This is a genomic window from Streptomyces sp. NPDC006314 (assembly GCF_040613075.1).
Classification (GTDB): domain Bacteria; phylum Actinomycetota; class Actinomycetes; order Streptomycetales; family Streptomycetaceae; genus Streptomyces.
The window spans coordinates 56,996-114,666 of record NZ_JBEXRL010000022.1; the positions used below are offsets into that span (position 1 = coordinate 56,996).

The 57,671-nt window shown below is 71.0% G+C and carries 48 protein-coding genes and 3 pseudogenes (1 of these 51 cut by a window edge); 39 read left to right on the plus strand and 12 right to left on the minus strand.

What is annotated here, in order from left to right; all coding sequences use genetic code 11:
* Together ligA and ABZ079_RS30725 are read left to right on the plus strand one after the other, a co-directional pair.
* Positions 1-1,424, plus strand: partial view of an NAD-dependent DNA ligase LigA gene (ligA, locus tag ABZ079_RS30720; RefSeq protein WP_356942704.1) — the 3' portion only. Its footprint begins 772 nt before the window's first position; only the last 1,424 of its 2,196 coding nucleotides appear in the window; the start codon falls outside the window, past its left edge; its stop codon occupies positions 1,422-1,424.
* 259 nt (positions 1,425-1,683) lie between these two features.
* A complete protein-coding gene (locus tag ABZ079_RS30725) occupies positions 1,684-3,924 on the plus strand; it encodes a bifunctional diguanylate cyclase/phosphodiesterase (protein WP_356942705.1) in 2,241 nt (746 codons plus the stop codon).
* Between the two features lie 16 nt (positions 3,925-3,940).
* Here the strand turns inward: ABZ079_RS30725 and ABZ079_RS30730 are convergent, their stop codons facing one another.
* A complete protein-coding gene (locus tag ABZ079_RS30730) occupies positions 3,941-4,519 on the minus strand; it encodes a TetR/AcrR family transcriptional regulator (protein WP_356942706.1) in 579 nt (192 codons plus the stop codon).
* A gap of 94 nt (positions 4,520-4,613) precedes the next feature.
* On the opposite strand from ABZ079_RS30730, the gene ABZ079_RS30735 reads away from it, so the two are divergent.
* The 6 genes from ABZ079_RS30735 to gatB all read left to right on the plus strand — a co-directional run bounded on the left by ABZ079_RS30735 (position 4,614) and on the right by gatB (position 9,163).
* A complete protein-coding gene (locus ABZ079_RS30735; protein ID WP_356942707.1) occupies positions 4,614-4,985 on the plus strand; it encodes a DUF4267 domain-containing protein in 372 nt (123 codons plus the stop codon).
* A 26-nt stretch (positions 4,986-5,011) separates the two neighbouring features.
* Positions 5,012-5,506, plus strand: coding sequence for a cupin domain-containing protein (locus ABZ079_RS30740; protein ID WP_356942708.1), 495 nt, complete (start codon positions 5,012-5,014; stop codon positions 5,504-5,506).
* Between the two features lie 93 nt (positions 5,507-5,599).
* Positions 5,600-5,896 (plus strand): Asp-tRNA(Asn)/Glu-tRNA(Gln) amidotransferase subunit GatC, encoded by a 297-nt coding sequence (gene gatC, locus ABZ079_RS30745; protein ID WP_031117542.1) that lies wholly within the window; start codon positions 5,600-5,602, stop codon positions 5,894-5,896.
* Positions 5,893-7,398, plus strand: a complete 1,506-nt coding sequence (gene gatA, locus ABZ079_RS30750; RefSeq protein ID WP_356942754.1) for an Asp-tRNA(Asn)/Glu-tRNA(Gln) amidotransferase subunit GatA — start codon at positions 5,893-5,895, stop codon at positions 7,396-7,398. The genes gatC and gatA overlap by 4 nt, the downstream gene beginning before the upstream one ends.
* The gene (locus tag ABZ079_RS30755; protein ID WP_019329755.1) at positions 7,395-7,634 is read left to right on the plus strand and encodes a hypothetical protein; all 240 of its coding nucleotides are present in this window, start codon (positions 7,395-7,397) and stop codon (positions 7,632-7,634) included. The genes gatA and ABZ079_RS30755 overlap by 4 nt, the downstream gene beginning before the upstream one ends.
* Before the next feature lie 14 nt (positions 7,635-7,648).
* Positions 7,649-9,163, plus strand: a complete 1,515-nt coding sequence (gatB, locus tag ABZ079_RS30760) for an Asp-tRNA(Asn)/Glu-tRNA(Gln) amidotransferase subunit GatB (RefSeq protein ID WP_356942709.1) — start codon at positions 7,649-7,651, stop codon at positions 9,161-9,163.
* A 54-nt stretch (positions 9,164-9,217) separates the two neighbouring features.
* On the opposite strand, the gene ABZ079_RS30765 is transcribed toward gatB, so the two are convergent.
* A complete protein-coding gene (locus ABZ079_RS30765) occupies positions 9,218-10,015 on the minus strand; it encodes a methyltransferase domain-containing protein (protein ID WP_356942710.1) in 798 nt (265 codons plus the stop codon).
* 74 nt (positions 10,016-10,089) lie between these two features.
* Here ABZ079_RS30765 and ABZ079_RS30770 point away from each other — a divergent pair, with 74 nt between their 5' ends.
* From ABZ079_RS30770 to ABZ079_RS30800, 7 genes and pseudogenes are all read left to right on the plus strand, one after another.
* Entirely contained in the window at positions 10,090-10,404 is a 315-nt protein-coding gene (locus tag ABZ079_RS30770; protein WP_356942711.1) for a hypothetical protein, read from the plus strand.
* 20 nt (positions 10,405-10,424) lie between these two features.
* Positions 10,425-10,662: pseudogene (locus ABZ079_RS30775) on the plus strand (MMPL family transporter); the annotation flags it as partial.
* Entirely contained in the window at positions 10,640-11,215 is a 576-nt protein-coding gene (locus tag ABZ079_RS30780; RefSeq protein ID WP_356942712.1) for a GNAT family protein, read from the plus strand. The pseudogene ABZ079_RS30775 and the gene ABZ079_RS30780, both read left to right, overlap by 23 nt.
* A 35-nt stretch (positions 11,216-11,250) precedes the next feature.
* Entirely contained in the window at positions 11,251-11,856 is a 606-nt protein-coding gene (locus tag ABZ079_RS30785; protein WP_356942713.1) for a hypothetical protein, read from the plus strand.
* 196 nt (positions 11,857-12,052) lie between these two features.
* On the plus strand, positions 12,053-12,244 hold the full coding sequence (locus ABZ079_RS30790; RefSeq protein WP_356942714.1) for a hypothetical protein: 192 nt from the start codon (positions 12,053-12,055) through the stop codon (positions 12,242-12,244).
* 215 nt (positions 12,245-12,459) lie between these two features.
* Positions 12,460-15,504, plus strand: coding sequence for an AAA family ATPase (locus ABZ079_RS30795; protein WP_356942715.1), 3,045 nt, complete (start codon positions 12,460-12,462; stop codon positions 15,502-15,504).
* 37 nt (positions 15,505-15,541) lie between these two features.
* Positions 15,542-15,760 carry a DUF6191 domain-containing protein gene (locus tag ABZ079_RS30800; RefSeq protein ID WP_356942716.1) on the plus strand — a complete coding sequence of 73 codons (219 nt, stop codon included), beginning with the start codon at positions 15,542-15,544 and terminating at the stop codon, positions 15,758-15,760.
* Between the two features lie 15 nt (positions 15,761-15,775).
* Here ABZ079_RS30800 and ABZ079_RS30805 read toward each other — a convergent pair whose 3' ends face one another.
* Complete coding sequence (locus ABZ079_RS30805; protein WP_356942717.1) at positions 15,776-16,921, minus strand: PQQ-dependent sugar dehydrogenase; 1,146 nt, start codon at positions 16,919-16,921, stop codon at positions 15,776-15,778.
* Between the two features lie 152 nt (positions 16,922-17,073).
* Positions 17,074-18,072: an aldo/keto reductase gene (locus tag ABZ079_RS30810; protein ID WP_356942718.1), complete on the minus strand. Its 999-nt coding sequence runs from the start codon at positions 18,070-18,072 to the stop codon at positions 17,074-17,076.
* A gap of 75 nt (positions 18,073-18,147) precedes the next feature.
* On the opposite strand from ABZ079_RS30810, the gene ABZ079_RS30815 reads away from it, so the two are divergent.
* The 6 genes from ABZ079_RS30815 (at position 18,148) to serA (ending at position 28,223) form a co-directional block, all read left to right on the plus strand.
* Positions 18,148-19,110: a 2-hydroxyacid dehydrogenase gene (locus ABZ079_RS30815; RefSeq protein WP_356942719.1), complete on the plus strand. Its 963-nt coding sequence runs from the start codon at positions 18,148-18,150 to the stop codon at positions 19,108-19,110.
* 384 nt (positions 19,111-19,494) lie between these two features.
* Entirely contained in the window at positions 19,495-22,548 is a 3,054-nt protein-coding gene (locus tag ABZ079_RS30820) for an EAL domain-containing protein (protein ID WP_356942720.1), read from the plus strand.
* Between the two features lie 346 nt (positions 22,549-22,894).
* Positions 22,895-24,745 (plus strand): acetolactate synthase large subunit, encoded by a 1,851-nt coding sequence (locus ABZ079_RS30825; protein WP_356942721.1) that lies wholly within the window; start codon positions 22,895-22,897, stop codon positions 24,743-24,745.
* A 20-nt stretch (positions 24,746-24,765) separates the two neighbouring features.
* On the plus strand, positions 24,766-25,290 hold the full coding sequence (gene ilvN / locus ABZ079_RS30830) for an acetolactate synthase small subunit (RefSeq protein WP_055708145.1): 525 nt from the start codon (positions 24,766-24,768) through the stop codon (positions 25,288-25,290).
* A 119-nt stretch (positions 25,291-25,409) separates the two neighbouring features.
* Positions 25,410-26,408 carry a ketol-acid reductoisomerase gene (gene ilvC, locus ABZ079_RS30835; protein WP_356942722.1) on the plus strand — a complete coding sequence of 333 codons (999 nt, stop codon included), beginning with the start codon at positions 25,410-25,412 and terminating at the stop codon, positions 26,406-26,408.
* Between the two features lie 225 nt (positions 26,409-26,633).
* Complete coding sequence (serA, locus tag ABZ079_RS30840) at positions 26,634-28,223, plus strand: phosphoglycerate dehydrogenase (protein WP_356942723.1); 1,590 nt, start codon at positions 26,634-26,636, stop codon at positions 28,221-28,223.
* A 90-nt stretch (positions 28,224-28,313) separates the two neighbouring features.
* Here the strand turns inward: serA and ABZ079_RS30845 are convergent.
* Positions 28,314-29,858: pseudogene (locus tag ABZ079_RS30845) on the minus strand (MFS transporter); the annotation flags it as partial.
* A 97-nt stretch (positions 29,859-29,955) separates the two neighbouring features.
* Between ABZ079_RS30845 and ABZ079_RS30850 the strand changes: the two are divergent.
* Entirely contained in the window at positions 29,956-30,546 is a 591-nt protein-coding gene (locus ABZ079_RS30850; protein WP_356942724.1) for a TetR/AcrR family transcriptional regulator, read from the plus strand.
* 27 nt (positions 30,547-30,573) lie between these two features.
* Here ABZ079_RS30850 and ABZ079_RS30855 read toward each other — a convergent pair whose 3' ends face one another.
* Positions 30,574-31,854, minus strand: a complete 1,281-nt coding sequence (locus ABZ079_RS30855) for a helix-turn-helix domain-containing protein (RefSeq protein WP_356942725.1) — start codon at positions 31,852-31,854, stop codon at positions 30,574-30,576.
* 163 nt (positions 31,855-32,017) lie between these two features.
* Here ABZ079_RS30855 and ABZ079_RS30860 point away from each other — a divergent pair, with 163 nt between their 5' ends.
* The 4 genes from ABZ079_RS30860 to ABZ079_RS30875 all read left to right on the plus strand — a co-directional run bounded on the left by ABZ079_RS30860 (position 32,018) and on the right by ABZ079_RS30875 (position 37,379).
* A complete protein-coding gene (locus tag ABZ079_RS30860; RefSeq protein WP_356942726.1) occupies positions 32,018-32,944 on the plus strand; it encodes a proline dehydrogenase family protein in 927 nt (308 codons plus the stop codon).
* A gap of 39 nt (positions 32,945-32,983) precedes the next feature.
* Positions 32,984-34,615 carry an L-glutamate gamma-semialdehyde dehydrogenase gene (gene pruA / locus ABZ079_RS30865; protein ID WP_356942727.1) on the plus strand — a complete coding sequence of 544 codons (1,632 nt, stop codon included), beginning with the start codon at positions 32,984-32,986 and terminating at the stop codon, positions 34,613-34,615.
* Between the two features lie 544 nt (positions 34,616-35,159).
* Positions 35,160-35,300, plus strand: a complete 141-nt coding sequence (locus ABZ079_RS30870; protein ID WP_356942728.1) for a hypothetical protein — start codon at positions 35,160-35,162, stop codon at positions 35,298-35,300.
* A gap of 684 nt (positions 35,301-35,984) precedes the next feature.
* The gene (locus ABZ079_RS30875; RefSeq protein ID WP_356942729.1) at positions 35,985-37,379 is read left to right on the plus strand and encodes a hypothetical protein; all 1,395 of its coding nucleotides are present in this window, start codon (positions 35,985-35,987) and stop codon (positions 37,377-37,379) included.
* 705 nt (positions 37,380-38,084) lie between these two features.
* Here the strand turns inward: ABZ079_RS30875 and ABZ079_RS30880 are convergent.
* Complete coding sequence (locus ABZ079_RS30880; RefSeq protein WP_356942730.1) at positions 38,085-38,228, minus strand: hypothetical protein; 144 nt, start codon at positions 38,226-38,228, stop codon at positions 38,085-38,087.
* A gap of 498 nt (positions 38,229-38,726) precedes the next feature.
* On the opposite strand from ABZ079_RS30880, the gene ABZ079_RS30885 reads away from it, so the two are divergent.
* The 4 genes from ABZ079_RS30885 to ABZ079_RS30900 all read left to right on the plus strand — a co-directional run bounded on the left by ABZ079_RS30885 (position 38,727) and on the right by ABZ079_RS30900 (position 42,482).
* On the plus strand, positions 38,727-39,266 hold the full coding sequence (locus tag ABZ079_RS30885) for a GNAT family N-acetyltransferase (protein WP_356942731.1): 540 nt from the start codon (positions 38,727-38,729) through the stop codon (positions 39,264-39,266).
* Positions 39,267-39,754: 488 nt separating this feature from the next.
* Entirely contained in the window at positions 39,755-39,886 is a 132-nt protein-coding gene (locus tag ABZ079_RS30890; protein WP_018569343.1) for a hypothetical protein, read from the plus strand.
* Positions 39,887-40,107: 221 nt separating this feature from the next.
* Positions 40,108-41,151: a 3-isopropylmalate dehydrogenase gene (locus ABZ079_RS30895; RefSeq protein ID WP_356942732.1), complete on the plus strand. Its 1,044-nt coding sequence runs from the start codon at positions 40,108-40,110 to the stop codon at positions 41,149-41,151.
* A 242-nt stretch (positions 41,152-41,393) separates the two neighbouring features.
* Entirely contained in the window at positions 41,394-42,482 is a 1,089-nt protein-coding gene (locus ABZ079_RS30900) for a branched-chain amino acid aminotransferase (protein WP_356942733.1), read from the plus strand.
* A gap of 201 nt (positions 42,483-42,683) precedes the next feature.
* On the opposite strand, the gene ABZ079_RS30905 is transcribed toward ABZ079_RS30900, so the two are convergent.
* A complete protein-coding gene (locus ABZ079_RS30905; protein ID WP_356942734.1) occupies positions 42,684-44,135 on the minus strand; it encodes a cytosine permease in 1,452 nt (483 codons plus the stop codon).
* 145 nt (positions 44,136-44,280) lie between these two features.
* Between ABZ079_RS30905 and ureA the strand changes: the two genes are divergently transcribed.
* From ureA to ABZ079_RS30945, 8 genes are all read left to right on the plus strand, one after another.
* Positions 44,281-44,991, plus strand: a complete 711-nt coding sequence (gene ureA / locus ABZ079_RS30910; RefSeq protein WP_356942735.1) for an urease subunit gamma — start codon at positions 44,281-44,283, stop codon at positions 44,989-44,991.
* A gap of 32 nt (positions 44,992-45,023) precedes the next feature.
* Entirely contained in the window at positions 45,024-46,712 is a 1,689-nt protein-coding gene (locus tag ABZ079_RS30915; RefSeq protein WP_356942755.1) for an urease subunit alpha, read from the plus strand.
* Positions 46,713-46,723: 11 nt separating this feature from the next.
* A complete protein-coding gene (locus ABZ079_RS30920) occupies positions 46,724-47,767 on the plus strand; it encodes an agmatine deiminase family protein (protein WP_356942736.1) in 1,044 nt (347 codons plus the stop codon).
* A 26-nt stretch (positions 47,768-47,793) separates the two neighbouring features.
* Positions 47,794-48,282: a hypothetical protein gene (locus tag ABZ079_RS30925; protein WP_356942737.1), complete on the plus strand. Its 489-nt coding sequence runs from the start codon at positions 47,794-47,796 to the stop codon at positions 48,280-48,282.
* Entirely contained in the window at positions 48,279-48,896 is a 618-nt protein-coding gene (locus tag ABZ079_RS30930; protein ID WP_356942738.1) for a TetR/AcrR family transcriptional regulator, read from the plus strand. Before ABZ079_RS30925 ends, ABZ079_RS30930 begins: the two co-directional genes overlap by 4 nt.
* 68 nt (positions 48,897-48,964) lie before the next feature.
* The gene (locus ABZ079_RS30935) at positions 48,965-50,275 is read left to right on the plus strand and encodes an MFS transporter (RefSeq protein WP_356942739.1); all 1,311 of its coding nucleotides are present in this window, start codon (positions 48,965-48,967) and stop codon (positions 50,273-50,275) included.
* 285 nt (positions 50,276-50,560) lie between these two features.
* Positions 50,561-52,171 carry a citramalate synthase gene (gene cimA / locus ABZ079_RS30940; protein WP_356942740.1) on the plus strand — a complete coding sequence of 537 codons (1,611 nt, stop codon included), beginning with the start codon at positions 50,561-50,563 and terminating at the stop codon, positions 52,169-52,171.
* A gap of 14 nt (positions 52,172-52,185) precedes the next feature.
* On the plus strand, positions 52,186-52,611 hold the full coding sequence (locus ABZ079_RS30945; protein ID WP_356942741.1) for a VOC family protein: 426 nt from the start codon (positions 52,186-52,188) through the stop codon (positions 52,609-52,611).
* Positions 52,612-52,656: 45 nt separating this feature from the next.
* Here the strand turns inward: ABZ079_RS30945 and ABZ079_RS30950 are convergent, their stop codons facing one another.
* From ABZ079_RS30950 to ABZ079_RS30965, 4 genes and pseudogenes are all read right to left on the minus strand, one after another.
* On the minus strand, positions 52,657-53,259 hold the full coding sequence (locus ABZ079_RS30950) for a GPP34 family phosphoprotein (RefSeq protein ID WP_356942742.1): 603 nt from the start codon (positions 53,257-53,259) through the stop codon (positions 52,657-52,659).
* A gap of 34 nt (positions 53,260-53,293) precedes the next feature.
* Positions 53,294-53,533 carry a muconolactone Delta-isomerase family protein gene (locus ABZ079_RS30955; RefSeq protein WP_356942743.1) on the minus strand — a complete coding sequence of 80 codons (240 nt, stop codon included), beginning with the start codon at positions 53,531-53,533 and terminating at the stop codon, positions 53,294-53,296.
* Positions 53,534-53,658: 125 nt separating this feature from the next.
* Entirely contained in the window at positions 53,659-54,147 is a 489-nt protein-coding gene (locus ABZ079_RS30960) for a hypothetical protein (protein WP_356942744.1), read from the minus strand.
* 7 nt (positions 54,148-54,154) lie between these two features.
* Positions 54,155-54,477, minus strand: a pseudogene (locus ABZ079_RS30965) (RICIN domain-containing protein); the annotation flags it as partial.
* 160 nt (positions 54,478-54,637) lie between these two features.
* Between ABZ079_RS30965 and ABZ079_RS30970 the strand changes: the two are divergent.
* Positions 54,638-57,652, plus strand: a complete 3,015-nt coding sequence (locus ABZ079_RS30970) for a glycoside hydrolase family 3 N-terminal domain-containing protein (protein ID WP_356942745.1) — start codon at positions 54,638-54,640, stop codon at positions 57,650-57,652.
* Positions 57,653-57,671: the final 19 nt, after the last annotated feature.

Below are 57,671 nucleotides of genomic sequence, written 5' to 3' on the forward strand. Positions count from 1 at the left end.
AGAACTGGGGCCTGCCCACCTCCCGGCACAACCGCGTGGTGGACGACCTCGACGGCGTACGGGAGTTCATCGCGTACTACGGCGAGAACCGGCACTCCGTCGAACACGAGATCGACGGCGTTGTCGTCAAGCTGGACGAGATCCGGCTGCAGGGCCGCCTCGGCTCCACCGCGCGGGCACCACGCTGGGCGATCGCCTACAAGTACGCGCCGGAAGAGGTCAACACCAAGCTCATCGACATCAAGGTCGGCGTCGGCCGCACCGGCCGTGTCACGCCGTACGCCCAGGTCGAACCGGTCACGGTGGCGGGCAGCGAGGTCGAGTTCGCCACCCTGCACAACCAGGAGGTCGTCAAGGCCAAGGGCGTGCTCATCGGTGACACCGTGGTCATCCGCAAGGCCGGTGACGTCATCCCGGAGATCCTCGGCCCGGTGGTCGACCTGCGGGACGGCGGCGAGCGGGAGTTCGTGATGCCGAGCGAGTGCCCCGAGTGCGGGACGCCGTTGCGGCCCATGAAGGAGGGCGACATCGACCTCCGCTGCCCGAACGCCCGTACCTGTCCGGCCCAGTTGCGGGAACGCGTCTCCTACCTCGCGGGTCGCGAGTGCCTGGACATCGAGCATTTCGGCGCGGTGGCCGCCGCCGCGCTCACCCGCCCGCTGGAGCCGGCGGACCCGCCGCTGGTGGACGAGGGCGACCTGTTCGACCTGACGGTGGAGAAGCTGCTGCCCATCAAGGCCTATGTCCTCGACCCGGACAGCGGTCTGCCCAAGCGGGATCCCAAAACGGGCGAGGAGAAGGTCGTCACCGTCTTCGCCAACCAGAAGGGCGAGCCGAAGAAGAACACCCTCGCCCTGCTGGAGAACATCGAGGCGGCGAAATCCCGTCCGCTCGCCCGCTTCCTGAACGGGCTCTCCATTCGGCACGTCGGCCCGGTCGCGGCGCAGGCCCTCGCGCGCGAGTTCCGTTCCATCGACCGCATCGAACAGGCCACCGAGTTGGAGCTGGCGACCACCGACGGCGTCGGCCCGATCATCGCCGCCGCGCTCAAGGAATGGTTCGCCGAGGACTGGCACCGCGAGATCGTCCGTAAGTGGAAAGCCGCCGGAGTTCCGCTCGAGGACCGCTCGACCGGCGAGGACGAGGGCCCGCGCCCGCTGGAGGGGCTCACGGTCGTCGTGACCGGCACACTGGAGAACTTCACCCGGGACGGCGCCAAGGAGGCCCTGCAGAGCCGGGGCGCGAAGGTGACCGGTTCGGTGTCGAAAAAGACCTCTTTCGTCGTTGTGGGCGACAACCCCGGATCCAAGTTCGACAAGGCCATGCAACTCAAGGTTCCTGTTCTGAACGAGGACGGTTTCGGCGTCCTGTTGGAGCGGGGCCCCGAAGCGGCGGCCGAAGTTGCGCTTCCGACCGGGGAGTAGCGGTTGAAGGCCACCCGATCGGCGCATATCAGTTGCATACGGGTGGCCCGGGCGCATTCGGGCAACCGTTGACGACCGCTGCCCGTGGAAGCCTTCCGCGGCCTACTGTTGAGATGTGCGCCTGCCGTGCCCGGCTGCGGTTGGGGCATCCCCGAGCCCGACAAGGGCGCGGGGAAGGTTTCTTCGACGCGGAGCCGCTGATGGTTGTCGGGCATCGGACCGCGTGGCGTGGGCACCGCCGGCTGTGAGAGGGACGGGAATGGAACCGACCGAGAGCGTCGCCCCGGACTCATGGCTGCGCCTGCGCCGCCGCGCGGGCGCGTGGCGCGGGAACCGGTGGACGGGACGGGGCGACGGGCGGACGGCCGGGCGGCCGCGCCGGGCCGGACCGGGCACCGCCACCGAACCGCACACCCCGACACCCCTGGCCATCGGCCCCGCCCCCGGCCTCACCGGCGCCGACCCCGAACGGCATCTGTCCTGGCCGGCCCTGCCCGCGGCCGTCGTGGCCGCGGCCGGATGCGCCCTCGGCGCCGGCTTCTACCGCGCCTACGCCGGCCACCACGCCCTCTTCCCGAGCGGCACGGTCGGCTGGTCGCTGGCCCTGCTCACCGGCATCATCGTCGGCCACCTCGTCATGCTGGGCCGCGCCCGCTGGTGGGGCGGCACCGGCTCCGGCGCCGCCCTCACCCTCGCCGTCCTGCTGCTGTACGGCTGGGTGCCGGCGGGCATGGTCAGCCTCACCGTCGTCGTCCTCGTCGGCATCGCCAGACGCCACCGCTGGCGTCAGGGCGTGCTGCACGGCGCGGTGGACATCCTCGGCATCGGCGTGGGCGCCCTGCTGCTCGGCGCGTTCGGCCGGGTGCCGAGCGTCGAGGAGCCCTGGCGGCCCGGCAGCTGGAGCGTCACCACCGTGCCCGAGGTCGTCCTCGTCGCGGTCGCCTACCTCGCCGTCAGCCGAGGCCTGCTGTGGTACCTGCACCTCCCGCGCGGCGGCGGAGTGCCCACCGTCGCCCGCACCGCCCTGGTCAGACAGGGCCTGGTCGCCGTCGCGCTGCTCGGTATCGCGCCGCTGGTGTGCGTCGTCGCCGACGCCCAGCCGATCCTGCTCCCGCTGTTCGCGATACCCCTCATAGCCCTCGACTCCACCCTGTGGATGGCCCGCGCCCGCGCCGAGGAGCAGCTGCGCGACCCGCTGACCGGGCTGCCCAACCGGCAGTGGCTGCTGGAGCGGATCTGGACCGCCCTCGACGACGCCGAACGCATCGGCGCCCGGACCGCCCTGGTGCTGATCGACCTCGACCGGTTCCGGTCGGTGAACGACACCCTCGGTCATCTCGCCGGTGACCGGCTGCTGCTCCAGATAGCCGACCGGCTGCGGCTCGCCCTGCCGCGCGGGGCGGAGGCCGCGCGCCTCGGCGGCGACGAGTTCGCCGTCTTACTTCCCGTCGCCGACTCCACCACCTCCGCCACCCGGGTCGCCCGTGGCCTCGTCGCCGCGCTCAGCTCCCCGCTCGATCTCGACGGGCTCACCCTCGTCCTGGAGGCCAGCGCCGGCGTCGCCGTCTTCCCCGACCACGCCCTGGACGCCGAAGGACTGCTGCGGCGGGCGGATGTGGCGATGTACCAGGCGAAGAGGGACCGTACGGGCGTCGAGGTGTATGAGTCCAAGCGCGACTCCAACACCCCGGACCGCCTCGGCCTGCTGGGCGATCTGCGCCGCGCGCTGGACGCGCACGAGGTGCAGCTGCACTACCAGCCCAAGGTCCGCTTCGACGGGCAGGTCGCCGGTCTGGAGGCGCTGGTCCGCTGGGTGCATCCCGAGCGCGGGAAGGTGCCGCCGGACGAGTTCATCGCGATCGCCGAGTCCTCCGGGCTGATGCCCCATCTGACGGAGTACGTCCTGGACACCGCTCTCGCGCAGGTCGCCCGGTGGCGCGCGCAGGGGCTGCGGGTCCCGGTCGCCGTCAACGTCTCACCGCGCGACGTCCACACGCCGGGTTTCGCGGGTCTGGTCGCCGCGCGGCTGGCCCGGCACGGGGTCCCCGCCGGGGCGCTCCAGCTGGAGATAACGGAGCACGTCCTGCTGGAGGACCCGCAACGGGTCGCCGACACCCTCGCCGGGCTCACCGGGCACGGCGTGAAGATGTCCCTGGACGACTTCGGCACGGGGTATTCGTCCCTGGTCCATCTGCGGCGGCTGCCCGTCAGCGAGCTGAAGATCGACCGCTCCTTCGTGGCCCGGCTGGCCGTGGACGCCCAGGACGCGGAGATCGTGCGCTGCACCGTCGACCTGGCGCATTCCCTGGGCCTCCTCGTCGTCGCCGAGGGCGTGGAGGACGACGAGACGTGGGAACGGCTGCGGGATTTGGGCTGCGACGCGGTACAGGGGTGGCTCGTCGCCGCGGCGATGCCACCGGAGGAGACGACGGCGTGGCTGCGGGCCCGTGGTTCGCGCGGGTGGCAACGGCCTCGCGCCGCGCTTCCGGCCGCCGAATAGCCCTCCCACCCCTGTCTCAGCCGCCCGCGAAGTGCCCGATCAGCAGTGCCAGCCGTGGCTCGTGCCCCTTCTCCGGCAGCCGGCCGCTGCGCATCAGCGTCGCCAACCCGTGCAGGCCCGCCCAGAACGTCTCCGTGAGCAGGCCGGCATCGTCCCCCTCGGCGGCGATCGGCTCCACCGCCGACAGCAGCTCACCGAAGGCCTCCCGCAACGGAGCGGGTGCCTCCTCCGTCGCGAACGGCAGGTCCACCAGGTGGGTGAACATCGCGTCGTAGAGGGCGGGCCGGCGCCGCGCGAAGGACGTGTACCTCTCCGCCACCGCCACCAGTGCCTCGCGAGTCCCCTGCGCCCCCGTCCGCGCCGCCCGTAGCTCGGCCGCCAGGTCGGTGAACCCCTGCACCGCGACCGCCGCCATGATCGCGTCCTTGCCCTTGAAGTGGCTGTAGAGGACCGGCTGGCTGTACTCGATCTCGGCGGCCAGCCGGCGTGTGGTCACCGCGTCCCAGCCCTCGGCCTCCGCCAGTTCCCGCGCGGCCGTCACGATCAACCGCTCGCGTTCCGCTCGTTCGCGCTGCCGGCGCGTCTGGATCGACATGCCGCGATTCTAGCATCGCTAGCGTTCGTGTCGATGCTCTGCTAACTTCGCTCTCGTCGCTAGCAGTGCTAGAAACAGGCAAGAGGAGAAAGACATGACCGTCACCGCCTACACCCTGGCCGTCCTGCTCGACCTGTTCTGCGTGTTCCTCGGCTACCGGTTCCTGTTCCAGCCGGGCCCCGCCGCGGCCGGCTACGGCGTCCCGGCGGACCCCGCCGGCGACGCCCGGGCCTACCTGTCGATCAAGGGGCTCCGGGACGGCACCTTCGGACTGCTGGGCCTGGCCCTGCTGGCCTTCGCCGGTGCCCGTGCCGAGGCCTGGTTCATGGTCGCCGTGGCGCTCGTCCCGCTCGGCGACACCCTGATAGTCCTGCGCAACGGCGGCACGAAAGCCGTGGCGTTCGGAATCCACCTCGCCACGGCGATCGTTGTGATGATCAGTGCCGGACTGCTCTTCGCCGTCTGACGACACCTCACAGGGGGAGACAAGCCATGTCGCTGTTCGTTCCGAAGTTCGACGACACCGTCCTCGTCCGGGACGCGGAGGCCGAGGTGGTCGGCCGGGCGCCCACCACGGTCAGGCTGCTGGCCGACAGCAGCGCCAGCGGAGGCGCACTGTCCACCGTGCGCGTCACCCTCGCGGAGGGGGCCGACGGCGCCCGCCCGCATGTGCACCACAACTCCGCCGAGATGTTCTTCCTGCTCGACGGCGAGGCGGAGCTGCTGTCCGGCGACGACATCGTCACCGCCCAGAGCGGCGACCTGGTCATCGTCCCGCCGGACCGGCCGCACGCCTTCGCCGCCGCCCCCGGCAGCACGGCCGACATCCTGATCGTCATCGCCCCGGGCGTCGAGCGCTTCGAGTACTTCCGCCACCTGCAGCGCATCCGCCTCGGCGAGGTCACCCCGGAGAGCCTGCTGGAGGTCCAGGAGCTCTACGACAACCACTTCCTGAGGAGCGAGGCCTGGGACGGGCGGCGCCGGTGAGAGCGGGCCCGGGGCCGACCGTTTCACGGGCAGGGGGCCTCGCCCCATAGGATTGGGTCCAAACCACTCACACTCACCCCAGAGGATCGCTGCATGCCTGGCATCACGCGCGAGGAGGTCGCCCACCTCGCCCGGCTGGCGCGTCTGGAGCTGAAGCCCGAAGAACTCGACCACTTCGCAGGCCAGCTGGACGACATCATCGGCGCGGTCGCCCGCGTCAGCGAGGTCGCCGACCAAGACGTACCGCCGACCTCGCACCCGCTCCCGCTGACGAACGTCATGCGGCCGGACGAGGTCCGTCCCTCGCTCACCCCCGAGCAGGCGCTCTCCGGCGCCCCGGCCCAGGAGCAGCAGCGTTTCAAGGTGCCGCAGATCCTGGGGGAGGACTGACCATGACGGACAGCACCATCATCAAGCTCACGGCGGCCGAGACCGCCGCGAAGATCGCCTCCGGCGAGCTCACGGCCGTCGAGGTCACCGAGGCGCACCTCGCCCGCATCGAGGCCGTCGACGAGAAGGTCCACGCCTTCCTCCACGTCGACCGCGAGGGCGCCCTCGCCCAGGCCCGTGCCGTGGACGAGAAGCGGGCCCGCGGCGAGAAGCTCGGCCCCCTGGCCGGCGTCCCGCTCGCGCTCAAGGACATCTTCACCACCGCGGGCGTGCCCACGACCGTCGGCTCGAAGATCCTCGAGGGCTGGATCCCGCCGTACGACGCGACGCTCACCAAGCGCCTGAAGGACGCCGACGTCGTCATCCTCGGCAAGACCAACATGGACGAGTTCGCCATGGGCTCCTCCACGGAGAACAGCGCCTACGGCCCGACCGGCAACCCCTGGGACCTCACCAAGATCCCCGGTGGCTCCGGTGGCGGCTCGAGCGCCGCGCTCGCCTCCTTCCAGGCCCCGCTCGCCATCGGCACCGACACCGGTGGCTCCATCCGCCAGCCGGCCGCCGTCACCGGCACGGTCGGCGTGAAGCCGACGTACGGCGCGGTGTCCCGCTACGGCATGGTCGCCTTCTCGTCCTCCCTCGACCAGGGCGGCCCCTGCGCCCGTACGGTCCTGGACGCGGCCCTGCTGCACGAGGTCATCGCCGGGCACGACCCGCTCGACTCCACCTCCATCGACGCCCCGGTCCCGCCGGTGGTCGAGGCCGCGCGCAACGGCAGCGTCGAGGGCATGCGCGTCGGGGTGGTCAAGCAGTTCCGCGGCGAGGGCTACCAGGCCGGCGTCATCCAGCGCTTCGACGAGTCCGTCGAGCTGCTGAAGGAGCTGGGCGCCGAGATCGTGGAGCTGGACTGCCCGTCCTTCGACCTCGCGCTGTCCGCGTACTACCTGATCGCGCCGTCCGAGTGCTCCTCCAACCTCGCCCGCTTCGACGGCCTGCGCTACGGCCTGCGCACCGGCGACGACGGCGGCCACTCGGCCGAGGAGGTCACCTCCCTGACCCGCGAGGCCGGCTTCGGCCCCGAGGTGAAGCGCCGCGTCATGCTCGGCACGTACGCCCTGTCGAGCGGCTACTACGACGCCTACTACGGCAGCGCGCAGAAGGTCCGCACCCTCATCAAGCAGGACTTCGACAAGGCGTTCGAGCAGGTCGACGTCATCGTCTCGCCGACGACCCCGACCACCGCCTTCGCGATCGGCGAGCGCGCCGACGACCCGATGGCGATGTACCTCGCCGACCTGTGCACCATCCCGACCAACCTGGCGGGCAACGCGGCCATGTCGCTGCCGTGCGGCCTCGCCCCGGAGGACAACCTCCCGGTCGGTCTGCAGATCATCGCCCCCGTCATGAAGGACGACCGCCTGTACAAGGTGGGCGCCGCCGTCGAGGCAGCCTTCGTGGAAAAGTGGGGCCACCCGCTGATCGAGGAGGCTCCGTCGCTGTGAGCGCACTGTCCAAGGCCAAGGGCTTCAAGAAGTCCAAGTCCGGCCTGTACGTGTCGATGGCCACGTCGGCGTTCGGCGCCGTCGGCGTCTACAAGCAGATCAAGAAGGCCCGCGGAGACAACGACACGCTGCGGTTGCTCGACGCCGTCGTGACCGGTGCCGCGGTAGTCACCAACCTGGCCATTCTCTACCGCGAGCTGAAGCGGCTGGGCGACGACGACGTCCTGCTGGGCTGAGAGGGAAGTTCACCGTGACCACCACGACCGACCTGGTGTCGTACGAGGACGCGCTGGCGTCGTACGACCCCGTCATGGGCCTCGAGGTCCATGTCGAACTCGGCACCAAGACCAAGATGTTCTGCGGCTGTTCGACCGAGCTGGGCGCCGAGCCCAACTCGCAGACCTGCCCGGTCTGCCTCGGCCTGCCCGGCGCGCTCCCGGTCGTCAACGCGACCGGCGTCGAGTCCGCGATCAAGATCGGTCTCGCGCTCAACTGCGAGATCGCCGAGTGGTGCCGCTTCGCCCGGAAGAACTACTTCTATCCGGACATGCCGAAGAACTTCCAGACCTCCCAGTACGACGAGCCGATCGCCTTCAACGGCTACCTCGACGTGCAGCTGGAGGACGGCGAGACCTTCCGCGTGGAGATCGAGCGCGCCCACATGGAGGAGGACACCGGCAAGTCGACCCACGTCGGCGGCGCCACCGGCCGTATCCACGGCGCGTCCCACTCCCTGCTGGACTACAACCGCGCGGGCATCCCGCTCATCGAGATCGTCACCAAGCCGATCGTCGGTGCCGGCGAGCGCGCGCCGGAGGTGGCGAAGGCGTACGTCCGTGAGCTGCGCGAGGTCATCCGTGCCCTCGGCGTGTCCGAGGCCCGCATGGAGATGGGCCAGATGCGCTGTGACGTCAACCTGTCGCTGATGCCCAAGGGCGCCGACAAGTTCGGCACGCGTTCCGAGACGAAGAACGTCAACTCCCTGCGTTCCGTTGAGCGCGCCGCCCGCTACGAGATCCAGCGGCACGCGGCCGTGCTGTCGTCCGGCGGCACGATCGTCCAGGAGACCCGCCACTTCCACGAGGACACGGGGTCCACGACCTCGGGCCGCGTGAAGGAGGAGGCCGAGGACTACCGGTACTTCCCGGAGCCCGACCTCGTTCCCGTGGCGCCCTCGCGCGAGTGGGTCGAGGAGATCCGCGCGGCCCTGCCCGAGCTGCCGCTGGTCCGTCGCACCCGGCTGCTGGCCGAGTGGGGCATCTCGGCCACCGACATGCAGGCGATCCTCAACGCCGGTGCGCTGGAGCCGATCGTCGCCACGATCGACGCCGGTGCCGACGCGGCCTCCGCCCGCAAATGGTGGATGGGTGAACTGGCGCGCAGCGCCAACGAGTCCGGCAAGAGCCTGGACGAGCTGGCGATCACGCCCCAGCAGGTGGCCCGGGTCACCGAGCTGGTCGCGAAGGGTGACCTGAACGACAAGCTGGCCCGCCAGGTCATCGAGGGCGTACTCGCGGGCGAGGGCACCCCGGACGAGGTCGTCGACAAGCGCGGCCTGAAGGTCGTCTCCGACGAGGGCGCGCTCACTTCGGCCGTCGAGGAGGCCATCGCCGGCAACCCGGGCATCGCGGACAAGATCCGTGGCGGCAAGGTAGCCGCGGTCGGTGCCCTGGTCGGCGCGGTCATGAAGGCGACCCGCGGCCAGGCCGACGCGGCCCGCGTCAAGGAGCTGATCCTGGAGAAGCTGGGCGCCAGCGCGGGCTGAGCCCCGCGCACGCTCGATACGGCCCCGGAGGCGCAGTCTCCGGGGCCGTGTCCGTCAGTTGCGGCGTCCCACGACCCGCGCGAACCCCAGGGTGCGCCCCGCGTCGGCGCGCAGCAGATCCACCGAGTCGCGGGCCAGGCCCGCCATGAACTCGCTCGGGCTCTCCTCGGCGCACACCTCGCTCCACAGCAGCCAGTCGCGCCAGCCGTCCTGGAGCCAGTCGGCCGTCTCGACGGTCACGGCCTTGCTGCGCGTCCAGTTCCGCCGCCACCAGGAGGGGGAGTGGAACGCCCAGAAGCCCGGGTCCCAGTACGGTTCGAGGTGCTCCGGCGGCTCGGCACCGTCGATCTCCTCCCGCACCGACGGCACCACGACCCCGATCCGCCCACCCGGTTTCAGCAGCCGGGTCAGCACGGGGAGATACAGGTCATCGGTGCCGAAGTACTGGTAGGCGTCGATCGACACGATCGCGTCGAACGTACCCTCCCCGAAGGGCAGGTCGTGCGCCTCGGCGAACACCGGCAGCACGCGGTCGGCCACGCCCGCCTCCGCGATCCGCACGGCGTTGTCGTCGGGCTTCACCCACAGGTCGGCGGCCGTGACCTGGACGCCGTACTCACGGGCCAGGAAGACGGAGGTCAGGGCGCGCCCGCAGCCGAGGTCGAGCACGCGGGCGTCCGGCGGCAGCGCGTCGAGCCCGAGCGCGGGTACCAGCCACTCCAGCAGCCACAGCGCGTGCGGACCCATCTGGTTCTCGATGGTCCAGCGGACGTCGTAGTGGTTGCTGCGGGGGTAACGCGGGTGCGTGAGACGCCTGGTGAGTTCATCGGTCGTTCCGGCTCTCTCGGTCACAAGCGACCATGCGTAGCAGCCAAGGCCACCGCCGCGCACCTGGTTTCCCAGCCGGAGCGATACGCTCGACCGCCATGAGCGGACGCACCCATTCCGACAACGAGCCCGCGATAGCCGCGGCACCCGAACAGGACGAGCACATCGAGGACGCCCGGCGGGCCCGCTGGACCGCCGCCGGTACCGGGGTTCTGCTGAGCCTCGCCGGGCTGGCCGCCGCGCTGCTCCGGCTCACCAGGTCCGCTCCCGTGCTCGTGCCCGCCGCCTACGCGCTCGGTGCCGCCGTGTGCGCTCTCGCCGCGGTCCTCGGCTCCAGGGGCCGTACCCGCAGGGCCCTGTGGCTGCTGATCGCCGGGACGATGGTCATGGCGCTGGGGGACCAGTTCGACTGAGGCGCCCCTGCGGCGGCAGAGCCGCCGCCCTCGCCGGCGACGCCTTCGTGCTGCGCACCCTGCTCGTGCCCGCCCTGACGCACCCGCCCGGCTCGGCCGACCGGTGGCTGCCCGGGCCGGCTGGAGCGCCGGCTGCCCGCATCGGCGTCGAGCCGCCCGAGTGCCGCGTCGCGCATGAGAGGCTCGGCCCAGGTCTGGGTCTCTGTCCAGGAACTACGGAAGGAAGAGCGGCAGAATGTACGCGACATCCCTGGGTGACGACGGCGCCGAACTGCGGCCCCTGGAGGTCTGGCACGCCGAGGAGCTGCTCGCCGGCATCGACCGGGGACGCGACTTCATCGGCCGGCACATCGGCCTGCCGGACATCGTGACCGACCTGGACTCCGCCCGCGCCTACCTCAAGTCCTACGCCGACAAGCGCGGCGCCGACACCGGCAGCCTGCACGGGATATGGCTGGACGGGAAGCTCGTCGGCGGGCTGCTGTTCCGCGTCTGGGACACGCCGAGCGGGGTCTGTGAGGCCGGCTGCTGGCTGGAACCGGCGGCGGCCGGGCGCGGACTCGTCACACGCGGCATGCGGGTGCTGTTCGACTGGGCCTTCGAGGAGCGCGGCATGCACCGCGTGGAGTGGCACGTGTCCGCGGCGAACGAGCCCAGCATCAACGTGGCCCGGCGGCTCGGCATGATCCGTGAGGGACTGCTCCGCGAGAACTACCCGCACCGGGGCGTGCGCGCCAGCACCGAGATCTGGGCGGTGCTCGCCCCCGAGTGGCGTGCCGCACGCGCGCGTACCGCGCACCACGATCATTAAGGGACCTCTCAGACAGCGTCCGTACGGTGCCGGGTATGGCAACGAAGACAGAGGAAGGCGCCGAGGCCGGCATCCGGGCGCGGAACGACGAGACGACGGCGGAGACCCCCACCGCCGAGAAGGAGCGGGCACCCGGGACCATCAGGGCCGAGGCCACTGACGCGGAGGCCGTCGACGCGGAGGCCGCTGACGTGGTGACCGCCGAGGAGGAGCCCGTCGAGGCGCCGGAGCAGGAGGGAAAGGTTCCGTCGGGGGTGGGCCAGGGCGCCGGTGCCGTCGTGTCCGCCGCGCTCGGCCTGGTCTCGCTGAGCGGCGGCTGGATCGGCACCATCGCCGGTGCCCGCGAGCAGCTCGTCGGCCAGCTGCGGACCTCGTCCACGGCGAGCGTCGCCACGCAGATCAAGGAGGTCTACGGCGACTCCTGGCACACCACCGCCCTGTGGGCCGGCCTGTTCGCGCTCGCCGCGCTGATCACCGCTGTGGTCGTGCTGGCGCGGCCCGCGTTCGGCGCGCCCGGCCGCCCTCAGGCCGCCTGGATCAAGTCGGTCGCCTGGGCGGGTGCCTCGCTCGGCGTCATCGGCCTGCTCCTGGCCGTCCTGAAGTACTCCGACGCGCTGCTCGGCCTGCCCTCGGCCGGCTGATGACCCGCAGGTCCCAGGGGCCTTAGGGAATCCGTGCGCACCTTACGGGTCCCCTAAGGCCCCTTACGCGCGCGTGCGGCCCGGCGGCGGCCCGAAGATGCGGAACTCTCCCGATGTGGCGCACCCCCCTGGGAGACGAAGGTGGAGGCATCGCAGAAAGCGAAGCACCACACCGCCTCTCCTCGAAGGGCACACCATGTTCGAGCTCGAGTACCACCGGATGCGTTCGGCCCAGCTGATCCGCGAGGCCGAGCAGGCCCGCCTGGCCCGCGAGGCCGAACGGGGCCGCCGCGCCGCCCGCCAGGAGCGGTCCGCCCGCAACGCCGACCAGGCGGCAGAGTCCCATACCGGCCGCCCCCGCCGGCACCGGCAGCCCCGCACCGCGTGACCGCCGGCCCGGCGAGGACCGGAGGCCCCGGAGACACGCGCACGGATGGGGAGGAGGGCCGCACGGGGGTCGGCCCTCTTCCGCCCGAGGGGCGTACGGCTTCCCAGCGGAGTCGTACGCCCCTTCCGTCTGGTGGCCCGACCCTCCAGGCCGCCGGTACGACGATCGCACCGAAGCTGTGGAAAACCGGTGCCCCGCCGTCCATGCCCCGTGCGATGCTCTGGCCCGTGGAAACCAGGTCCGTCAGCCCCGTGTTCGTCGGTCGCACCGACGAGTTGGACACCCTGAACGACGCGCTCGCCCGTGCCGCCGCGGGAGAGCCGCAGGCACTGCTGCTCGGCGGCGAGGCGGGCGTCGGCAAGACCCGCCTCGTCGAGGAGTTCACCGTGGCAGCGGGCCGCCGGGAAGCGGTCGTCGCGCTCGGCGGCTGCGTGGAGATCGGCGCCGACGGGCTGCCGTTCGCCCCCTTCTCCACCGCTCTGCGGGCCCTGCGCGAAGCCCTGCCGGAGGAGTTCGCCGCCGCGGCTGCCGGTCAGGAGGAGGAACTGGCGCGGCTGCTGCCCGAACTGGGCGAGGCCGGAGCCGGCCGCCATGACGAGCAGGGCATGGCCCGCCTGTTCGAACTGACCGTGCGTCTGATGGAGCGGGTCGCCGCCGCGCACCCGGTCGTGCTCGTCCTGGAGGACCTGCACTGGGCCGACGCCTCCACCCGCCACCTGCTCGCGTACCTCTTCCGCACCCTGCGCAGCGGCCGCCTCCTCGTCCTCGCCACCTACCGCTCCGACGACATCCACCGCCGCCACCCACTGCGCCCCCTGCTCGCCGAACTCGACCGGCTGCGTACCGTCCGCCGTATCGAACTCGCCCGCTTCACGCGCGAGGAGGTCGGCCGCCAGATCGCCGGCATCCTCGCCGCCGAACCCGACCCCGCCCAGGTCGACGAGATCTTCCAACGCTCCGACGGCAACGCCTTCTTCGTCGAGGAACTCGCCGTCGCCGCCTGTCAGGGCAGCTGCACCGGCCTGACGGACTCCCTGCGCGATCTGCTCCTGGTCCGGGTCGAGGCGCTGCCCGAGAGCGCCCAGCGGGTCGCCCGGGTCGTCGCCGAGGGCGGCTCCACCGTCGAGTACCGGCTGATCGCCGCCGTCGCCCAGCTCGCCGAGGACGACCTCATCGATGCGCTGCGGGCCGCCGTCGGCGCCAACATCCTCACCGTCACCCCGGCCGGCGACGGATACCGCTTCCGGCACTCCCTCGTCCGCGAGGCCGTCGCCGACGACCTGCTGCCCGGCGAGCGCTCCCGCCTCAACCGCCACTACGCCGAGGCCCTGGAGGCGGACCCCACGCTCGTCGCGGCCGACGCGCGCGTGATGCGCCTGGCCAGCTACTGGTACCACGCCCACGACGCCGCCAAGGCCCTGCCCGCCGTCCTGGACGCCTCCGTAGTGGCCCGCCGCCGGCACGCCTACACGGAACAACTCCGGCTCCTGGAGCGGGCGATGGAGCTGTGGGACAGCGTCGCGGAAGAGGTGCGCTCCGCCCTGCGCCCGGTCGACTACGCCGAGAGCTACCCTCCGTGCGGCTGCGACCCGGCCACCACCCCGCTGCGCTACCTCGACCTGATGGCCGAGGCGGCCGTCGCGGGCCGCTTCGGCGGCGAACGCGAACGCGCCCTGAAGATCACCAAACGGGCGCTGCGCCTCCTGGAGGACGAGCCGGATCCCCTGCGCGCCGCCTGGTTCTGGGTGCAGCGCTCCCGGCTGGTGCAGGCCCAGGCGCGGGGTGACGGCTGGCGGGAACTCGCCACCGCCCGGGACCTGGTACGCGGCCTGCCGCCCTCCGAGGTGCACGCCGAGGTGCTGGCCCTGGCCGCCAACTGGTCCATGCTGCATCGGCCCGGCCCCGAGGCCATCGCCGCCGCCGAGCAGGCCGTGGAGTACGCGCGGATGGTCGGCACCCGTGACATCGAACTCCACGCCCGCCTCACCCTGAGCGGACTCAAGGTGGACTCCGGCGACCACGAGACCGGCCTCGCGGAGATGCGGCAGGTCCTGCGGGACACCCTGGCGGAGGGCGTGCACCATGTCGCGGGCCGCGCCTATGTGAACCTGCCGTCCGTGATGCAGACCATCGGCCGCGACCGCGAGGCCGCCCCCCTTCTGCGCGAAGGCATCGCCTTCACCCGTAAGTACGCGCTGCTGGACGCCGAGGCCTGGGCCTGGGGCAACCTGTCCGACGCGCTCTACTCCCTCGGCCAGTGGCAGGAGGCCACCGAGGCCGCCACCCACGCGACCCGGGTCGGCCACAGCGCCAAGCCCCGCGGCGCGGGCGCCCTGCGTCTGGCCCACCTCGCCCTGGCCCGCGGCGACCTCGCCGAGGCCGGCCGGCAACTCGCCGCCGCCCGCGCCCACTACGGCACCCACGACCCCATGCCCCAGCAGTCCCTGCCGCTGGCGCGCATCGCCCTCGGTGTCGCCGCCGCGGAGGGCCGCATCGCCGACGCCCGCACCGAACTGCTCCAGGCCCTGGAAGCCGGCTTCCCGCCCGGCACCCACCGCTATGGCTGGCCGCTGCTGCTGGCCGCCGCCACCGCCGAGGCCGACGCCCGCGCCCTGCCCGCGGCCCGGCCCGACCGCCCCGAGATCCTCGACCGCCTCGGGAAGGCGGTGCGGCACCTCACCACGGGCGCCCCCCTCTGGCAGGCCTACGACCACTGGACCCGCGCCGAACTCCTCCGCGCGCAGGGCGAGGACACCGCCGACACCTGGTCGCCCGTGGTCACCGCGTTCGAGTGCCTGGACCGCCCCTACGACCTCGCCCGGGTCCGCCACCGCCTAGCCGGAGCACTGCTGACCGAGGGCGGCGACGACGAACGCGACCGCGCGGCGGAACTGCTCCGGCTGGCCGCCGCGGTGGCCTCCCACCTCGACGCCCGTCCCCTCGCCGACGCCGCCGCCCGGCTCGCCCAGCGCGCCCGCCTCACCCTGACCCGTGCTCCACGCCAGGCCCTCGCCCCCGCCGACCCGGCCGCGGCCCTCGGCCTCACCGGCCGGGAGCGGGACGTGCTGCGGCTGGTCGCGGCCGGCCGCACCAACCGCCAGATAGCCGAGGAGCTGTTCATCTCCCCGAAGACCGCGAGCGTCCACGTCTCCAACATCCTCAGCAAACTCGGCGTCTCGGGCCGGGGTGAGGCGGCGGCGGTGGCCCACCGGCTGGAACTCTTCCCGGCCGAGACGCTGGCTGCCGGAACGACCGGCTGAGATCTACGCTGGAGAAAACCGGCAAAGGGGAGTAGCCGTGTTCAACGCCTTCGAGGAACTGTTCGCACCCGGCCGCCGGCACACCCGGGACGAGCAGAACCGGCTCGAGCTGACCCGCGAGGACGTCGGGGACAGCGACCCCGGCCACGGACCCATCGACCTGGCTTCCGGAAAGGCCGTCATACGGCTGCCCGAACCGCAGCCGGCCGTACCGGAGCCGGACGAGGCCCCGAAGAAGGAGCCGGAAGAGCCGTGAGCGCGGGGAGCGGGGCTACCTCACCTCCACCTCCAGCACCCGGTCGTCACCCTTCTTCGGCGTCCCCCGGCCGTCCGTGTTGCTCGTCACCAGCCAGAGCTTGTCGCCGCCCGCCGGGGCCACCGTGCGAAGGCGGCCGTACCTGCCGGTGAGGAACGCCTGTGGGGCCGCCGAGGCCTCCGTGCCGCTCAGCGGGATGCGCCACAGGCGCTGCCCCTTCAGGCCCGCCATCCAGATCACGCCGTCGACATGGGCGATGCCGCTGGGGGAGGCGTCATCGGTGTGCCACTGGGCTGTGGGGTTGTGGAAGCCGGCCTCGGAGGACTTCCCCTCGGCGTCCGGCCAGCCGTAGTCGTCGCCGGGTTTGATCGCGTTCAGCTCGTCCCAGGTGTCCTGCCCGAACTCCGAGGCGAACAGCCGCTGCTTGTCGTCCCAGGCCAGCCCCTGGACATTCCGGTGGCCGTACGAGTACACCGGGGAGTCCGGGAACGGGTTGCCCGGGGCCGGCTCGCCCTCGGGGGTCAGCCGAAGGATCTTGCCGCCCAGGGACTTCTTGTCCTGCGCCAGGCCCTTCTGGCCGCTCTCGCCGGTGCCCGCGTACAGCATTCCGTCGGGGCCGAACTCGATCCGGCCGCCGTTGTGGATGTAACCCTTCGGGATGCCCTTGAACACCGTGTCCGGAGCGCCCAGTTGATCACCGGCCGGCTTCTGCTCGTCGTAGATCATGCGGACGATGCGGTTGTCCGAGGCCGAGGTGAAGTAGGCGTAGATCATGTGGTCCGAGGCGTACTCCGGGGAGAGGGCGATGCCCAGCAGACCGCCCTCGCCGGCCGGGGCGACCCCGGAGACCGCGCCCAGCTCGGTCTTCTTGCCCGTCTCCTCGTCGATCCGGGTGATCGTCCCGTCGTCCCGGGAGGAGACCAGCAGACCACCGCCGGGCAGTGTGGCCAGCCCCCACGGTGTCTTCAGGCCCTCGGTGACCGTGCGCAGCACCCTCACCGAGCCCTTGGCCGGAGGGGCCGACTCGCCGGCTCCGCCGGAGGGGGCGGCGCCGGTCGCCGTACCCCTCGGCGCCCTGCTCCCGCCGCCGTCCGGGGATCCCCCTCCGTCGGAGGAGCAGCCGGCCAGCAGGAGGGCGGCCGCGGCCAATACGGCCGACACAGCTCGATGTTGCACGATCATGGTCCCTTCAAGGCGGTGATCCAGTCGCTGGTTCTCCCTCTCATACACCGCTCGTCCCTCCCGGGTTCCCGATCCACGAGAAACCGATCGCCGGAAGCGGCGGGCACCGAGAGCGCGGCCCCGCAGCCGCCTCAGTCCCACGATCCCAGGGCGGCCGGCAGCCCGGACACCTCCGCCAAGTCCTCCTCGGTCAGCCGGAGCCCGGACGCGGCCGCGTTCTCCGTGGCCCAGCGTTCCCGTTTGGTGCCCGGCAGGGCGACCACATGCCGGCCCTGGGCCAGAACCCAGGCGAGGGCCACCTGCGCCGGGGTGACGTCCTCACCGTGGCGCCGCGCGACCCGGCGCAGCCCCGCGACGATCGGCTGGTTGGCCGCCATCATCTCGGCCGTGAACCGGGGGTGGCGGGCACGCACGTCGTCCGGTTCGAAGCCCTCGCCGGGCCGCAGCGTGCCGGTCAGGAAGCCGTTGCCCAGCGGCATCGCCGCGAGGAAGCCCACGCCCCGCGCCTCGCACCAGGGCAGCAGCGCGGTCAGCGCCTCCGGCGACCACACCGACAGCTCCGCCTGCACCGCGCTCACCGGGAACACCTGCTGCACCCGCTGCAGTTGGCGCAGGGTGGTGTCGTGCAGCCCGGCACCCGAGCGGCGCCCGCCGCGCGCCCCCACCGCGCACAGGCCCAGCGCCCGTACCTTCCCTGCCCGCACCAGCTCGGCCATCGCCCCCCACGTCTCCTCCACCGGCACCTCGGGGTCGGCGCGGTGCAACTGGTAGAGGTCGATCACGTCCGTCTGCAGACGGCGCAGCGAGGCGTCGCAGGCCCGCTTCACGTACCCCGGGCGGCCGTTCGCCACGATGTGCTGCTCGCCCACCAGCAGCCCCACCTTCGTGGAGACGAACGCGTCCCGGCGCCGCTCCTTGAGCGCCCGGCCCAGCAGCAGCTCGTTGGTGAACGGGCCGTACATGTCCGCGGTGTCCAGCAGGCTCGAACCCAGGTCCAGCGCCCGGTGCACGGTTCTCAGCGACTCGTCGCCACGTTGCCGTGACCCGCTGTAGGCCCAGCTCATCGGCATGCATCCGAGTCCGACGGCCCCCACCGCAAGCGCCCCCGCGCCGATCGTCCTGCGCTCCACCTGCTCGTGAACCTCCCTCTGCCCGGCCCCCAACCTAACCTCTGCGCCCCAGGCCCCTGACATAGCCTCCTTGCCATGAGTGCAGACGTATGGCTCCCCATCCCGCCTGAGGAGATCGAGGGGCTTCCCGAAGGGCCCCGGTACCTGTTCTGGGACGGGGGCGACAGCGGTGACCAGGAATTTCCCGGCGACCCCGCGGACTGTGCCGTGTACGTGGTGCCGTACATGAAGCGGTGGCCGGTGAAGGTCCGCCCGCTGGAGCACCTGACCCGGGTGCGGGTCATCCAGACGCTCACGGCGGGCATCGACGACATCACCGCGCGGCTGTCGTCGATCGTGCCCGGCGTGCAACTGTGCAATGCGCGCGGAGTGCACGAGGCGAGCACCGCCGAACTCGCGCTCACCCTGACCCTCGCCGCCCTGCGCGGTATCCCCGGCTTCGTCCGGGCCCAGCAACAGGAGCGCTGGCAGAGCGGGTTCCACCCCTCCCTCGCCGACAAGAACGTCCTCATCGTCGGCTACGGCGCCATAGGCGCCGCCATCGAGGACCGGCTCGTGCCCTTCGAGGTCGCGCGGGTGGCGCGCATCGCGCGCTCCCGGCGCACCACGGCGCGCGGTCCTGTGCACCCGATCACCGATGTGCTCTCAATGCTCCCGGAAGCGGACGTCGTGATCCTTTCCACCCCGCTCACGGAGGCCACGCGGGGCCTTGTCGACGCCGACTTCCTCGCGCGGATGAAGGACGGGGCGCTGCTCGTGAACGTCGCGCGCGGGCCCGTCGTCGACACCAAGGCGCTGCTCACCGAGCTGGAGAGCGGCCGGATCACCGCCGCCCTCGATGTGACGGACCCCGAACCGCTGCCCCCGGGACACCCCTTGTGGCAGGCGCCCGGCGTGCTGATCAGCCCGCATGTGGGCGGCCCCTCCTCGGCGTTCCTTCCGCGCGCCAAGCGGCTGCTCGCCGACCAGTTGACCCGTTTCGTGAACCAGGAGCCCTTGCGGAACGTGATGCTTACGACGGGAGCGACCGGGCGGTAATCCGCTTCCGGCACACTCCGCAACCTCTCGGACGCGGCCCGTGCAGACGTCCCCACTGATCGTCACGGAGCGTAGAGAGGCTATGTCCCTGAGTGACGATCCTGGTGTATCGTCCCGACAGGGGTGCGCCGCCGACCACTCGGCGCCGGGGACGGACATTTCAGATTTGTGAGGGGGGCGACGGGCGATGCACGGCCTATGGACGAACGATCCGACGCGGCGGAGCCGCCGACGGCGACCCTGGCGCACGGCCGCACGCAGACGCGGCCACCACACCGGTCAGCACAGCCATCACCAGCGCAGGCACAGCGGCCGCAGAAGGCAGGCGCACCCAGCGCACCGGGAACGGCAGGACCCGGGAGCCGCGCGGACCGGGAGGCCCCGGTGAGCGCGCCGCCCTCTGTGACGACCACCCTCGACGAAGCGGTGCGCGGGCCGCACCCGCAGGAGGCGCCGCCGCGCCGGCCGGCCGGCCGTGAGGGTACGCGACTGACGGAGCAGCTCGTCCTCGCCCTGGTGTGCGCGGCCTATGCCGTCGGAGCCGCGTTCGGCTGGGGAGTCGAGGAAGTCGCACTGATCATGGGCGACTTCGGGCTGAGCGCCGCGGCGGGCACCGCGGCCGTCTCGTGCTTCCTGTACGCCCGCAGCGCGCGCGTGCACTTCCGGTCCGCATGGCTGCTGTTCGCCCTCTCCTCGGCGATGGCGGCCCTGGGCAACGCGGTCTGGGGCTGGTACGAGGTCGTCCTCGCACAGTCCGTGCCCAGCCCCAGCTACGCCGACCTGTTCTTCCTGTGCTTCGCGCCGCCCGCCATCGTGGGCCTGCTGGTCCTCGCCAAGCGGCCGGTGACGAGAGCGGGCTGGATCTGCCTTGCGCTGGACGCCTGGCTGATCGGCGGCTCGCTGCTCACCCTGTCATGGAGCCTCGCCCTCGCCCAGGCGGCCCGCTTCGACGGGCCGAGCGTGGCACACACCGCGCTGTCGCTGGCGTACCCGCTGCTCGACATCGCGCTCGTCAGCATGGTCCTCGCGCTGCACTTCCGCCGCGCCCCGGGCAACCGCACGGCGGTGAACACCGCGATCGGCGCGCTCGCGCTGACCGTGATGTGCGACGCGCTGTTCACCTCGCCGCTGCTGCACAGCAGTTACCGCTCCGGGCAGCTGCTGGACGCGGGCTGGTTCGCCGGCTCGCTGCTGCTCGCCTACGCCCCCTGGGTCGCTCGCCGGCACCGGAGCGCGCAGGAGGCACGCGTGTCCGGCGGGCACACGCGCGTGGTCCACGAGCACCTGCCCGGGCAGCGCGGCACGGGCCGCCACCACCCGGCCGCGCCCGCCCCGGCGGGTGACCTCAGCCGGTACCCGGCCGGACGGCCGATCACCGGCTCGCTCGCCGCGCTCACCCCGTACCTCGCCGCCGCCGTGTGCACGCTGGGCATCCTGTACAACGTCCTCAACGGCCGCAGACCCGATCATGTGGTGCTGATCACCGCGGGCGCCGTCGTGCTCGCGCTCGTCATCCGCCAGGGCATCATGCTGCTGGACAACATCACTCTCACCCAGGAGCTGGCGCAGAAGGAGAACCACTTCCGCTCCCTGGTGCAGGGCTCCAGCGACGTGATCATGATCGCCGCGCCCAACGGCATCCTGCGGTACGTCTCGCCGGCCGCCGCCGGGGTCTACGGCCGGCCCGCCGAGGAGCTGGTCGGCACGGAGCTGGCCGCGCTCATCCACCCGGAGGACCTGGGCTGCGTGGTGCACGAGGTGCGCCGTTTCCTCGCCGCCAGCCCGCTGGAGGAGCCCACCACACGCATCGAGTGCCGGTTCCGCTCCGGCGACGGCGGCTGGCTCAACGTCGAGTCCACCGTCAACCGCCATTACGGCGGCCTCATCTTCAACAGCCGGGACGTGACCGAACGGGTCCGGCTGCAGGCGCAGTTGCAGCACAACGCCGAGCACGACCCGCTGACCGACCTGCCCAATCGCGCGCTGTTCACCAAGCGGGTCCAGCAGGCCCTCTCCGGCCGCCGCGCCACCGACCGGGGTGCCGCCCTGCGCGGCACGGCCGTGCTCTTCATCGACCTGGACGGCTTCAAGGCCGTCAACGACACGATCGGCCACCAGGCCGGGGACGAACTGCTCGTCCAGGCCGCCCGCAGGCTCCAGGACGCGGTCCGGCAGGGGGACACCGCCTCCCGGCTGGGCGGCGACGAGTTCGCGGCCCTGATCGCCGGGGACGGCACCCGCGACCGGACCGCCCGGGAGCGGAACATCCTGGAACTCGCCGACCGCCTCAGGGCGACCCTCTCGCAGCCGTACGCCATCGACGGCAACGAGGTCCGGGTCAACGCCTCCATCGGCGTCGCCTTCGCCGAACCGGGACTCGGCGCCGGTGAGCTGCTGCGCAACGCCGACCTCGCGATGTACCGCGCGAAATCGACCGGAAAGGGCCGCGTCGAACTGTACAGACCGCAGATGCAGCAGGACGTCGTACGCAAGGCGGGGCTGGCCACGCGGCTGCGTTCCGCGCTGCACGACGGCGAGTTCGCGCTGCTGCACCAGCCGGTGGTCTCCCTCGGGAATGGCCGGATCGCCGCGGTCTCCGCGCAGGCACGCTGGCGCTCCTCCCAAGGGGTGCTGTTCACGCCGGCCGAGTTCCTGCGGGTGGCCGAGGACGGCGACAAGACCGCCGAACTGGACCGCTGGCTCCTCCAGGAGGCCGTGGAGCAGGCCGCCGAACGGGCCGCCACCGGGCTCGTCGTACCCGTGGCGGTACGGATGGGTGCCCGGCGGCTGCTGGACCGCTCGATGGGCTCCGTGGAGGCGCTGCTGACCCGGCACGGGCTGCCGCCCGGCGCGCTGGTCATCGAGCTGTCCGACACCGATCCCCGGGTTCCGCCGGAGGAGCTGGAACGGCGGCTGACCGCGCTCAGCCGGCTCGGGGTGCGGATCGCGCTGGACGGGTTCGGCAGCGGCTACGCGGCCATCACCGCCCTCAGGCGGCTGCCCGTGGACATCCTCAAACTCGACCGCAGCCTGGTCGAAGGGGTCGTGGAGTCCGCACGCCTGCACAAGATCACCGCTGGGCTGCTGCGGATCGCCGGCGATCTCGGGCTCCAGTCCGTCGCCGAGGGGGTGGATCTGCCCGAGCAGGTGGTCGCCCTGCGCGCGATGGGCTGCACGCACGGGCAGGGCATGGCGTTCGCCGGTCCGCTGGACGAGTACCGGCTGCGCCGGGCGCTCGGATCCGGCCACTATCCGGTGCCCCACGCACCGGCCGAACCCGCCTTCGCGGGCGGCGCGAGAGAGCCGCAGGGGCGCGTCGGTGCCGAGGGTGCGTGGGGGTGCACGCGCCCGAGCGAGGCCGAGAGCGGCGGGGCGCGGAGGCCCGAGGGGCTGAGCACGGTCGTGGCCTCGACACCGACTGTGGCACCGCGGAGGTGAACGAGCCGTGGAAAGGGCCACAGGGTGTACACAGGGCACCGCCGTCTTCGGAGGCGGCGGTGCCCTTCGTTCACATAATGAGACTCCCGTCCCACCTACTTGACACGTGGTGCGTGCCGGGGGGAGGGTCAGTGCCATGCGCACCCGAATTCTCGTACTTGGACAGCGCGTCGGCTGAGCTGGGACGCACCGGAGGACGATCCGGAATCCCCAGCGACCTCACCGGCGCGCTCCCCTCGCTTGCCTTCCGGCACGAGGGGTTTTTTGTTGCACGAGCGCCGTTCGTGCAGCGCTTGAACTCCGCCCGAACCTCGCAAAAACCCTCAGCATCGAGAAGAGAATGCCGATGACCGAGCAGGCCACCGGGGCCCACCATCCGCAGCCGCGGCCCCGTTCCGGAGGACAGCAGTCCGCCCCCGTCGAGCACGTCACGGGTGCGCAGTCCCTCATCCGCTCCCTCGAGGAGGTCGGCGCGGACACGGTATTCGGCATTCCCGGTGGTGCGATCCTGCCGGCGTACGACCCGCTGATGGACTCCACCCGGGTGCGGCACGTCCTGGTCCGTCACGAGCAGGGTGCGGGGCACGCGGCCACGGGTTACGCGCAGGCGACCGGCAAGGTCGGTGTCTGCATGGCGACCTCGGGGCCGGGTGCGACGAACCTGGTCACGCCGATCGCGGACGCGCACATGGACTCGGTGCCGCTGGTCGCGATCACCGGCCAGGTCGCCTCGAAGTCGATCGGCACGGACGCCTTCCAGGAGGCGGACATCGTCGGCATCACCATGCCGATCACCAAGCACAACTTCCTCGTCACCAAGGCCGAGGACATCCCGCGGGTCATCGCCCAGGCGTTCCACATCGCCTCCACCGGCCGCCCGGGCCCGGTCCTGGTCGACATCGCCAAGGACGCCCTCCAGGCGAGGACCACCTTCTCCTGGCCGCCGGTGATGGACCTGCCCGGCTACCGCCCGGTGACCAAGCCGCACGCCAAGCAGATCCGCGAGGCGGCCAAGCTGATCACCTCCGCCAGGCGGCCGGTCCTCTACGTCGGCGGCGGTGTCCTCAAGGCACAGGCCACCGCCGAGCTGAAGGTCCTCGCCGAACTCACCGGAGCGCCCGTCACCACCACCCTGATGGCGCTCGGCGCGTTCCCCGACAGCCACCCGCTGCACGTGGGGATGCCGGGCATGCACGGTGCGGTCACAGCCGTCACCGCGCTGCAGAAGGCCGACCTGATCGTCGCCCTCGGTGCCCGCTTCGACGACCGCGTCACCGGCAAGCTGGACAGCTTCGCCCCGTACGCCAAGATCGTCCACGCCGACATCGACCCGGCCGAGATCGGCAAGAACCGTGCCGCCGACGTGCCGATCGTCGGCGACGCCCGCGAGGTCATCGCCGACCTGGTCCAGGCCGTGCAGAAGGAGCACAGCGAGGGCCACAAGGGCGACTACACCGCCTGGTGGAGCGACCTCAACCGCTGGCGCGAGACCTACCCGCTCGGTTACGACCAGCCGGAGGACGGCTCCCTGTCCCCGCAAGCGGTCATCGAGCGCATCGGGCAGCTCGCCCCGGAGGGCACGATCTTCGCGGCGGGTGTGGGCCAGCACCAGATGTGGGCCGCCCACTTCATCCAGTACGACAAGCCGGCCACCTGGCTGAACTCCGGCGGTGCCGGGACGATGGGTTACGCGGTCCCGGCCGCGATGGGCGCCAAGGCCGGCCGGCCGGACCGGACGGTCTGGGCGGTCGACGGCGACGGCTGCTTCCAGATGACCAATCAGGAACTGACCACCTGCGCGCTGAACAACATCCCGATCAAGGTCGCCGTCATCAACAACGGTGCCCTGGGCATGGTCCGCCAGTGGCAGACCCTCTTCTACAACCAGCGTTACTCCAACACCGTGCTGCACAGCGGCCCCGACGACATCAACCCGGAGGCCAAGGGCACGCGCGTGCCGGACTTCGTGAAGCTGTCCGAGGCCATGGGCTGCGTGGGCCTGCGCTGCGAGCGTCCGGAGGACCTGGACAAGGTCATCGCCGAGGCGAACTCCATCAACGACCGCCCGGTCGTCATCGACTTCATCGTCCACGAGGACGCGATGGTGTGGCCGATGGTCGCCGCAGGCACCTCCAACGACGAGATCATGGCCGCCCGGGACGTCCGCCCCGACTTCGGCGACAACGAAGACGACTGAGCGAGGAAGAGCAACCAGACATGTCCAAGCACACGCTCTCCGTCCTGGTGGAGAACACGCCGGGCATCCTCGCCCGGATCGCCGCCCTGTTCTCCCGCCGCGGCTTCAACATCGACTCGCTCGCGGTCGGTGTCACCGAACACCCCGACATCTCCCGCATCACCATCGTCGTGGGCGTCGAGGACCTGCCGCTCGAGCAGGTGACCAAGCAGCTCAACAAGCTCGTCAACGTGCTGAAGATCGTCGAGCTGGAGCCGGGTCAGGCCGTTCAGCGCGAACTCGTTCTGGTGAAGGTCCGCGCCGACAACGAGACCCGCTCCCAGATCGTGGAGATCGTCCAGCTGTTCCGCGCCAAGACCGTCGACGTCTCCCCGGAGGCCGTGACGATCGAGGCCACCGGATCGAGCGAGAAGCTGTCCGCCATGCTCAAGATGCTGGAGCCGTTCGGCATCAAGGAACTGGTCCAGTCCGGCACGATCGCGATCGGCCGTGGCGCCCGTTCGATCACGGACCGGTCGCTGCGCGCTCTCGACCGATCTGCGTAAGGCTGAATACGGGCGGTCGGTGAGTCGCCGCCCGCCCGTATGCCGAGACCCTCGAACTTCCCCTCCCTCACCGGCATACGGTGGGACGCACAACCTGCACACCAAGGAGAGAACCCAAAGTGGCCGAGCTGTTCTACGACGCTGACGCCGACCTGTCCATCATCCAGGGCCGCAAGGTCGCGGTCATCGGCTACGGCAGCCAGGGCCACGCCCACGCGCTGTCGCTGCGTGACTCCGGTGTCGACGTCCGCGTCGGTCTGCACGAGGGCTCCAGGTCCAAGGCCAAGGCCGAGGAGCAGGGCCTGCGCGTGGTGACCCCGGCCGAGGCCGCCGCCGAGGCCGACGTCATCATGATCCTCATCCCGGACCCGATCCAGGCCCAGGTCTACGAGGAGTCCATCGCCCCGAACCTGAAGGACGGCGACGCGCTGTTCTTCGCCCACGGCTTCAACATCCGCTTCGGCTTCATCAAGCCCCCGGCCGGCGTCGACGTCGCCCTGGTCGCCCCGAAGGGCCCGGGCCACCTGGTGCGCCGTCAGTACGAGGAGGGCCGCGGCGTCCCGGCGATCGCCGCCGTCGAGCAGGACGCCACCGGAGGCGCCTTCCCGCTGGCCCTGTCGTACGCCAAGGCCATCGGCGGCACCCGCGCCGGTGTCATCAAGACGACCTTCACCGAGGAGACCGAGACCGACCTGTTCGGCGAGCAGGCCGTGCTGTGCGGTGGCACCTCCGCCCTGGTCAAGGCCGGTTTCGAGACCTTGGTCGAGGCGGGCTACCAGCCCGAGATCGCCTACTTCGAGTGCCTGCACGAGCTGAAGCTGATCGTCGACCTCATGTACGAGGGCGGCCTGGAGAAGATGCGCTGGTCCGTCTCCGAGACCGCCGAGTGGGGCGACTACGTCACCGGCCCGCGCGTCATCACCGACAGCACCAAGGCGGAGATGAAGAAGGTCCTCGCGGAGATCCAGGACGGCACCTTCGCCCAGAACTGGATGGATGAGTACCACGGCGGTCTGAAGAAGTACAACGAGTACAAGACGCAGGACTCCGAGCACCTGCTGGAGACCACCGGCAAGCAGCTGCGCAAGCTGATGAGCTGGGTGAACGAGGAGGCGTAAGCCTCATCACAGGGGCCGGGGCGGACTGCTCCGGCCCCTGTTGTCCACCCCGTCCAGCCACGGACGGGTGATCCTTCCGCGGAGGCGCAATACGACCTCCGCCACGCCACTAGACTGCTGCACAACACGCGTCAGGCCCACAGCGTCGTGCGTCTTCCGCGGCTAGCCCCTCCACCGCCTGCGGCCGTCGGGACGGCCGTCCGCATTGGACTTGTGAGGACTCACGTGAGCTCGAAACCCGTCGTACTCATCGCTGAAGAGCTGTCGCCCGCGACCGTCGACGCGCTCGGCCCGGACTTCGAGATCCGGCACACCAACGGAGCCGACCGAGCCGAACTGCTCCCCGCCATCGCCGACGTCGACGCGATCCTGATCCGTTCCGCCACCAAGGTCGACGCCGAGGCCATCGCCGCCGCGAAGAAGCTCAAGGTCGTCGCACGGGCCGGCGTCGGCCTGGACAACGTCGACGTCTCCGCCGCCACCAAGGCCGGCGTCATGGTCGTCAACGCCCCGACCTCCAACATCGTGACCGCCGCCGAGCTGGCCTGCGGTCTGATTCTCGCCACCGCCCGCAACATTCCGCAGGCCAACGCCGCGCTGAAGAACGGCGAGTGGAAGCGCAGCAAGTACACGGGCGTGGAGCTGGCCGAGAAGACGCTGGGTGTCGTGGGCCTGGGCCGCATCGGTGCCCTCGTCGCGCAGCGCATGTCCGCCTTCGGCATGAAGGTCGTCGCCTACGACCCCTACGTGCAGCCCGCGCGGGCCGCGCAGATGGGTGTCAAGGTGCTGTCCCTGGACGAGCTGCTCGAGGTCTCCGACTTCATCACCGTTCACCTGCCCAAGACCCCTGAGACCCTCGGCCTGATCGGCGACGAGGCGCTGCGCAAGGTCAAGCCCGGCGTGCGCGTCGTCAACGCGGCCCGCGGCGGCATCGTCGACGAGGCGGCGCTGTACGCGGCGCTGAAGGAGGGCCGGGTCGCCGGCGCCGGCCTCGACGTGTACGCGAAGGAGCCCTGCACCGACTCCCCGCTGTTCGAACTGGACCAGGTCGTGTGCACCCCGCACCTGGGCGCGTCCACCGACGAGGCCCAGGAGAAGGCGGGCATCGCGGTCGCCAGGTCCGTCCGCCTCGCCCTCGCCGGTGAGCTGGTGCCGGACGCGGTGAACGTCCAGGGCGGTGTCATCGCCGAGGACGTCAAGCCCGGTCTGCCGCTCGCCGAGCGCCTCGGCCGCATCTTCACCGCGCTCGCCGGTGAGGTCGCGGTCCGCCTCGACGTCGAGGTCTACGGCGAGATCACCCAGCACGACGTGAAGGTGCTGGAACTGTCCGCGCTGAAGGGTGTCTTCGAGGACGTCGTCGACGAGACGGTGTCGTACGTCAACGCCCCGCTGTTCGCGCAGGAGCGCGGTGTCGAGGTCCGCCTGACCACCAGTTCGGAGTCGGCCGACCACCGCAACGTGGTGACCGTGCGCGGCACGCTGGGCACCGGCGAGGAGGTGTCGGTCTCCGGCACGCTGGCCGGCCCCAAGCACGTCCAGAAGATCGTCGCGGTCGGGGACTACGACGTCGACCTCGCGCTCGCCGACCACATGGTCGTCCTGCGCTACGAGGACCGTCCGGGCGTCGTGGGCACCGTCGGCCGCATCCTCGGCGAGGCGGGCATCAACATCGCCGGCATGCAGGTCGCCCGTGCGACGGCGGGCGGCGAGGCGCTGGCGGTGCTGACCGTGGACGACACGGTGGTCTCCGGCGTGCTGGCCGAGCTCGCGGCGGAGATCGGGGCGACGTCGGCCCGGTCGGTGAACCTGGTCTGAGGTGCCGTCCGGGGCTGCCGCCCCCCATACAGCCGTGAACGCCGGACGGGCTGGGATCTCTCAGCCCGTCCGGCGTTTTCGTCTGCCCTACTTCTCGTTCTTCCCGACCTCGATCCGCCGCAGGGTCACCGCCGCTCCCGCCGCCGCCAGCGCCAGCGTCACCGCTCCGGCGATCGCCGCCCCGTGCATCCCGCTGGTGAAGGCCTCCCGAGCCGTGGCGAGCAGCGTCTCGCCGGTGCGGCCGGGCAGGTGGGCGGCCGTGGCGAGGGCGCCGCCCAGGGTCTCGCGGGCCTCGGCCGGGGCCGTGGCCGGCATCTCGTGGCGGTAGACGGCCGTGCCGATGGATCCCAGGACCGCCATGCCGAGGGCGCCGCCGAACTCGGCGCTGGTCTCCATGAGGGAGGAGGCCGTGCCCGCCCGCTCGACCGGGGCGCTGCTCATGATCACGTCTGTCAGCAGGGACATGATCGCCATCACCCCGCAGGCGAGCACGCCGGCCGCGGCCAGCACCAGCCACAGGGAATCGGTGCCGGCGAAGGCGAACAGTGCGTAACCGGCCGCGGCGACGGCGAAGCCGCCGGCGACGACGTACGCGCGGTTGAGGCCCCGCTGGACCAGCTGGGTGGTGAGCGGTGCGGCGACCCCGATGAACACCGACGGGAGCAGGCTCCACAGCGCGGCCGCCAGGGGGCTCTTGCCGAGGACCGACTGCAGGTACTGCGTGGTGAAGATGGCGGAGCCCATCATGCCGAACGTGTTGACGAGGGTCAGGACCAGCGCCGGGGTGAAGCCGTGGCCCCGGAAGAGGGCCGGCGGGATCAGCGGGGAGCCGGCGGTGCGCTGCCGGTGGACGAACAGGGCGGCGAAGAGCAGGCCGACGGTGATCGAGACGACGTACAGCGGGTGCCAGCCCTCGGAGGGGATCTCCTTGAGGCCGTAGATCACGGGGAGTACGGCGGCCATCGACAGCGGGACGCTCACCCGGTCGAAGCGTCCGGGCTCGGGGTTCTTCGACTCCGGCAGCAGCACGGGACCGAGGATCAGCAGCAGTGCCATCGCGGGCAGGTTGACCAGGAAGACGGAGCCCCACCAGAAGTGCTCGACGAGGATGCCGCTCATCACCGAGCCGAGGGCCACACCGCCCGTCATCACGCCGGACCACAGACCGATCGCCTTCGCCCGCTCGGCGGGATCGGTGAACATCGTGCGCACCAGGGCCATCGTGGACGGCATCAGGGTCGCGCCGCCGATGCCGAGGATGGCACGGGCCGCGATCAGGGTCTCCGCGCTGTTCGCGTAGGCCGCGAGGAGCGAGGCGGCGCCGAAGGCCGCGGCGCCCATGAGGAGGAGCTTGCGGCGGCCGACGCGGTCGCCGAGGGAGCCCATCGTCATCAGCAGGCCGGCCAGGACGAAGCCGTAGATGTCGAAGATCCACAGTTGCTGGGTGCCGGTCGGCCGCAGGTCGGCGCTGATCGCGGGGGTGGCGAAGTAGAGGACCGAGACGTCCATCGAGACCAGCAGCAGCGGCAGCATCAACACGGCGAGCGCGGTCCACTCACGGCGTCCGGCGCGGGTGGGGGAGGTCGGGGGTGCGGTCGGGGACGCGGTCGGGGTGGTGCTCGTCGGGTTCGTCATGACAGGAAACGTACAGGCGTCTTAAACGTCTGTCTAGAACGCTTGTATAGGTCACTTGTCTAGGACGGTCGTATGGACCGCGGGTAGGCTGGCCGGCATGGGACACCGTGAGGATCTGCTCGAAGGCGCCAAGCGCTGCCTGCTGGAGAAGGGGTTCGCGCGCACCACGGCGCGGGACATCGTGAAGGAGTCGGGCACCAACCTGGCGTCTATCGGTTACCACTACGGCTCGAAGGACGCGCTCCTGGCGCAGGCCTACGTGTCACTGGTGGAAGGGCTGTCCGATGCCTTCACCGGCGAGGCGAACTCAGGTCTGAGCGCCGCGCCGGGCTCCCTGGAGCGCTTCCGGGAAGTGTGGTCCAACGTCATCGCCACCATGCGGGAGCCCGGCTCGCTCTGGCGGCTCAGTGCGGAGATCGCGGTCATGGGCGACCAGTTGCCCGACGTGCGCGACCATCTCGCGCAGGCCCAGCGGGAAGGTTCGCGCGGGTTCGTCGCCCTCATGACGGGGGTGCCGGAGGAGGAGGTCACGGAGGACGCCGTGGACACGCTCGGCAGCTTCTACACCCTCCTGATGACGGGCCTCATCTTCCAGTGGTCCTTCGCCCCGCAGACCGCCCCGGACGCCGATCGGCTCACCGAGGGACTGCGCCGGGTGATCGAGGCCACCGGCCCGGCCGGCCGCTGACGTACCGCCCCCGTGCCCGGGGGCCGGTCACAGCCGCGCCCGCTTCAACGTCATGTGCAGCAGCAGCCGGTCCTCCCCGTCATCCAGGTCGAGCCCGGTCAGCTGCTCCACCCGGGACAGGCGGTAGTACAGCGTCTGCCGGTGGATGCCCAGCTCGGCGGCGGTGCGGCCGGCCTGTCCGGCGCAGTCGAGGTAGACCTCGGCGGTGCGGGCCAGCTCCCGGTGGACGGGGGAGAGCAGCGGGCCGACCACGGGATCGTGCGCGGACTCCGGGGGCAGTGCGGTCAGCAGCCGGTACGGCCCGATGCGCGCCCACTCCGCGACAGGACCGAACCGCGGCTCGGCCAGCGCGGCGCGCGCGGCGGCCCGTGCCTCCTGCCAGACCGTGCCCAGCTCGGCGAGACCGGTGCGGGGCTCGCCGAGCCCGGCGGCGAACCCGGCAGTCCCGCCGGCCCCCGCGGGCCCGCCGAACCTCGCGGCCACGGCGGCGGCCGTACGCGCCCCGGTTCCCCGCGACTTCGCTCCCCCCGCCCCCTCGGCCTCCTTCAGCAGCCGGCCGGCCGCCGTGAGCGCGGGTGTCACCACGTCCGTGCTGCGCAGCCGTACCAGGACCGCGAGGGTCAGGCCCGTCGCCCCCCACGGCAGTGTGCACAGCGCCGTCGCGTGCGGGATCGTGCGCGGGGAGGGGGCGTCGTCCGGGTCGGCTGAGGGCCAGGGGGCGAGGCAGACCAGGGTGTGCGGGCCGTCCGCGCGGGGACCGAGGGCGGTGCGCAGTTCGGCCACGGCCATGTCACGCTGCCAGCCGCGTTCCGCGGTGAGCACCGCCCGCAGCTCCCGGCTCAGCCCGGCCCCGGCCTCCGCCTCGTCCGCGAGCAGCGCGCCGATCCGGTCCGCCACCCGCATGGCGGCCGCCAGCTGTGGGTCCGTGGGCCCCGGGTCGCCGTCCAGCAGCCAGACATAGCCGAGGACGACACCCCGGTGGCGTACCGGCAGACAGATACGGCCGCGATACACCCCGGCCTCCGGGCTGGGCGGGATCCGCACCGGCCCGGTCGCGCGCGTGATGCCGAAGCCCTCGAACCAGGCCCGGACGGTCGCCGTGGAGCGCCGGGTCAGGATCGAGCGGGTGCGCACCGGGTCCAGCGCCGACGCATCCAGCTCGTCCTCGCTGTCGTACGCGCCGAAGGCGATCAGCTCGAAGTCCCGGTTCTCCAGGGTCGCCGGAACGCCCAGCAGCTCCGAGATCTCGTCCACGAGCTCCTGGTAGTCACCCCTGTAGGCCGCCGTCACGCGGGCATTCTCCCGCATTCTCCGCCGCCTTCATACATCTGTCTGAGATCCCGTACACGGATGCGTGACAGCTGTCGATGGCTGACGATCGGAGAGATCCTTAGGTTTCACGGTGGTTCTCCGTGTCGTACCCGAATCGTCGGGTGACGGCCGTTTCGGTGCTTGTCTGTGGAGGTGCCCCGTGCTGGGTCCCGTGATTCTCGCCGCGTCGCGCAGCGACCGGATGCGACGCCTGATCTCGGCGGCCCCGGTGACCAAGCAGGTCGTCGACCGCTTCATCCCCGGCGAGACCGCCGACGACATCGTGCCGATCATCCAGGAACTGACGGCCAAGGGCCTGGAGCTGACGATGGACGTCGTCGGCGAGGACATCACCACCCCCGAGCAGGCCGCCCACGCCCGGGACGCCTACCTGGAGCTGATCGACCACCTCGAGGAGCTGGGGTTCGGCGAGCGGGTCGAGATGTCCGTCAAGCTGTCCATGTTCGGGCAGGCGCTGGAGAACGGCCACGAGCTGGCCCTCGCCAACGTCCGCCCGGTCGTCGAGGCAGCCGCCGCCATCGGTACGACGGTCACCCTGGACGCCGAGGACCACACCACCCTGGACTCGATGTTCGCCATCCACGAGGAGCTGCGGAAGGACTTCCCGCAGACCGGCTGCGTCATCCAGGCCTACCTCTTCCGCACCGAGGCCGACGCCCGCCGCCTTGCCGCGTCCGGCAGTCGCGTGCGCCTCGTGAAGGGCGCCTACAAGGAGCCCGCGGAGGTCGCCTACCAGCAGAAGCAGGAGATCGACAAGGCGTACGTCCGTATCCTCAGGACACTGATGGAGGGCGAGGGCTATCCGATGATCGGGTCCCACGACCCGCGCCTGATCGCCATCGCCCAGGAGCTGGCCCACAAGGTCGGCCGTAAGCTCGACGAGTACGAGTTCCAGATGCTGTACGGCATCCGCGGCGAGGAGCACCTGCGGCTGGCCGCCGAGGGCCACCGCATGCGTGTCTACACCGCCTACGGAACCGACTGGTACGGCTACTTCATGCGCCGTCTCGCGGAGAAGCCGGCGAACCTGGGCTTCTTCCTCCGCTCGATGATCAGCAAGGGCTGAGCCCGAACACCCGCTCACGTACAAGGAGTTACGGATCTCATGGACGCTGTGACCCAGGTCCCCACCCCGGTCAACGAGCCGGTGCACGGCTACGCCCCCGGCTCGCCCGAGCGCGCCCGCCTCGAGGTCAAGCTCAAGGAGCTGGCCGAGAACCCGATCGACCTGCCGATGACCATCGGCGGGGAGAAGCGGATGGGCGGCGGCGCGCCGTTCGAGGTGGTCCAGCCGCACAACCACAAGGCCGTCATCGGCACCCTGCGCAACGCCACCCGGCAGGACGCGAAGGACGCCATCGACGCGGCCCTCGCCGCCGCGCCGGCCTGGCGCGCGATGTCGTTCGACGACCGCGCCGCGATCATCCTGCGCGCCGCCGAGCTGCTGGCCGGACCGTGGCGCGAGACGATCGCCGCCTCCACCATGCTCGGCCAGTCGAAGACCGCCCAGCAGGCGGAGATCGACACCCCCTGTGAGCTGGTGGACTTCTGGCGCTTCAACGTCCACTACGCCCGCCAGATCCTCGCCGAGCAGCCCCCGGCGAACTCCCCGGGCGTCTGGAACCGCCTCGACCACCGCCCGCTGGAGGGCTTCGTCTACGCGATCACGCCGTTCAACTTCAGCGCGATCGCGGGCAACCTGCCCACGGCCCCCGCCCTGATGGGCAACGTCGTGGTCTGGAAGCCGTCCCCGACCCAGACCCACGCGGCCGTCCTCCTCATGCAGCTGCTGGAGGAGGCGGGCCTGCCCAAGGGTGTCATCAACCTCGTCACCGGTGACGGTATCGAGGTCTCCCAGGTCGCCCTGGAGCACCGCGACCTCGCGGGCATCCACTTCACCGGTTCGACCAAGACCTTCCAGTACCTGTGGAAGACGGTCGGTGCCAACATCGAGAAGTACCGCTCCTACCCGCGTCTGGTCGGCGAGACCGGCGGCAAGGACTTCCTGGTCGCCCACCCGAGCGCCGACCGCGCGATCCTCAAGACCGCCCTCACCCGGGGTGCCTTCGAGTACCAGGGCCAGAAGTGCAGCGCCACCTCCCGCGCCTACATCCCGGCCTCCATCTGGAACTCCGGCTTCAAGGAGGAGTTCGCGGCCGAGGTCGACTACCTGACCATGGGTGACGTCACCGACCTGTCGAACTTCATCGGCGCCGTGATCGACGACCGTTCCTTCGCCAAGAACAAGGCCGCCATCGACCGTGCCAAGGAGGACCCGACCTGCACGATCGTCGCGGGCGGCAGCTATGACGACTCGGTCGGCTACTTCGTCCGCCCGACCGTCATCGAGTCCACCGACCCGGAGAACGAGATCTTCCGCACCGAGTACTTCGGTCCGATCCTCGGTGTGTACGTCTACGAGGACGACAAGTACGACGAGATGCTGACCCAGATGGAGTCGGTGTCGGACTACGCCCTCACGGGTTCGGTCATCGCGGGAGACCGCGCCGCGGCCGCGTACACGATGGAGAAGCTCCGCTTCGCCGCGGGCAACTTCTACATCAACGACAAGTCGACCGGCGCCGTCGTCGGCCAGCAGCCCTTCGGCGGCGGCCGCGCCTCCGGCACCAACGACAAGGCCGGCGCCCCCCAGAACCTCCTGCGCTGGACGCTGACCCGCGCCATCAAGGAGACCCTGGTCCCGCCGACCGACTACGGATACCCGCACATGGGCTGACCAGCCAGCCCCCACGGCCGCGGGCCGGGAAGCCTGACATCCGAGCGGGCTTCCCGGCCCGTCACCCACTCCGGACGCGTATCGCCACAGGCGCGCGCGGTCGCAGCCGATGACGGGGTACGGCTGTGGGCGGAACGCTCGGGTGGTGAAGGCGACCCGCTGGTGTGGTGCCACGGCGGGCCGGGGCTGTGGGACATGTCCGCCGACGTCCGGGCTGCCGGCCGGTGTGACCCCGATGGTCCGCCGCGACCAGCGCGGCTGTGGCCGCTCCGTGCGGTGTGACGGGCCGTGGACGAGCGAGCGGTTCGTAGCGGATCTGCATGCCGTACGACGGCACTTCGGGCGGGAGCGGACGGCGCTGCTCGGGCGCTTCCCGGGCGCGCGACTCGCATTGAGCTCTGCGCTCGCCCACCCGGAGCTGGTCAGCGGCCCGTGTGGGTCTCCGGTACCCGCATCGGCCCGGACGCCGACTGGTACCCGCCTACCAGGCCAACTTCCTCGCCGGGCTCGGCGACCACTCCGAACGCCTGCCCGGTGGCGCGAGTTGACCGACCGCGCGGAACGCACGGAGGACGAGGAACGGGAGCGGACCGTGCTGCAGTGGTCCATCGAGTTCGAGGACCGGGAGCGCGCGCTGGAGCCGGCCCGACGCATGGCCGATCCTTGGTTCGCGATCAACTCGTGATCACGTTGGGCAGGGCCTGGCGGCGGTAGTCACTTGCTTGGGGTCGGGCCTGGTGGCGCGTCGCCAGTGGGACCAACGGAGCCGGTGGGCTGTGTCGGGACGCGCTGAGCAATGAGGGTGGTGCCGGGTCCGGTTGGTTCTCGAGGTGAGCCAGGCCGTCGGCGTGCACTTCGGAGACGGGGCGCGCTCCGGCTGATCCGGGCTCAGATGCCGCGCAGGCGTTCCTCCGGAGAGGCTGCCTCCGGCGGGAGGTTCTCGGCCAACCGCGTCGCACCGCGGCGGCCGGGCCTCGGCGAAGACGGCAGATACCAACTTCGCCAAGCCACCGATGCCGCAGAGCAGCTCCGCCTCGCATGGAAGAGCGGATCCGACACGAACTGAGTGCCGCCCGGCCCCGGCCCTACGCCCACCAACCGCCAGCAGGTTGTCCGGTCGTCAAGATCACGATCTACCGCTGGAGTACTGGGCGACGAACCTCATCGCCGGTCCCCGAACGGCCGGCTTCACAGGCACAGCGCGGCGGCTCCCGAACGGTAGCCTGCCTGTGGCCCGGAACCTCAGTCCTAGCCAACGCCCAAAGAAATTACGCCAGTTCGATTCGTTCCGTGTTGATTTGAAGCCCGCTCGCCGGTAGTCCTTGTGTTCGATCAGGCAAGATCAACGCCAAACGAACCGGGGGCATGCGTGCAGCGCTTTTTCCTGGGCTCGAAACGCCGGTTGGCGACGGGCCTATCGACAGCAGCGGTCCTATCGCTGCTGGCTCCTCTCACTTCTGCACAAGCGGATGAGGGCCAGCACGCCCAACAAGTGGAAGGGTACGTCCAGCCCATCGGATCGGAGCCCCTGACACTGTCCGAGCTTCGGGGTCCCGACGGTATGCGTCGACTCCATGCCCTACAGGACAAGGAGTCATCACTTCCTCTTCTTCCGCGCGAGACGGTCGGCCAGGCGCGATCCTTCGCGCCCCTCTCGCAAAAGGCGTCGGCGCAGTCTGAAGGCATCGACCGCGGGAAATCATCCGCCGTATCTCTTCCCGAGCCTTCTCACGGTATGGAGCTGCAGGAGTGCATCAAGCATCTGGGCTCCTCAAAGTTCTACGTGAAATCTAGGTATGCCGTCTGCTCGGGCCAAACGTTCAGTCAGGTATGGATCAGGGATGGAGATCCGGTCGGTACCAGTCAGTTCGACGTGATCGTGATCGGCACCATTCCCAAGGATAGCCGAACCATGACCGCGACGTACTACTACACCGGCTTCACCGCCGCAGGAATCAACGCGGCGCGGCAACTGGGTATCACGACCAAAGCATCGATACCCAAAACCTGGCCGTCTAGGGTGAAGATAATCAAGGGTGGTGACAAACTCCCGAAGACGAAAACGTGGCAAGAGCTGCTGGACGGGCGAACGATCCACCAAACAATCAACGTTCCTTCCGGGCAGACAGGGACGTCGGGTCCCAAGACCCGCTTGATCGCGTCGGTTTACCAGCCGAGCATTTCGCTGAAGGACCCGCCTGGTTGGACGAGTCCGGGACTCGGCGGTGACATTTTCATGTTGCCTCCGCGCTGGGATCAGGCCACATACCTGCCGAAGTCGGCCGGCGCCGCTGTCTTCAGCGTGCTCACCTCGCTGAGGTACCACACCGCCAGTAGCGCCCCGGAACATGAAGTAGCCTCGCACATCAAGAAGGCCTACACAAAGCCCGGACAGACGAGGCCCCCTTTCAGCAGGAAGAAGCTTCCCGGGAAGACGTCCAGCGCTCCTCTAACTCGCCTCTACTGGGATGGTAAGCGGCGGGAAAAGATTCGCAACCGAGCGGTCTACAACTGCACCAAGTATTGGGGGCGAGACTACTCGAAGGGCGGTAAGAGAGAATGCGATGAGTTTCCCTTCGCATCCACGTACGAAGGTGCGGCCGGATCCGTTTACAATCCGCGCCAGGACCCGCTGAACTTCAGCGTAATGCCCGTTTCCAAAAAAAGTAACGGAGCCGCGGGCAACCTGCTTCTCCAGTACTACAAGTTGAACCGCATCATCGATGGCCCTGATGATGGTTTCATGGTGAATATCTCCTCTTAGAGAGTTTGAGGCCGGGCCAGCCGATGAAGCGATTGGGGCTTGGGCTGGCCCGTACAACCCTGCTCCGGGCCTATGGCTCGGCCGGCCAAAACTGGATGACGTAGCGTTCCACACCTTGCGGAACGCTGTGCCGCGCAAGCGCAGCCACTTCCTTGCGTCCGGCGCACAGAGCCCTTACCGCCCAGGTGGCAGGCTTCCTCGACAGCTCAACCGGGATGTCATCGGTCATCGGGCCCCCCATGCTCCAAATGCGCAACTGCCCCGACTCGCAACGGAGCTTGGCATCCGCGATCTCGTCCCAAACACCGGATGGGGCAGGTGAACTTGGGAGAGGGGGTTCTCCATCCCATTCCTCTACGACTAGATCCGCCCTATGGGTGTGGCCGGCGCTCGTGAAATCCAAGCGTCCTGCAAGGGGCGTGAGGAACGCGCCGGCTTCGAATCCGTCCGGAAAAGTGTCAGGAACGTAGTCGTCATCCCAGTCTTGAAGTGCCCACCCGTAGAACTCCACGCCCACCGGCACAGCCAGTCGCCTCACCTGCTCAGCCATTAAGCCTCCTCGCGTACGGACCATCGCCGCGAAGATATCGGAAAGCATCTGCCCCTTGGCTGTCATCCGGGCGGATGGCCGGATGCTTGACGGCTTTGGCCGGACAGGCCATCAGGTTGGACATGGCAGGTGCGGCAGCCGGCGCACCGCAACGTCTACGTAACCTGCACAGCAGTGTCGTCCAGCGCGAACTGCAGCGGCAACTCCAGCACGCCGTACGGAATATCCGGCAACGTGGTGTACCGCGCCTTCACACCGAGCGGCACGCCGTAAGCCCCGAACACGTCGACATGGCGCACCAGGGCCGGCTTGGTCGAGGTCGCCTTGGCGCTCGGTCATGAGCGCGGAGATGGCGTCGACGAGTACCGCCCTCGGGACCTGCGTCGGGCCCCGAAGTCCGGATGGGCCACCAACTTCGACGTCACCGGCAACGCCCACGGTGAATCCCACCCGGCAATCATGGCTCTCTGGCATGGGCGTACGACCCATCGGTCGCCACGACCGGCACGGCACTGACCAACGGCATGATTTACATGGCCAAGTGCCCGAAGCGATAATGCGCTCCCGCCGCACCTGCCCCGCGTACGACGAGGACGCCGGCTACGTCATTCGCACGTCCATCGGCACGTGTCAATCCTGCGATCGCGCCCTCCAAGACCCCCCACCGGCGAAGAGCGCGCACAATCGCCAGAACGTCGAGAAGGGTCATCAGCGCGACCTCTGCCGCATGCCGGCGCGAGCAGAACACGGGCGGTTCCGCAGTGAGATCCGGCGGGGTCGGATGCCACACTGGCGGCATGGCCCCTCACCTCCGTCTGGCCCACACCGCCGACCTCGAACCCGCCGAACTCCGTTCCGTGCGCGCCCTGTTGAACGACGCGTTCGACGGGGACTTCTCCGAGGGGGACTGGGATCACGGACTCGGCGGGATGCATGTGCTCCTCCATGACGACGCCGGGCTCGCCGCACACGGGGCCGTCGTGATGCGCCGTGTCCGGCACCGCGGACGCTGGCTGCGCACCGGGTACGCGGAAGCCGTCGCCGTACGGGCCGACGTGCGGCGGACCGGGCTCGGCGGCCGGGTCATGGCCGAGCTGGAGCGGGTGATCGACCGGGCCTACGACCTCGGCGCGCTGTCCGCCAGCGACGAGGGCGCCCTGCTATACACCGCCCGGGGCTGGCAGCGGTGGAGCGGCCAGGTACACGTCCTCTCCCCGGACGGGATCGTGCGGCTCCCGGAGGAGGAAGGGGGCGTGTATGTGCGACCCGCGCTCGCCGGCCCCCTCGACCCCGCCCACGACCTGGTCCTCGACTGGCGCGACGGGGACGTCACCTGACGGCGTGCCGGGCCGTGTGGACCACGATGAACCCGTCGACCGTCCCGTCCGCCGTCGGCGCCCCGCCGCGCAGGCGCGGAACGGCGACGTCGTGCACCTCCTCCCGGGCCTCCCCTGCCGGCGGATCGTGCCGACCCGCACGGGTATGCCGGCAGCGGGGCGTCCGGCTCGCGGCCGCGCCCGTCATCGCGTGGTGACAGGCACCTCGGAGCCGGGTGGCCGGACCACTCCCGGCGTACGAAAGCACAGCTCAGAGCGGTGTGGCACAGTCCGTCGTCTCAGATAGTAGGAAGTCCGAGTAATTGTGCAGACAGAGACGGCCGGCTCCCTTAGCTTGGTAGGAGCCGAACGTCTCGCTCGATCCAGCGAATGGCGGTCGTGAGCCGGGCCCCGTGCAGGCAACCCCTGCGGCCGATGCTCCCCGCCCCTTCCGGCGTCTCGAAACCCCTCAATGCCGTACTCCACGTTTGCCGAAGGAGTCGATTTCCATGGCCGAGACGACCGTCCGCCGCCGAGTCCGCCACGCGTCCCGCACGAGCGAGTCCGACCGCAAGAACGCCGCCGCCGCCCTCCAGCGCGCCCTCGACCGCCGGGACAACGGCGGCGAGACCGGCCACTGAGCCACGGTGCCGGGGCGCCACCGAACCGGGAGCCGCACCCGCACGGGGTGCGGCGCGGCCTCACCCGCCGCGCCGCACCCCGAAGCGGTCAAGCCGCCGCCCGTCGCGCCCGTCCCGCATAAGGGGGAACGCCGGGCGGCCGACTGCACCGGGACGCCGACACGGTGTCCGCATGGCGGACAGGGCATGTCATCCCCTGGGACGAGGGGTAGGGTGCCCGCATGTCTCGCAGCATCAATCTCGCAGTGATCCCCGGTGACGGCATCGGCCAGGAGGTCGTGGCCGAGGGTCTCAAGGTCCTCTCCGCCGTCCTGCCGCAGGATGTGAAGCTGGAGACCAAGGACTACGACTTCGGCGCCAAGCGGTACCACGCCACCGGTGAGACCCTCACCGAAGCCGACCTCGACGCGCTCAAGCAGCACGACGCCATCCTGCTCGGTGCGATCGGCGACCCGTCGGTGCCGTCCGGCGTCCTGGAGCGCGGCTTCCTGCTCAAGCTCCGCTTCGCCTTCGACCACCACGTCAACCTGCGCCCGTCGAAGCTGCTCCCGGGTGTCGCCACCCCGCTGGCGGGCCAGCCGGAGATCGACTTCGTCGTCGTCCGCGAGGGCACCGAGGGCCCGTACACCGGCAACGGCGGCACCATCCGCAAGGGCACCGAGCACGAGGTCGCCACCGAGGTCTCCGTCAACACGGCCTACGGTGTCGAGCGCGTGGTCCGCGACGCCTTCGCCCGCGCCCAGGCCCGCCCGCGCAAGAAGCTCACGCTGGTCCACAAGAACAACGTGCTGACCTTCGCCGGGCATCTGTGGACGAACGTCTTCAACAAGGTGGCCGCGGAGTTCCCCGAGGTCACCACGGACTACATCCACGTCGACGCGGCCACCATCTACCTGGTCACCGACCCGGCCCGGTTCGACGTCATCGTCACCGACAACCTCTTCGGTGACATCATCACCGACCTCGCCGCGGCCGTCTCCGGCGGCATCGGCGTGGCCGCCTCCGGCAACATCAACCCCACCGGCGAGTTCCCGTCCATGTTCGAGCCGGTCCACGGCTCGGCCCCGGACATCGCCGGCCAGGGCAAGGCCGACCCCACCGCCACGGTTCTGTCCGTCGCGCTGCTGCTGCGTCACCTCGGCTACGACACCGAAGCCGACCGCATCGACACGGCGGTCGCCGCCGACCTGACCGAGCGTTCCGCGCTCGGTGCCCGCAGCACCGGGCAGATCGGCGACGCGCTCGCCGCCCGAGTAGCCGGCTGACCCGGCGCTCCACCCCCAGAAGCCGCCGGGTCACCACGCCCGGCGGCTTCCCCGTGTCCCCGCCGGGTGCCACCATCGACCCCTGGGCCGCTTTCACCCCGATTCCGTCCGCCGCGACCCCCCGCGCGATAATCGAACGCGGAGCCGCGGTATGAGGGAAAGCTCGGACGTCCTAGCACTGACGACTGGCAGTTCGGGCGTGAGCGCGGCCCGTCACTACAACCGGTGAAGGACAACCACTCATGACGACGCCCACGATCGAGCTCAAGCCGTCCGCGCACCCGCTGGCCGCCGCGGAGCGCGAGGCGATCCTGGCCAGCCCCGGATTCGGCCGCCACTTCACCGACCACATGGTGACGGTCAAGTGGACCGAGGGCCGCGGCTGGCACGACGCGCAGCTCGTCCCGTACGGCCCGATCTCCCTCGACCCCTCCACCCATGTCCTGCACTACGGCCAGGAGATCTTCGAGGGTCTGAAGGCGTACCGGCAGCCCGACGGCTCGATCGCGGTGTTCCGCCCCGAGGCCAACGCCCGCCGCTTCCGCAACTCCGCCCGCCGCATGGCCATGGCGGAACTGCCCGAGGAACTGTTCATCGCCGCGCTGGACGCGCTGCTCAGCCAGGACGCCGACTGGGTCCCGCCGCACGGCGGCGAGGAGTCGCTGTACCTGCGGCCGTTCATGTTCGCCACCGAGGCCGCGCTCGGCGTGCACCCGGCGAACGAGTACCTGTTCATGCTGATCGCCTCCCCGTCCGGCGCGTACTTCTCCGGTGGCGTCAAGCCGGTCACCATCTGGGTCTCCGAGGACCACGTCCGCGCCGTCCCGGGCGGCACCGGCGACGCCAAGACAGGCGGCAACTACGCCGCGTCCCTGCTGCCGCAGGCCGAGGCCGCCGCGCACGGCTGCGACCAGGTCGTCTACCTCGACGCGGTGACCCGCACCAAGGTCGAGGAGAGCGGCAGCATGAACGTCGCCTTCGTCTACGGCGACCGGATCGTCACCCCCGCCCTGACCGGCTCGATCCTGGAGGGCATCACCCGCGACTCCCTGCTCCAGGTCGCCCGCGACCTCGGCTACACCGCCGAGGAGGGTGTGATCACCCTGGAGCAGTGGCGCAAGGACGCCGCCTCCGGCGCCCTCACCGAGGTCTTCGCCTGCGGCACCGCCGCCGTGGTCACCCCGATCGGCCATGTCAAGACCAAGACGGACGCCTGGACCCACGGCGACGGCAACCCCGGCCCGGTCACCCTTCGCCTGCGCGAGGCCCTGCTCGGCCTCCAGCGCGGCATGACCGAGGACAAGCACAACTGGATGCACCGCGTCGGCTGAGCCCCACCCGGCGCACACGAATACGGCCCGTCCCGCTTCCGGGGCGGGCCGTGTCATGGGCTCGCGGTCCGCGCCGGAGGCGGCGCGCCCCCGCCCGGTCGTCCTGAACCCCGCGACCGGCCCGCGGACCGCGCCCGGTCCGCTGCACGGGAGCCTGCCGCGAACCGGCCGCCCCGGACCTCATCGGAACGGCCCGGTCCGCTACGACGCGACCGGGGAACGCCGGCCGTCCGACGTGGACGAGGCCGAGTCCCCACAGGCCGGCGGCTGACCCGCCCGCGCGGCCGTCAGCAGCAGGTACACCGCTCCGCCGACCCCGCCCGACAGCAGGAAGCTGCAGTCCACACCGCTGGTCAGCGCCAGCAGCGGGCCCTCGTACGACGGCAGGGACACCGCCAGCAGCCCGACCAGCGCGCCGGCCGCCCAGGAGGCGGTGGCCCGCACGTTCCAGCCCGCCCGGTACCAGTAGATCCCGCCCCGGGAGCGGCGGTTGAAGACCTGCAGGGCGTCGGCGTCGTACCCGCCGCGACAGCGGACGAAGCCGATGAGGGTGATGACCGCCCACGGGGTGCCGATGGCGGTGAGCAGGAGGACGAAGGAGGTCATCGCGGACTGCGCGTTCCAGGCGTAGTGGCCGACGAAGACACAGGCCGTGGCGACGACGGCGACCGCGTAGGTCGCGTGGGCGCGTGAGGCCCGGGGCAGGATCGCGTCCAGGTCCAGACCCATGGAATACAGCATCAGGCCCGCGTTGCCGACCGAGCCCGCGGAGGCGGACAGCAGCAGCGGGACCAGGTACCAGGCCGGGGAGGCCGCGACCAGCGGGCCCGCGTAGTCGGTGGCGGCGTGGGCCGCGTACGCCGTGAAGGTGCCGAACAGCTGGGGAACCAGCAGGCCGAGGACCAGGCCGAGCCAGGTGGCGTGCAGCACCTTGCGGCTGGAGTGGCGGGCGGGGGAGACGTACCGGGTGTAGTCGCCGAGGAGGGTGATGAAGGCGACGGGGCCGGACAGGCCCGCCGCCACCGCCGCGAGGAACCAGGTCGGCCAGAAGGAGCCCAGCAGACAACCGCCCGCGTCCGGCAGCGCCGAGGTGGTGAAGTGGGGGGCGTAGGCGAGGATGCCGAGGACCAGCAGGGCCGTCATCCCCACGGCGAGCACCCGGGACATGGCGAGCAGCACCCGGTAGCCGTAGACCGCGCCGGCGACGGTCGCCGCGGCGAGCACGGCGTAGCCGAGGGCGTACGACACCCCGTCCGCGGGCACCCCGAAGAGCCGGCCGAGGACCCGCAGCATCACGTCCCCGCCGATCCACACCGTCAGCGCGGTGTAGCCGAGGGCCAGCAGCAGGCCGACCACCGAGCCGACCAGCCGGCCCCGCACACCGAACTGGGCGCCGGAGGACGTGGACAGGTTGGTCGCCGTGCGCAGGGAGACCAGCGCGAGCGGGGCCGTGAACAGCGTGCCGACCACGGTGCCCGCGACGATGGCGCTGACCGACGCCCACCAGCCGAGCCCGAAGGACGGCGGCAGCCAGCCGAAGATGATCACTCCGAGGCAGAGGTTGGAGCCGAGCAGGATCGAGACGAGGTCACGCGGACCGCTGGTCCGCTCCTCGTCCGGGATGGTGTCGACGCCGCGTTGTTCTATCGGCATGGCTGGGTCTCCTTCGACGGCCGCCTTCGAGTTTGAGCGACGTTCAATGTGACGCGGCCATGGGTCGCCGGTCAATCCTTCTCTTTCAAGAACATTGCGTTTAGAGTGATGCTCTAACCCATGGAAGGCAAGGAGGTGCCGCGTCGTGAGACTGACCCCGACGGAACGCGACCGGCTGCTGCTCTTCGGAGCCGCCGAGCTGGCCCGGGCCCGCCGTGCGCGCGGCCTGAGGCTGAACGTGCCGGAGGCGACCGCCCTGATCGCGGACACCGTCTGCGAGGCCGCCCGGGACGGCAAGCGGCTCGCGGAGGCCATCGAGGCGGCCCGGTCGGTGCTCGGTCCCGAGGACGTACTGCCGGGCGTCGCCGACGTCGTCACCGAGGTGATGGTCGAGGCCGTCTTCGACGACGGCTCCCGGCTCGCGGTGGTCTCCGACCCCATCGGCGGCGGCCTGGGCGAGGACGCCCCCGGCGCGCTGCTCCCCGGCCCCGGGCACACCGACCCCGGGCCGGCCGTCCGGCTCCGTGTCACCAACACCGCGACCGTGCCGGTCTCCGTCACCTCCCACTTCCACTTCTTCGAGGCCAACCCGCGCCTGGACTTCGACCGCTCGGCCGCCTACGGCATGCGGCTCGCCGTACCCGCCGGGTCCTCGGTCCGCTTCGGGCCGGGCGAGAGCGAGGAGGTCGGGCTCGTCCCGATCGGCGGCGAGCGGATCGCGATCGGCTTCGCCGGACTGGTCGACGGACCGCTGGACGCGCCCGGTGCGAGGGACGAGGCCCTGCGCAGGGCGGCGGCCTGCGGATATCTCGGAGTCGCGCCGGCAGGTGCGCCGCGGGGAGGCGGGGAACGGTGAGCCGTTCGAAGGGGCGCGAGATCAGCCGGGCGATCGACGTCGACCCGCACGCCTACGCGGCCACCCACGGCCCCCGCGCGGGTGACCGCGTCCGTCTCGGCGACTCCGGACTCACCATCCGGGTCGAGTCCGACTCCCAGCGCTACGGTGACGAGTTCCTGGCCGGCTTCGGCAAGACCGCCCGCGACGGACTGCACCTCAAGGCCGCCGCCGTCCGCGAGACCTGTGACGTCGTGATCAGCAACGTCGTCGTGATCGATGCGGCCCAGGGCATCCGCAAGGTCTCCATCGGCATCCGGGAAGGCCGTATCCGCGCCATCGGACGGGCGGGCAACCCGGACACCCTCGACGGCGTGGACGTCGTCGTCGGCACCGGCACCTCCATCGTGTCCGGCGAGGGGCTGATCGCCACGGCCGGGGCCGTCGACACCCACGTCCACCTGCTGTCGCCGCGCATCATGGAGGCCTCCCTCGCCTCCGGCGTGACCACGATCATCGGTCAGGAGTTCGGCCCGGTGTGGGGTGTCGGCGTCAACTCCCCCTGGGCACTGCGCCACGCATTCAGCGCCTTCGACGCCTGGCCGGTCAACATCGGCTTCCTCGCCCGTGGTTCGTCCTCCTCGGACGCGCCGCTGGTCGAGGCCCTCGCCGAGGGGGGTGCCTCCGGCTTCAAGGTGCACGAGGACATGGGCGCCCACACCCGGGCCCTGGACACCGCCCTGCGCGTCGCCGAGGAGCACGACGTCCAAGTGGCCCTGCACAGCGACGGGCTGAACGAGTGCCTGTCGGTCGAGGACACCCTGCGCGTCCTCGAGGGCCGCACGATCCACGCCTTCCACATCGAGGGCTGCGGCGGCGGACACGTGCCCAACGTGCTGAAGATGGCCGGCGTCCCGAACGTCATCGGCTCCTCCACCAACCCCACCCTGCCCTTCGGCCGGGACGCGGTCGCCGAGCACTACGGCATGATCGTCTCCGTCCACGACCTCAAGACCGACCTGCCCGGTGACGCGGCCATGGCCCGCGACCGCATCCGCGCCGGCACGATGGGCGCCGAGGACGTGCTGCACGACCTGGGCGCGATCGGCATCACCTCCTCCGACGCCCAGGGCATGGGCCGCGCCGGTGAGACCGTCCGCCGTACCTTCGCCATGGCCGGCAAGATGAAGGCCGAACTGGGCCCCCTGGAAGGCGACGGCGAGGGCGACGACAACGCCCGCGTCCTGCGCTACATGGCCAAGCTCACCATCAACCCCGCCATCGCGCACGGCCTCTCCCACGAGGTCGGCTCGATCGAGGTCGGCAAGCTCGCCGACATCGTGCTGTGGCGCCCGGAGTACTTCGGGGCGAAGCCGCAGCTCGTCCTCAAGTCCGGCTTCCCGGCGTACGGGGTGACCGGCGACCCCAACGCGGCCACCGACACCTGCGAACCCCTCGTGCTCGCGCCGCAGTTCGGCTCGTACGGCGCCACGGCCGCGGACCTCTCGGTCGCCTTCGTCGCCCAGGCCGCCGTGGACCAGGGCAACGACACGATGCCGACCCGGCGCCGGAGGGTCGCCGTCCGCGGCACCCGCGGCATCGGCCCCGCCGACCTGCGGCTCAACGCCCGCGTCGGAGCGGTCGACGTCGACCGGCGCACCGGCCTGGTCACCCTCGACGGCGACCCGCTGCGCTCCGCGCCCGCCGACTCCGTCCCCCTCAACCGCCTCTACTTCCTCTAAGGACCGGCCACATGACCACCCCCGCCGCCGACGGCTTCCGCATGCCCGCCGAGTGGACCCCGCACGAGCGCACCTGGATGGCGTGGCCGGACCCCAACCCCACCTTCGACGACCCCGACGGCCTCGCCGCGTCCCGCATCGCCTGGGCCTCCGTCGCCCGCGCCGTCCGCCGCTTCGAGCCGGTGACGGTCGTGTGCGGCCCCGGCCGGTCCGCCGAGGCACAGGCGCTGCTCGGCCCGGGCATCGACACCGTCGAGCGGGACCTGGACGACGCCTGGATGCGGGACATCGGCCCCACCTTCCTCACCGACGGCCAGGGCGGACTGGCCGCCGTCGACTGGACGTTCAACGGCTGGGGCGCACAGGACTGGGCCCGCTGGGAGCACGACGCCAAGATCGCCGCGTATGTCTCGGATCTCGCGGGCGCGAAGACGTACGCCTCGAAGCTGGTCAACGAGGGTGGCGCGATCCATGTCGACGGCGAGGGCACCGTCCTGCTCACCGAGACCGTGCAGCTCGGCCCCGAGCGCAACCCGCACTGGTCGAAGGAGGAGGTCGAGGCCGAGATCCACGCCCACCTCGGCACCAGCAAGGCCATCTGGCTGCCGCGCGGCCTGACCGGCGACTACCCGCCCCACGGCTTCGGCACCCTCGGTCACGTCGACATCGTCGCCGCCTTCGCCCGCCCGGGTGTCGTGGTCGCACATCGGCAGCCGGACCCGGCCCACCCCGACCACGCGGTCACCAAGGAGGTCATCGGCATCCTCAAGTCGGCGACCGACGCGCGCGGCCGCGCCCTGGAGGTCGTCGAGGTACCCGCACCGACCGCCCTGGAGGCCGACGGTCACTGGGCCGACTACTCCTACATCAACCACTACATCTGCAACGGCGGCCTCGTGCTGTGCGGCTTCGACGACCCCCGTGACGAGATCGCCGCCGGGATCTTCCGCCGCCTCTTCCCCGAGCGGACGGTGACGCTGGTGGACGCCCGGACGATCTTCGCGGGCGGCGGCGGCATCCACTGCATCACCCAGCAGCAGCCGAAGACCCGGTGACGTCCGCCTTCCGGTAGAACATACGCGTGGACATACTGCTCTGTGCCGCCTGCGGCCATCGGCTGACCGAACCGGTCCGGCGCCTCGACGGGATGCCCGAGTTCCCCGACTGGGACGGGCTGCCCGGGCCCGACGGGCAGCGCCTGCCTCCGGCCCGGCTGTCGCGCGGCACCTACGCAGTCGACCCGCTGCCGCACGGGGCGCCGTTCGTGCCCGCGCCGAAGGACGAGGAGTACGACGGCGTGGTGCCCGGCGGGAAATGGATGTCCGACGAGCGCGGATTGCTCGTCTCCGCCGGGCCCCGCGACACGTACGTCCTGCATCCGCTCGACGTCCCCGAGTTGGTCTTCCACCCCGACTCGTGGCGGCACATCGGCTGTTGCGGCCCCGACGGGGAGCACGGTGCCAACCGCCTGTGCCCCTGCGGTGCCGAGGTGGCGATCGTGGCCGCGGACTGCACGAGCGAGTACGCGACCCGGTTCGTCCCCGACGCCGTACGGACGGTCCCGGCATGAGCGAGACCCCGTCCCCGCGCCGCCGTACCCCCGCCCCGCCCCGTGAGGACGTCCTCGGTGCTGCCATGGACATGATCGCCGAGCGGGGCCTGGAGAAGCTCACCATGGCCGCGCTCGGCCGCGAGGTCGGCATGAGCAGCGGGCACCTGCTGTACTACTTCCGCTCCAAGGACGAGCTGCTGCTGCGGACCCTGGAGTGGAGCGAGGGCCGGCTCGGCGCGGAGCGGGGCCGCCTGCTCACCGGCCCCGGCACCGCCCGCGAGCGCCTGTCCGCCTATGTCGACCTGTACGTCCCCGACGGCCACCGCGACCCGCACTGGACGCTCTGGCTGGAGGTCTGGAACCGCTCGCAGAACGCCGACGACGACGCCCGGGCCCGGCAGGCCGCGATCGAGGGCGCCTGGCACCGGGATCTGGTCGCCCTGATCGCCGAGGGCATCTCGCACGGTGAGTTCCGCGGGGTGGACGCGGACCGCTTCGCGGCGAGGTTGCGTGCGCTGCTCGACGGGTTCTCCATCCATGTGGCGATCGGGTTGCGTGGTACCGACCGTGAGCAAGTGCTGGCACATGTGACGGAGTTCATCACCGAGACGCTGCTGCCGCGCGACGTCTGATCGCGTCGGGCTTCCGGCCGCGCCGGGTGAAGGAATCGTTGCCTCCGCCGCCGGGCAGATAACGGCGCATGGGACGACAACACTGGAAGAAGATCTGGGTCGGCTCGGCGGGCAACATGGTCGAGTGGTTCGACTGGTTCGTGTACGCGAGCTTCGCCACCTACTTCGCCGGCGCTTTCTTCCCGAGCGGCGACCCCACCGCCCAGCTCATGAACACCGCGGGGATCTTCGCCGTCGGGTTCTTCATGCGCCCCGTCGGCGGCTGGCTGCTGGGCAGGGTCGGCGACCGCAAGGGCCGCAAGGCGGCGCTGACCCTGACCGTCACGCTCATGTCGGCCTCGGCCGTCCTCATCGCCGTCGCCCCGACCTACTCGGTCGCCGGCTACGGCGGCGCCCTCGTCCTGCTCGTCGCCCGTCTGCTCCAGGGCCTGTCGGTCGGAGGCGAGTACGCGGCCAGCGCCACCTACCTCACCGAGGCCTCCGACCCCCGCAGCCGCGGTTTCGCCTCCAGCTTCCAGTACGTCTCCATGACCGCCGGCCAGATCGTCGGCCTCGGCCTGCAGATCATCCTCCAGCGCACCATGTCCGACGACGCCCTGCACGGCTACGGCTGGCGCATCCCCTTCGTGGTCGGCGCGCTCGGCGCGGCCGTGATCTTCTATCTGCGCCGGAACATGCTGGAGACCGAGGTCTACGAGGAGGACGCCTCGCACGCCGAGGAGCGCGGCACGCTGCGCGCCCTGTGGCAGCACAAACGGGAGGCGTTCCTGGTCATCGCCCTCACCATGGGCGGCACGGTCGCGTACTACACCTATACGACCTACCTGACGAAGTACCTCTCCAACTCGGCGGGCCTGCCGAAGGAGACCGCGACCCTCGTCTCCTTCACCGCGCTGATCGTCTTCGCCTGTCTCCAGCCGCTCGCGGGCCGCCTCTCCGACCGCATCGGCCGCCGCCCGCTGCTGATCACCTTCGCGGTCGGCTCCACCGTCCTCACCGTGCCGATCATGACGCTGCTGGGGCATGCGAGCGGCTACTGGTCCGCCCTCGGCCTCGCCCTCCTCGCACTGGTCGTGGTCACCGGCTACACCTCCATCAACGCCTGCGTGAAGGCCGAGCTGTTCCCGACCGGCGTGCGCGCGCTGGGTGTGGCCCTGCCGTACGCCATCGCCAACGCCCTCTTCGGCGGCACCGCCGAATACGTCGCCCTGTGGTTCAAGAAGGCCGGCATCGAGTCGGGCTTCTACTGGTACGTGGCCGGTTGTGCGGCCGTGTCCCTGGTGGTCTACGTCGCCATGCGGGAGACGAAGGACCTCGATCTGGCCAGGGTGAAGGCCGCCGAGGGGTCCGGGGAGTCCAGCCTGACGACCGCATCCTGAGACGGCCGGTGAGCCGGGGGCGTCGCTGTGCCAGACTGCCCCCGTGCTCTCGTTCGCCATGATTATTGGCAGCAGGCGCGCCGGTCCGCAGTGACCACCTCGTACGACCAAGTGCGGGTGGCCACCGTCGTCCTCGACCCGCGCGCAGACCTCTCGCACCCGCGAGGGGTTTTTTCGTTTTCCGGCCCACCTGCAGCCGGCAGCGGAGCGCGAGGGAGTATTGGGGGGACGGTGGAGCCGGTCATTCCGGTAAGACCGAAGATCCACAACAGGAGCCTTGAGACCATGACCGAGACGGCAACCAGCGAGCTCGACGACTCGTTCCACGTCTTCGACACCACGCTGCGCGACGGCGCGCAGCGCGAGGGCATCAACCTCACCGTCGCGGACAAGCTCACCATCGCACGGCACCTGGACGACTTCGGCGTGGGCTTCATCGAGGGCGGCTGGCCCGGTGCGAACCCCCGCGACACCGAGTTCTTCGCCCGTGCGCAAGCGGAGATCGACTTCAAGCACGCCCAGCTGGTCGCCTTCGGCGCCACCCGCCGCGCCGGTACCACGGCCGCCGACGACCCCCAGGTCAAGGCGCTCCTGGAGTCCGGCGCCCCGGTGATCACCCTGGTCGCCAAGTCGCACGACCGGCACGTGGAACTGGCGCTGCGCACCACGCTCGAGGAGAACCTCGAGATGGTCCGGGACACGGTGTCGTACCTGAAGGACCAGGGCCGCCGGGTCTTCGTCGACTGCGAGCACTTCTTCGACGGCTACCGCGCCGACCCGGAGTACGCCAAGGCGGTCGTCCGTACGGCCTCGGAGGCCGGCGCCGACGTCGTCATCCTCTGCGACACCAACGGCGGCATGCTCCCCGCCCAGGTCCACGCGGTCGTCTCCACGGTCCTCGCCGACACCGGCGCCCGGCTCGGCATCCACGCCCAGGACGACACCGGCTGCGCGGTCGCCAACACCCTCGCCGCCGTCGACGGGGGCGCGACACACGTGCAGTGCACGGCCAACGGCTACGGCGAGCGGGTCGGCAACGCCAACCTCTTCCCGGTCGTCGCGGCCCTGGAGCTGAAGTACGGCAAGAGGGTGCTGCCCGACGGCCGCCTGCGCGAGATGACCCGCATCTCCCACGCCATCGCCGAGGTCGTCAACCTCACCCCCTCCACCCACCAGCCCTACGTCGGCGTCTCCGCCTTCGCGCACAAGGCCGGCCTGCACGCCTCCGCCATCAAGGTCGACCCGGACCTGTACCAGCACATCGACCCCGAGCTGGTCGGCAACACCATGCGCATGCTGGTCTCCGACATGGCGGGCCGCGCCTCGGTCGAACTGAAGGGCAAGGAACTCGGAATCGACCTGGGCGGCGACCGCGAGCTGGTCGGCCGCGTCGTCGAGCGGGTGAAGGAACGCGAACTCGAGGGCTACACCTACGAGGCCGCCGACGCCTCCTTCGAACTCCTGTTGCGCGCCGAGGTCGAGGGCAGGCCGCTGAAGTACTTCGACGTCGAGTCCTGGCGGGCCATCGTCGAGGACCGCCCCGACGGTACTCACGCCAACGAGGCCACGGTCAAGCTGTGGGCCAAGAGGGAGCGGATCGTCGCCACCGCGGAGGGCAACGGCCCCGTCAACGCCCTGGACCGGGCCCTGCGCGTGGCGCTGGAGAAGATCTACCCGCAGCTCGCCAAGCTGGACCTGGTCGACTACAAGGTCCGCATCCTGGAGGGCGTGCACGGCACCCAGTCCACCACCCGCGTGCTGATCTCCACCTCGGACGGCTCGGGCGAGTGGTCCACGGTGGGCGTGGCGGAGAACGTCATCGCCGCGTCCTGGCAGGCGCTGGAGGACGCGTACACGTACGGCCTGCTGCGGGCGGGCGTGGAACCGGCGGAGTAGGTCACAGTGGGAGCATGACCTCAGACGACGGTGACCTTCTGGCGGGAGCCCGCGTGGCGACCCGGCTGCCCGCCGCCGACCTGGGCCGGGCCCGGCGCTTCTACGCCGAGAAGCTCGGCCTGCAGCCCGTCGACGAACGCCCCGGCGGGCTGCTGTACCGGTGCTCCGGCGTGGACTTCGTGGTCTTCCGGTCGACGGGGACCTCGCCGGGCACCTTCACGCAGATGGCCTTCGAGGTGGACGACATCGAGGCGGTCGTGGCGGAGCTGCGGCACCGGGGCGTGGTCTTCGAGGAGGTCGACGCGCCCGGCCTGCACACCCGCGACGGCATCGCCGAGGTCGAGGGCAACTACCCGAGCAAGGGCGCGCGCGGGGAGCGCGGCGCCTGGTTCCGCGACAGCGAGGGCAATCTGCTGGCCGTCGGCGAGCCGATCCGGTAGCCGGGAGCGGGCCCGGGGGCCGGCCCGATGCCGTCGGACCAGTCGTCAGGGCGCCCGCCAGATGTTGTCGAAGGCCACGTTCTCGATGCGCCGCCGCTCGCGCACGGCCTCCAGCTCGGTCACCGCGTCGCCGACCGCCAGCAGCACGGTGACGACCGCCTCGTCGCCGGGTTCCTCCTGGGCCGGCCGGTCGTCCTGGATGCCCAGGGTGCCGGCGAGGGCGGCCAGGACGGGCTCGTGGGACCACCAGCGGTCGGCCGCGTGCCGCCGGGCGGGGGTGTCGGCCGGGGTGGCGTCCCCGCTGCGCAGGGACAGCCGGTGACGGCGCTTCCCCGTGAGCTGCCCCGCGGAGTCCAGGACGTCGCGGTAGGCCGTGGCCAGCCCCTGCCCCCGCCGCCACAGCCAGTCCTCGACCGTCTCGTACGGCTCCTGTCGGACGAGCGAGGCGCCCGCCTCGTCCAGCAGCCGGTCACCCGTGGTCAGCGTCGGCCCCGGCAGGATGCGCTCGCCCTCCAGGGTGAGGGCCCGGGCGCCGAGGAGGTCGATCAGCTCGGCCCCCGCGAGCGCCAGCGACAGATCGCCCTGCTCGACGGGGTGGTCGCCGGGGACGTCCAGGCTGACGAGGAACAGATCCTGCGGTGTGGTCATACGGGACTCCAGGACGGACGGGCTCGCGGACGTGTCAGGACGGGCCGGGGCCGTTCGGGTGGCGCTCCAGCGGCGTGGCACGGAGCGTCGTCCACGGCCGCGGCGGAAGGATGCCCAGCACCTTCCGGTCGAGTTCCTCCTCGTCGGGCGCCCGCCAGACGCCGGTGCCGCGCGACTCGCCGGCCGGGCGCCGCAGCCGTGCCAGACGACCGGTTGCGGCCGGTTCCCGCGCCCGTACGGCCTCGGCGGCCCGCCGCCGGGCGACCTCCTCCACGGGTGCCCTCGGGCACCGAGGTGGCGATCTCGACCAGGAACTCGCGCATGATCCCGCTCCTCGGTGAGGTGCCGGCGGGCCCGCCGGTCTCCCTCATCGTCCCCCAGCCGCCCGGCGGCCGCCGCTCAGCAGGAGTCCTCGGCGAGCCTCCCGAACGCGCCGCGGCTCATCGTACGGCCGTCCGCCCAGACCTGTCCGGGCTTCAGCCGCCCGATCTGATCGGCGGTGAACTCCACGACCCCGTTGTAGGAGTCGCCGCTGTCGTAGTGCCCGAACCCGAGGACGTAGTCGTGCCGGGGCAGCAGCTCCTGCTTCCCCCGGTGCCGGGCCTGCCAGCCCTCGGGCGGGGTGAAGAGGGGGAAGCCGGCATCCCCGTGCAGCCCCTCCCTCCGCGCGTCCCACCCGGTGGTCACCGGGCCGTCCCCGGCCCCGCGCCTTCGCCCGTCGAGGTGCGGGCCCTGGTAGCCGTCGTCACCGCACGGACGGAAGACCGCGTACGGCGTCCCGTCCGTGCCGACCCGCACCCCCGCGAGCGGCAGATCGACGGCAGTGCAGCCGCTGAGCAGCAGCATTCCGCCGGTGACTCCCGCCGCCATGACCCTCGCGCGTCTCATGTCCGCCCTACCGCAGTGCCCACTTCTGGTTGATGGCGCCGGTGCACGACCAGATCCGTGCGTGTGCCCCGTTCGCCGACGAGTCCTCCGTGACGTCGAGGTACTTGTCGGCCGCCGTGTCCACGACATCACCGGTGGTGGTGTTGTACGACCACTGTCGGGCACCGGTTGCGTTGCAGTCGTACAACCGCACCTCGGCTCTGTCCGTTGTCGGGCCCGAGGCCACGTCCGGGCACTCGCCGAGCGTCCGGATCGATCCGCCGGCTGGACGGTCCACTGCTGGGCGGTGCTGCCGTTGCAGTCGTCAAGCTGCACCGCCGCGCCGTTGGCGTGAAGTACCCCCAGGCGTACGGGAGGGCCAACGTGCCTGGTGCGGGGGGAGGTTGTGCCCGAACCTCCTGACATGCCGTCTTGACGGTTCTGGGAGGGCCCAGTTAACTCATGGCGTGAGCTAAGTCCTGAGTGAACCACGAGAGTCGAGGGAAGGCCCATGCGAAGAACCGCCCTGCTCGCCTCCGCCGCTCTCCTCGCCGGTCTGCTGCCCTGGGCGGCGACCGCGCGAGCCGCCGACGATCCGGCCCCCGTCCCCGTCGACCGCTTCGAGGGCGAGGTGCCCTTCGCCTCCCAGCCCGCTGAGGGCATCTTCACCTGGGGTGGCGACGCCGACGACCCGCCCACGCTCCGCCTCGCCGGCGGCGCCGACGCCCCCGAGGGCGGCCACGTCCTCGCCGGCGGCTACGACATCAGTGGCTACGGCGGCCTCACCCACGACTTCGCCGCCACCGCACCCGCCCACGACTGGTCCGCCCACCAGGGCATCCGCTTGTGGTGGGAGGGCCGGAACAACGGCAAGAAGATCACCTTCGAGATCAAGGACGGCGGCGCCCACGGCGAGGCCTCCGAACTGTGGACCACCTCCTTCACCGACGACTTCACCGGCTGGAAGCGGATCGAGCTTCCCTTCACCGACTTCGCCTACCGCACCGACTACCAGCCCGTCGGCGGCATCGACCACATCCTCGGCCTCAAGGAGATGTGGGGCTACGCCATCACCCTCCCGGCCGGCACCAAGGGCGACTTCGCTATGGACGACGTGGAGCTGTACGGGAACGCCGACCAGGCACTGCGCGCCACCGCCGGCACCGACACACCCGTCCACCCGGTGAAGGAGGGCAAGGCGGCCAGGGTGAAGGTCACCGTGGCCACCACCGGCGACCGGCCGCTCGCCGAGCCCGTGACCGTCACCTACGCCACGGGGGACGGCACCGCGACCTCCGGCAGGGACTACACCCCCGTCTCCGGCACCCTCACCTTCCCGGCCGGCACCGCCTCCGGCACCGCGCGGACCATCGAGGTACCCACCCGCCGGGACCGGGCGGCCGAACCCGCCGAGACCATCCCGCTGAAGCTCACGGTCACCGGCGCCAAGGCCCCCGCCGAGACCCCGCAGATCGTGATCGACGCACACGGACTGCCGTACCTGGACGCCAGGTTGCCGGTCGAGAAGCGGGTCGCCGACCTGGTGAGCCGGATGTCCCTGGCGGAGAAGGCCGGCCAGATGACCCAGGCCGAGCGCGGCGCGATGGCCCGACCGGCCGACATCGCCGCCTACGCCCTCGGCTCCCTGCTCTCCGGCGGCGGCTCGACCCCCACACCCAACACGCCCGAGGCCTGGGCGAAGATGATCGACGCCTTCCAGCTGCGCACCCGGGCGACCCGCTTCCAGATCCCGCTGGTCTACGGAGTCGACGCGGTCCACGGCCACAACAACCTCTCCGGCGCCACGATCATGCCGCACAACATCGGCATCGGCGCCACCCGCGACCCCCGACTCGCCTACCGGACGGGCGCGGTGACGGCAGCCGAGGTCCGCGCCACCGGCATCCCCTGGGACTTCGCCCCCTGCCTGTGCGTGAGCCGCGACGAACGCTGGGGCCGTTCCTACGAGTCCTTCGGCGAGGACCCGGCCCTCGTGGAGTCCATGGAGACCGTCATCCAGGGCCTCCAGGGCCGCGCGAACGGCAGGGAACTGAGCCGGAACGACAAGGTGCTGGCCACGGCCAAGCACTTCGTGGCCGACGGCGGCACCGCGTACGGCTCCTCGACCACCGGGTCCTACACCATCGACCAGGGCGTCACCAAGGTCACCCGCGAGCGGCTTCAGCACATCCACCTCGCGCCGTACCGCGCGGCCGTCGAGCGGGGCGTCGGCACGGTCATGCCGTCGTACTCCTCTCTGGACATCGCGGGCGACGGCAAGGGCGCGATCAAGATGCACGCCCGCGGCGACATGATCAACGGCGTGCTCAAGGACCGGCTGGGCTTCGACGGCTTCGTCATCAGCGACTGGAACGCCATCGACCAGCTCCCCGGCGACTACTCCTCCCACGTCCGCACGGCGGTGAACGCGGGCGTCGACATGATGATGGTGCCCTACACCTACAAGGAGTTCAGCACCGCGCTCGCCCACCAGGTGACGGCGGGCCGGATCAGCGAGAAGCGGATCGACGACGCCGTCTCCCGGATCCTCACCCAGAAATTCAGGCTGGGCCTGTTCGAGCACCCGTACGCCGACCCCACCGGCGCCGCCGCCATAGGCTCCCGCGCCCACCGGGAGGTCGCCCGCCGGGCCGCCGCCGAATCGCAGGTGCTGCTGAAGAACGCGGGCGGGCTCCTGCCGCTGAAGAAGAGCGAGAAGGTGTACGTCGCCGGGTCCAACGCCGACGACATCGGCAACCAGACCGGCGGCTGGACCCTCACCTGGCAGGGCGCCTCCGGGCACATCGTCCCGGGCACGACCGTCCTCGAGGGCCTGCGCAAGGCGGGCGGGAACGTCACGTACTCCAAGGACGCCTCCGCTCCCACCGGCGGCTATGACGTCGGCGTGGTCGTGGTCGGCGAGACCCCGTACGCCGAGGGTGTCGGCGACGTCGGCAACGGCCACGACCTGAAGCTGTCGGCCGCCGACCAGGCCGCCGTGGACAAGGTGTGCGCCGCCATGAAGTGCGCGGTGCTGATCGTCTCCGGCCGTCCGCAGCTCGTCGGCGACCGGCTGGGCGAGATCGACGCCCTGGTCGCCTCCTGGCTGCCCGGCACCGAGGGCGAGGGCGTCGCCGACGTCCTCTACGGCAAGCGCCCCTTCACCGGACAGCTCCCGGTCACCTGGCCGAAGTCGGAGGCGCAGCTGCCGGTCAACGTGGGCGACACGGCGTACGACCCGCAGTTCCCGTACGGCTGGGGCCTGACCACCCTCACCCAGGTCCCGAAGGGCGGTACGGCCACCCTGCGCGACCTGGCCGTCCGTGCGGCGGCGGCGGAGCGGCACGGGGACGACCGGACCGGGCGGGCGCTGGTGACCCGGGCCCGGCTGCTCGTCCAGCAGAAGGCGGACGGCCACCTCACCCAGGTGGTGGCGAAGCCCTTCGCCGACGCCGACCACCTGCTGCTGACCGGCCGCTACGGAAAGGCGGTGCGGAAGCTGACGGAGGCGTACCGGGCGGTCTGACCGCCGGAATACCGGGATG

What these genes read in the sequence shown, in the direction of transcription:
- ABZ079_RS30725 (WP_356942705.1), top strand. Translation starts at nt 1,684, where the DNA reads ATGGAACCGACCGAGAGCGTCGCCCCGGACTCATGGCTGCGCCTGCGC.
- ABZ079_RS30730 (WP_356942706.1), bottom strand. Translation starts at nt 4,519, where the DNA reads ATGTCGATCCAGACGCGCCGGCAGCGCGAACGAGCGGAACGCGAGCGG.
- ABZ079_RS30735 (WP_356942707.1), top strand. Translation starts at nt 4,614, where the DNA reads ATGACCGTCACCGCCTACACCCTGGCCGTCCTGCTCGACCTGTTCTGC.
- ABZ079_RS30740 (WP_356942708.1), top strand. Translation starts at nt 5,012, where the DNA reads ATGTCGCTGTTCGTTCCGAAGTTCGACGACACCGTCCTCGTCCGGGAC.
- gatC (WP_031117542.1), top strand. Translation starts at nt 5,600, where the DNA reads ATGCCTGGCATCACGCGCGAGGAGGTCGCCCACCTCGCCCGGCTGGCG.
- ABZ079_RS30770 (WP_356942711.1), top strand. Translation starts at nt 10,090, where the DNA reads ATGAGCGGACGCACCCATTCCGACAACGAGCCCGCGATAGCCGCGGCA.
- ABZ079_RS30780 (WP_356942712.1), top strand. Translation starts at nt 10,640, where the DNA reads ATGTACGCGACATCCCTGGGTGACGACGGCGCCGAACTGCGGCCCCTG.
- ABZ079_RS30785 (WP_356942713.1), top strand. Translation starts at nt 11,251, where the DNA reads ATGGCAACGAAGACAGAGGAAGGCGCCGAGGCCGGCATCCGGGCGCGG.
- ABZ079_RS30790 (WP_356942714.1), top strand. Translation starts at nt 12,053, where the DNA reads ATGTTCGAGCTCGAGTACCACCGGATGCGTTCGGCCCAGCTGATCCGC.
- ABZ079_RS30795 (WP_356942715.1), top strand. Translation starts at nt 12,460, where the DNA reads ATGCTCTGGCCCGTGGAAACCAGGTCCGTCAGCCCCGTGTTCGTCGGT.
- ABZ079_RS30815 (WP_356942719.1), top strand. Translation starts at nt 18,148, where the DNA reads ATGAGTGCAGACGTATGGCTCCCCATCCCGCCTGAGGAGATCGAGGGG.
- ABZ079_RS30825 (WP_356942721.1), top strand. Translation starts at nt 22,895, where the DNA reads ATGACCGAGCAGGCCACCGGGGCCCACCATCCGCAGCCGCGGCCCCGT.
- ilvN (WP_055708145.1), top strand. Translation starts at nt 24,766, where the DNA reads ATGTCCAAGCACACGCTCTCCGTCCTGGTGGAGAACACGCCGGGCATC.
- ABZ079_RS30850 (WP_356942724.1), top strand. Translation starts at nt 29,956, where the DNA reads ATGGGACACCGTGAGGATCTGCTCGAAGGCGCCAAGCGCTGCCTGCTG.
- ABZ079_RS30855 (WP_356942725.1), bottom strand. Translation starts at nt 31,854, where the DNA reads ATGCGGGAGAATGCCCGCGTGACGGCGGCCTACAGGGGTGACTACCAG.
- pruA (WP_356942727.1), top strand. Translation starts at nt 32,984, where the DNA reads ATGGACGCTGTGACCCAGGTCCCCACCCCGGTCAACGAGCCGGTGCAC.
- ABZ079_RS30885 (WP_356942731.1), top strand. Translation starts at nt 38,727, where the DNA reads ATGGCCCCTCACCTCCGTCTGGCCCACACCGCCGACCTCGAACCCGCC.
- ABZ079_RS30890 (WP_018569343.1), top strand. Translation starts at nt 39,755, where the DNA reads ATGGCCGAGACGACCGTCCGCCGCCGAGTCCGCCACGCGTCCCGCACG.
- ABZ079_RS30895 (WP_356942732.1), top strand. Translation starts at nt 40,108, where the DNA reads ATGTCTCGCAGCATCAATCTCGCAGTGATCCCCGGTGACGGCATCGGC.
- ABZ079_RS30900 (WP_356942733.1), top strand. Translation starts at nt 41,394, where the DNA reads ATGACGACGCCCACGATCGAGCTCAAGCCGTCCGCGCACCCGCTGGCC.
- ABZ079_RS30905 (WP_356942734.1), bottom strand. Translation starts at nt 44,135, where the DNA reads ATGCCGATAGAACAACGCGGCGTCGACACCATCCCGGACGAGGAGCGG.
- ABZ079_RS30920 (WP_356942736.1), top strand. Translation starts at nt 46,724, where the DNA reads ATGACCACCCCCGCCGCCGACGGCTTCCGCATGCCCGCCGAGTGGACC.
- ABZ079_RS30930 (WP_356942738.1), top strand. Translation starts at nt 48,279, where the DNA reads ATGAGCGAGACCCCGTCCCCGCGCCGCCGTACCCCCGCCCCGCCCCGT.
- ABZ079_RS30935 (WP_356942739.1), top strand. Translation starts at nt 48,965, where the DNA reads ATGGGACGACAACACTGGAAGAAGATCTGGGTCGGCTCGGCGGGCAAC.
- cimA (WP_356942740.1), top strand. Translation starts at nt 50,561, where the DNA reads ATGACCGAGACGGCAACCAGCGAGCTCGACGACTCGTTCCACGTCTTC.
- ABZ079_RS30945 (WP_356942741.1), top strand. Translation starts at nt 52,186, where the DNA reads ATGACCTCAGACGACGGTGACCTTCTGGCGGGAGCCCGCGTGGCGACC.
- ABZ079_RS30950 (WP_356942742.1), bottom strand. Translation starts at nt 53,259, where the DNA reads ATGACCACACCGCAGGATCTGTTCCTCGTCAGCCTGGACGTCCCCGGC.
- ABZ079_RS30960 (WP_356942744.1), bottom strand. Translation starts at nt 54,147, where the DNA reads ATGAGACGCGCGAGGGTCATGGCGGCGGGAGTCACCGGCGGAATGCTG.
- ABZ079_RS30970 (WP_356942745.1), top strand. Translation starts at nt 54,638, where the DNA reads ATGCGAAGAACCGCCCTGCTCGCCTCCGCCGCTCTCCTCGCCGGTCTG.